At 36.4% G+C, this 57,671-nt stretch carries 54 protein-coding genes, 1 pseudogene and 1 riboswitch (1 of these 56 only partly in view); of the genes and pseudogenes, 46 read left to right on the top strand and 9 right to left on the bottom strand.

What is annotated here, in order from left to right:
* The 15 genes from AB3I42_RS09180 to AB3I42_RS09110 form a co-directional block, all read left to right on the top strand.
* Positions 1 to 1,528, top strand: the 3' portion of a protein-coding gene (locus AB3I42_RS09180) for a cation-translocating P-type ATPase (RefSeq protein ID WP_010737343.1). It extends 794 nt beyond the left edge of the window; 1,528 of the gene's 2,322 nt are visible here — the last part of the coding sequence; its start codon lies off the left edge, out of view; its stop codon occupies positions 1,526 to 1,528.
* Positions 1,529 to 1,714: 186 nt separating this feature from the next.
* Positions 1,715 to 3,556: a DNA primase gene (gene dnaG / locus AB3I42_RS09175; protein WP_010719587.1), complete on the top strand. Its 1,842-nt coding sequence runs from the start codon at positions 1,715 to 1,717 to the stop codon at positions 3,554 to 3,556.
* Positions 3,557 to 3,579: 23 nt separating this feature from the next.
* Positions 3,580 to 4,689 carry an RNA polymerase sigma factor RpoD gene (gene rpoD, locus AB3I42_RS09170; protein ID WP_010719586.1) on the top strand — a complete coding sequence of 370 codons (1,110 nt, stop codon included), beginning with the start codon at positions 3,580 to 3,582 and terminating at the stop codon, positions 4,687 to 4,689.
* Positions 4,690 to 5,059: 370 nt separating this feature from the next.
* Complete coding sequence (locus AB3I42_RS09165; protein WP_368022451.1) at positions 5,060 to 7,378, top strand: cell division site-positioning protein MapZ family protein; 2,319 nt, start codon at positions 5,060 to 5,062, stop codon at positions 7,376 to 7,378.
* 201 nt (positions 7,379 to 7,579) lie between these two features.
* Positions 7,580 to 8,443, top strand: a complete 864-nt coding sequence (locus tag AB3I42_RS09160) for a S1 RNA-binding domain-containing protein (protein WP_010737345.1) — start codon at positions 7,580 to 7,582, stop codon at positions 8,441 to 8,443.
* A gap of 103 nt (positions 8,444 to 8,546) precedes the next feature.
* Entirely contained in the window at positions 8,547 to 9,020 is a 474-nt protein-coding gene (locus AB3I42_RS09155; protein WP_010719583.1) for a Fur family transcriptional regulator, read from the top strand.
* 92 nt (positions 9,021 to 9,112) lie between these two features.
* The gene (gene xerD / locus AB3I42_RS09150) at positions 9,113 to 10,000 is read left to right on the top strand and encodes a site-specific tyrosine recombinase XerD (protein ID WP_368022450.1); all 888 of its coding nucleotides are present in this window, start codon (positions 9,113 to 9,115) and stop codon (positions 9,998 to 10,000) included.
* A gap of 18 nt (positions 10,001 to 10,018) precedes the next feature.
* Positions 10,019 to 10,390, top strand: a complete 372-nt coding sequence (locus AB3I42_RS09145) for a hypothetical protein (protein WP_010719581.1) — start codon at positions 10,019 to 10,021, stop codon at positions 10,388 to 10,390.
* Positions 10,387 to 11,154: a segregation/condensation protein A gene (locus AB3I42_RS09140; RefSeq protein ID WP_368022449.1), complete on the top strand. Its 768-nt coding sequence runs from the start codon at positions 10,387 to 10,389 to the stop codon at positions 11,152 to 11,154. The genes AB3I42_RS09145 and AB3I42_RS09140 overlap by 4 nt, the downstream gene beginning before the upstream one ends.
* Positions 11,138 to 11,713, top strand: coding sequence for an SMC-Scp complex subunit ScpB (gene scpB / locus AB3I42_RS09135; protein ID WP_010719579.1), 576 nt, complete (start codon positions 11,138 to 11,140; stop codon positions 11,711 to 11,713). Before AB3I42_RS09140 ends, scpB begins: the two co-directional genes overlap by 17 nt.
* Positions 11,713 to 12,429: a pseudouridine synthase gene (locus AB3I42_RS09130; RefSeq protein ID WP_010719578.1), complete on the top strand. Its 717-nt coding sequence runs from the start codon at positions 11,713 to 11,715 to the stop codon at positions 12,427 to 12,429. The genes scpB and AB3I42_RS09130 overlap by 1 nt, the downstream gene beginning before the upstream one ends.
* Before the next feature lie 80 nt (positions 12,430 to 12,509).
* A riboswitch (FMN riboswitch) is annotated at positions 12,510 to 12,633 on the top strand.
* A 121-nt stretch (positions 12,634 to 12,754) separates the two neighbouring features.
* Positions 12,755 to 13,369, top strand: a complete 615-nt coding sequence (locus AB3I42_RS09125) for an ECF transporter S component (RefSeq protein ID WP_010737347.1) — start codon at positions 12,755 to 12,757, stop codon at positions 13,367 to 13,369.
* A 596-nt stretch (positions 13,370 to 13,965) separates the two neighbouring features.
* Positions 13,966 to 15,489, top strand: coding sequence for a YfcC family protein (locus AB3I42_RS09120; protein WP_131773187.1), 1,524 nt, complete (start codon positions 13,966 to 13,968; stop codon positions 15,487 to 15,489).
* 151 nt (positions 15,490 to 15,640) lie between these two features.
* Positions 15,641 to 16,981 (top strand): M20 family metallopeptidase, encoded by a 1,341-nt coding sequence (locus AB3I42_RS09115; protein WP_034867515.1) that lies wholly within the window; start codon positions 15,641 to 15,643, stop codon positions 16,979 to 16,981.
* A 286-nt stretch (positions 16,982 to 17,267) separates the two neighbouring features.
* Positions 17,268 to 17,993, top strand: a complete 726-nt coding sequence (locus AB3I42_RS09110) for an alpha/beta hydrolase (RefSeq protein ID WP_025480478.1) — start codon at positions 17,268 to 17,270, stop codon at positions 17,991 to 17,993.
* A 374-nt stretch (positions 17,994 to 18,367) separates the two neighbouring features.
* On the opposite strand, the gene AB3I42_RS09105 is transcribed toward AB3I42_RS09110, so the two are convergent.
* Complete coding sequence (locus AB3I42_RS09105; protein ID WP_010719573.1) at positions 18,368 to 18,586, bottom strand: ferredoxin; 219 nt, start codon at positions 18,584 to 18,586, stop codon at positions 18,368 to 18,370.
* Between the two features lie 30 nt (positions 18,587 to 18,616).
* Here AB3I42_RS09105 and AB3I42_RS09100 point away from each other — a divergent pair, with 30 nt between their 5' ends.
* The 5 genes from AB3I42_RS09100 to rpsA all read left to right on the top strand — a co-directional run bounded on the left by AB3I42_RS09100 (position 18,617) and on the right by rpsA (position 23,811).
* Complete coding sequence (locus AB3I42_RS09100) at positions 18,617 to 19,645, top strand: helix-turn-helix domain-containing protein (protein ID WP_010737350.1); 1,029 nt, start codon at positions 18,617 to 18,619, stop codon at positions 19,643 to 19,645.
* On the top strand, positions 19,629 to 21,020 hold the full coding sequence (locus AB3I42_RS09095; protein ID WP_131773185.1) for an ATP-dependent DNA helicase RecQ: 1,392 nt from the start codon (positions 19,629 to 19,631) through the stop codon (positions 21,018 to 21,020). The genes AB3I42_RS09100 and AB3I42_RS09095 overlap by 17 nt, the downstream gene beginning before the upstream one ends.
* Positions 21,021 to 21,104: 84 nt before the next feature.
* The gene (locus AB3I42_RS09090) at positions 21,105 to 21,731 is read left to right on the top strand and encodes an SAG1386/EF1546 family surface-associated protein (RefSeq protein WP_010719570.1); all 627 of its coding nucleotides are present in this window, start codon (positions 21,105 to 21,107) and stop codon (positions 21,729 to 21,731) included.
* Positions 21,732 to 21,776: 45 nt separating this feature from the next.
* Positions 21,777 to 22,454 carry a (d)CMP kinase gene (gene cmk, locus AB3I42_RS09085; RefSeq protein WP_010719569.1) on the top strand — a complete coding sequence of 226 codons (678 nt, stop codon included), beginning with the start codon at positions 21,777 to 21,779 and terminating at the stop codon, positions 22,452 to 22,454.
* A 124-nt stretch (positions 22,455 to 22,578) separates the two neighbouring features.
* On the top strand, positions 22,579 to 23,811 hold the full coding sequence (gene rpsA / locus AB3I42_RS09080; RefSeq protein WP_081122878.1) for a 30S ribosomal protein S1: 1,233 nt from the start codon (positions 22,579 to 22,581) through the stop codon (positions 23,809 to 23,811).
* A 311-nt stretch (positions 23,812 to 24,122) separates the two neighbouring features.
* Here rpsA and AB3I42_RS09075 read toward each other — a convergent pair whose 3' ends face one another.
* The gene (locus tag AB3I42_RS09075; protein WP_010737353.1) at positions 24,123 to 24,995 is read right to left on the bottom strand and encodes an ROK family protein; all 873 of its coding nucleotides are present in this window, start codon (positions 24,993 to 24,995) and stop codon (positions 24,123 to 24,125) included.
* A gap of 224 nt (positions 24,996 to 25,219) precedes the next feature.
* On the bottom strand, positions 25,220 to 27,163 hold the full coding sequence (locus AB3I42_RS09070; RefSeq protein ID WP_181914572.1) for a sucrose-specific PTS transporter subunit IIBC: 1,944 nt from the start codon (positions 27,161 to 27,163) through the stop codon (positions 25,220 to 25,222).
* A gap of 184 nt (positions 27,164 to 27,347) precedes the next feature.
* Between AB3I42_RS09070 and AB3I42_RS09065 the strand changes: the two genes are divergently transcribed.
* From AB3I42_RS09065 to AB3I42_RS09050, 4 genes are all read left to right on the top strand, one after another.
* Positions 27,348 to 28,787 (top strand): sucrose-6-phosphate hydrolase, encoded by a 1,440-nt coding sequence (locus AB3I42_RS09065; RefSeq protein WP_010737355.1) that lies wholly within the window; start codon positions 27,348 to 27,350, stop codon positions 28,785 to 28,787.
* Position 28,788: 1 nt separating this feature from the next.
* A complete protein-coding gene (locus AB3I42_RS09060) occupies positions 28,789 to 29,751 on the top strand; it encodes a LacI family DNA-binding transcriptional regulator (protein WP_010737356.1) in 963 nt (320 codons plus the stop codon).
* An 815-nt stretch (positions 29,752 to 30,566) separates the two neighbouring features.
* On the top strand, positions 30,567 to 31,877 hold the full coding sequence (der, locus tag AB3I42_RS09055) for a ribosome biogenesis GTPase Der (RefSeq protein ID WP_010719563.1): 1,311 nt from the start codon (positions 30,567 to 30,569) through the stop codon (positions 31,875 to 31,877).
* 244 nt (positions 31,878 to 32,121) lie between these two features.
* Entirely contained in the window at positions 32,122 to 32,397 is a 276-nt protein-coding gene (locus AB3I42_RS09050; RefSeq protein ID WP_002290178.1) for an HU family DNA-binding protein, read from the top strand.
* Positions 32,398 to 32,627: 230 nt separating this feature from the next.
* Here the strand turns inward: AB3I42_RS09050 and AB3I42_RS09045 are convergent, their stop codons facing one another.
* Together AB3I42_RS09045 and AB3I42_RS09040 are read right to left on the bottom strand one after the other, a co-directional pair.
* Positions 32,628 to 33,074 carry a tyrosine-type recombinase/integrase gene (locus AB3I42_RS09045; RefSeq protein ID WP_368022448.1) on the bottom strand — a complete coding sequence of 149 codons (447 nt, stop codon included), beginning with the start codon at positions 33,072 to 33,074 and terminating at the stop codon, positions 32,628 to 32,630.
* A 361-nt stretch (positions 33,075 to 33,435) separates the two neighbouring features.
* Positions 33,436 to 35,115 carry a hypothetical protein gene (locus tag AB3I42_RS09040; RefSeq protein WP_241545965.1) on the bottom strand — a complete coding sequence of 560 codons (1,680 nt, stop codon included), beginning with the start codon at positions 35,113 to 35,115 and terminating at the stop codon, positions 33,436 to 33,438.
* A 329-nt stretch (positions 35,116 to 35,444) separates the two neighbouring features.
* Here AB3I42_RS09040 and AB3I42_RS09035 point away from each other — a divergent pair, with 329 nt between their 5' ends.
* The 3 genes from AB3I42_RS09035 to AB3I42_RS09025 are packed head-to-tail and all read left to right on the top strand — an operon-like array spanning position 35,445 to position 38,338.
* Positions 35,445 to 36,491, top strand: coding sequence for a hypothetical protein (locus AB3I42_RS09035; RefSeq protein WP_010737358.1), 1,047 nt, complete (start codon positions 35,445 to 35,447; stop codon positions 36,489 to 36,491).
* Positions 36,492 to 37,751 (top strand): tetratricopeptide repeat protein, encoded by a 1,260-nt coding sequence (locus tag AB3I42_RS09030; RefSeq protein ID WP_081130429.1) that lies wholly within the window; start codon positions 36,492 to 36,494, stop codon positions 37,749 to 37,751.
* 5 nt (positions 37,752 to 37,756) lie between these two features.
* Complete coding sequence (locus AB3I42_RS09025) at positions 37,757 to 38,338, top strand: ReoY family proteolytic degradation factor (RefSeq protein ID WP_010719559.1); 582 nt, start codon at positions 37,757 to 37,759, stop codon at positions 38,336 to 38,338.
* Positions 38,339 to 38,514: 176 nt separating this feature from the next.
* Here the strand turns inward: AB3I42_RS09025 and AB3I42_RS09020 are convergent, their stop codons facing one another.
* Complete coding sequence (locus tag AB3I42_RS09020) at positions 38,515 to 39,390, bottom strand: YitT family protein (protein WP_010719557.1); 876 nt, start codon at positions 39,388 to 39,390, stop codon at positions 38,515 to 38,517.
* Positions 39,391 to 39,549: 159 nt separating this feature from the next.
* Between AB3I42_RS09020 and AB3I42_RS09015 the strand changes: the two genes are divergently transcribed.
* The 6 genes and pseudogenes from AB3I42_RS09015 to AB3I42_RS08990 all read left to right on the top strand — a co-directional run.
* Positions 39,550 to 39,903 (top strand): nucleotide pyrophosphohydrolase, encoded by a 354-nt coding sequence (locus AB3I42_RS09015; RefSeq protein WP_010737361.1) that lies wholly within the window; start codon positions 39,550 to 39,552, stop codon positions 39,901 to 39,903.
* A gap of 26 nt (positions 39,904 to 39,929) precedes the next feature.
* Complete coding sequence (locus AB3I42_RS09010) at positions 39,930 to 41,138, top strand: CCA tRNA nucleotidyltransferase (RefSeq protein ID WP_010737362.1); 1,209 nt, start codon at positions 39,930 to 39,932, stop codon at positions 41,136 to 41,138.
* Between the two features lie 264 nt (positions 41,139 to 41,402).
* Entirely contained in the window at positions 41,403 to 41,858 is a 456-nt protein-coding gene (locus tag AB3I42_RS09005; RefSeq protein ID WP_010751262.1) for a hypothetical protein, read from the top strand.
* A gap of 231 nt (positions 41,859 to 42,089) precedes the next feature.
* Complete coding sequence (locus AB3I42_RS09000; protein WP_010719553.1) at positions 42,090 to 42,365, top strand: hypothetical protein; 276 nt, start codon at positions 42,090 to 42,092, stop codon at positions 42,363 to 42,365.
* Positions 42,366 to 42,377: 12 nt separating this feature from the next.
* Positions 42,378 to 44,462 carry a cation:proton antiporter gene (locus AB3I42_RS08995; protein WP_368022447.1) on the top strand — a complete coding sequence of 695 codons (2,085 nt, stop codon included), beginning with the start codon at positions 42,378 to 42,380 and terminating at the stop codon, positions 44,460 to 44,462.
* Positions 44,463 to 44,543: 81 nt separating this feature from the next.
* Positions 44,544 to 44,767 (top strand): annotated as a pseudogene (locus AB3I42_RS08990) (type IA DNA topoisomerase); the annotation flags it as partial.
* A 128-nt stretch (positions 44,768 to 44,895) separates the two neighbouring features.
* Here the strand turns inward: AB3I42_RS08990 and AB3I42_RS08985 are convergent.
* Both AB3I42_RS08985 and AB3I42_RS08980 read right to left on the bottom strand, forming a co-directional pair.
* Positions 44,896 to 45,210, bottom strand: coding sequence for a multidrug efflux SMR transporter (locus AB3I42_RS08985; protein WP_081122872.1), 315 nt, complete (start codon positions 45,208 to 45,210; stop codon positions 44,896 to 44,898).
* A gap of 3 nt (positions 45,211 to 45,213) precedes the next feature.
* The gene (locus AB3I42_RS08980) at positions 45,214 to 45,543 is read right to left on the bottom strand and encodes a multidrug efflux SMR transporter (RefSeq protein WP_010737365.1); all 330 of its coding nucleotides are present in this window, start codon (positions 45,541 to 45,543) and stop codon (positions 45,214 to 45,216) included.
* A gap of 431 nt (positions 45,544 to 45,974) precedes the next feature.
* On the opposite strand from AB3I42_RS08980, the gene AB3I42_RS08975 reads away from it, so the two are divergent.
* The 11 genes from AB3I42_RS08975 (at position 45,975) to AB3I42_RS08925 (ending at position 55,919) form a co-directional block, all read left to right on the top strand.
* The gene (locus AB3I42_RS08975; RefSeq protein WP_181914570.1) at positions 45,975 to 46,742 is read left to right on the top strand and encodes a cyclase family protein; all 768 of its coding nucleotides are present in this window, start codon (positions 45,975 to 45,977) and stop codon (positions 46,740 to 46,742) included.
* 318 nt (positions 46,743 to 47,060) lie between these two features.
* The gene (locus AB3I42_RS08970; protein WP_010737367.1) at positions 47,061 to 48,956 is read left to right on the top strand and encodes an ABC-F family ATP-binding cassette domain-containing protein; all 1,896 of its coding nucleotides are present in this window, start codon (positions 47,061 to 47,063) and stop codon (positions 48,954 to 48,956) included.
* A gap of 10 nt (positions 48,957 to 48,966) precedes the next feature.
* Complete coding sequence (locus tag AB3I42_RS08965) at positions 48,967 to 49,914, top strand: thymidylate synthase (RefSeq protein WP_034700291.1); 948 nt, start codon at positions 48,967 to 48,969, stop codon at positions 49,912 to 49,914.
* A gap of 19 nt (positions 49,915 to 49,933) precedes the next feature.
* A complete protein-coding gene (locus AB3I42_RS08960) occupies positions 49,934 to 50,428 on the top strand; it encodes a dihydrofolate reductase (RefSeq protein ID WP_010737369.1) in 495 nt (164 codons plus the stop codon).
* A gap of 231 nt (positions 50,429 to 50,659) precedes the next feature.
* Positions 50,660 to 51,502: a DegV family protein gene (locus AB3I42_RS08955; RefSeq protein WP_010719545.1), complete on the top strand. Its 843-nt coding sequence runs from the start codon at positions 50,660 to 50,662 to the stop codon at positions 51,500 to 51,502.
* A gap of 145 nt (positions 51,503 to 51,647) precedes the next feature.
* Positions 51,648 to 52,541, top strand: coding sequence for an SGNH/GDSL hydrolase family protein (locus AB3I42_RS08950; protein ID WP_368022446.1), 894 nt, complete (start codon positions 51,648 to 51,650; stop codon positions 52,539 to 52,541).
* Positions 52,541 to 53,242, top strand: a complete 702-nt coding sequence (locus tag AB3I42_RS08945) for a YpmS family protein (protein WP_010737370.1) — start codon at positions 52,541 to 52,543, stop codon at positions 53,240 to 53,242. The genes AB3I42_RS08950 and AB3I42_RS08945 overlap by 1 nt, the downstream gene beginning before the upstream one ends.
* 29 nt (positions 53,243 to 53,271) lie before the next feature.
* The gene (gene msrA, locus AB3I42_RS08940) at positions 53,272 to 53,790 is read left to right on the top strand and encodes a peptide-methionine (S)-S-oxide reductase MsrA (RefSeq protein ID WP_010737371.1); all 519 of its coding nucleotides are present in this window, start codon (positions 53,272 to 53,274) and stop codon (positions 53,788 to 53,790) included.
* Positions 53,787 to 54,008, top strand: coding sequence for a YozE family protein (locus AB3I42_RS08935; RefSeq protein ID WP_010719473.1), 222 nt, complete (start codon positions 53,787 to 53,789; stop codon positions 54,006 to 54,008). The genes msrA and AB3I42_RS08935 overlap by 4 nt, the downstream gene beginning before the upstream one ends.
* Before the next feature lie 121 nt (positions 54,009 to 54,129).
* Positions 54,130 to 54,681, top strand: a complete 552-nt coding sequence (gene lepB, locus AB3I42_RS08930; RefSeq protein ID WP_034700293.1) for a signal peptidase I — start codon at positions 54,130 to 54,132, stop codon at positions 54,679 to 54,681.
* A 224-nt stretch (positions 54,682 to 54,905) separates the two neighbouring features.
* On the top strand, positions 54,906 to 55,919 hold the full coding sequence (locus tag AB3I42_RS08925; protein ID WP_010737373.1) for a lipoate--protein ligase: 1,014 nt from the start codon (positions 54,906 to 54,908) through the stop codon (positions 55,917 to 55,919).
* A 91-nt stretch (positions 55,920 to 56,010) separates the two neighbouring features.
* Here AB3I42_RS08925 and AB3I42_RS08920 read toward each other — a convergent pair whose 3' ends face one another.
* Positions 56,011 to 56,409 (bottom strand): VOC family protein, encoded by a 399-nt coding sequence (locus AB3I42_RS08920; RefSeq protein WP_010737374.1) that lies wholly within the window; start codon positions 56,407 to 56,409, stop codon positions 56,011 to 56,013.
* A 343-nt stretch (positions 56,410 to 56,752) separates the two neighbouring features.
* On the opposite strand from AB3I42_RS08920, the gene AB3I42_RS08915 reads away from it, so the two are divergent.
* Positions 56,753 to 57,199, top strand: a complete 447-nt coding sequence (locus AB3I42_RS08915) for a LytTR family DNA-binding domain-containing protein (protein ID WP_131773181.1) — start codon at positions 56,753 to 56,755, stop codon at positions 57,197 to 57,199.
* A complete protein-coding gene (locus AB3I42_RS08910) occupies positions 57,196 to 57,627 on the top strand; it encodes a hypothetical protein (protein WP_368022445.1) in 432 nt (143 codons plus the stop codon). The genes AB3I42_RS08915 and AB3I42_RS08910 overlap by 4 nt, the downstream gene beginning before the upstream one ends.
* Positions 57,628 to 57,671: the final 44 nt, after the last annotated feature.

Below are 57,671 nucleotides of genomic sequence, written 5' to 3'. Positions count from 1 at the left end.
AACGAAATTAGCAAAGAAAAGAATCTTAGTCCAAGATATGTATTCGATTGAAACACTTGCTCATGTAGATACGCTTTGCTTGGATAAAACAGGGACGATCACTGAAGGAAAAATGAGTATCCAACGGGTCGAAGCCCTAAATCCTAAGTACGAAAAAGCGATTCCTGAAATCATGGGAACCTATCTAGCTGAAAGCAGTGACAATAATCTTACCATGCGGGCACTTAGAGATTACTTTCAAGTAGCTAATCGCTATACTGTGACTGAAAAGTTAGCTTTCTCTTCTGACCGTAAATGGGGAGCAATGGAGTTTCCTGAATTAGGTGTGATCTATGTAGGAGCTCCTGAACGTTTGGTTGAAAAATCACAACTGCCAGAAAGTTTGGTGGATGCTCAAGCAAATGGCTACCGTGTATTGATGCTAGGTGTCGCTCCTGAACAACATTTGACTGAAGGAGAGCCAAAAGGCGTTGAACCAATCGCGCTGTTTGAGATTGACGATCCAATACGTAAAAATGCAGAAGAAACATTAGCTTATTTACATGCTGAAGGTGTGAATCTAAAGGTTATTTCAGGTGATAATCCGTTCACAGTTTCAAATATTGCCCGCCGTGCAGGCTTACCAAATTATGATTCGTATGTTGATCTTTCTACGATGACAGAAGAAAAAGCGGTCCGGGAAGCCGCTCATGAATACACGGTCTTTGGTCGTGTGAGTCCACAACAAAAGAAAACATTAGTGAACGAATTAAAACAAAGTGGTGGAACTGTGGCTATGACTGGGGATGGAGTCAATGACGTGTTGGCACTGCGTGAAGCAGACTGCAGTATCGCCATGGCTGAAGGAGACGGTGCAACAAGACAAATTGCTAATCTCGTTTTACTTGATTCTGATTTTACGACTTTACCAGAAGTCTTATTCGAAGGGCGTCGTGTCGTGAACAATGTGACCAAAGTTTCAGGTATTTTCTTTATAAAGACGATCTATTCGTTTATTCTTTCTATCTTATGCGCAATTACTGCAATCGGGTTTCCATTCATCCCAATCCAGATCACATTGATTGACTTAGCTATTGAAGGTTATCCTTCTTTCTTCTTATCGTTTGAACAAGATAAACGAAAGATTACCTATCGTTATTTACCAACAGCATTGATCAATGCATTGCCAAATGCATTGCTAGTCGTATTGAATATTATTGTGGTTTATATTTTAGGAAAAGTTTTGCCATTTACCCAGTTGCAAACGACCACTTTAATGTATTATCTATTGATCGGAATCAGCTGTATGGCAGTAGTCAAAGCGTGTTATCCATTTAATCCGTTGCGAATTTTCTTAGCGGTAACAACTGTTGTAGGGATTTATGTAGCAGCGATGCTTTTCCATCATCTGTTAGAAGTTGATCTTGGGTTAGGAACGGCTTGGCCATATTTCATTGGTTTTATGATCGTTAATATCATTTTGAGACTGATTTATGGAAAGACCAATATCCGTGACTACTTATTGAATAAATTAGCAACAACGAAATAAACCGTTGCTTGTTCTTAGAATGACAAGTATTATACTTGAAAAAGTTTAGAATTGTGATAGAATGAAACATGTATAATTGTGTCCTTTAAAATCGCACTGATTTTCGTTAGTGCGATTTTTTACCGGTTATTCTCCTGAGGTATCTCTTTGACAGATGCCAATTAGCTATTTACAGGGGGTGAAAGCATGGCTCAACGGATTCCTCAAGAAGTCATTGAAACGATTCGTGGACAAACGAATATTGTTGAGGTGATTGGTCAATACGTCCAATTAAAAAAATCTGGAAAGAATTATTTAGGTTTGTGTCCTTTTCATGAAGAACGAACACCATCTTTCTCGGTGGCTGAAGATAAACAGATTTTTCATTGCTTTGGTTGCGGAAAAGGAGGAAACGTCTTTACTTTTCTTCAAGAACTAGAAGGACTTAGTTTCCCAGAAGCAGTCGTCAAAGTTGCTGATTTTGAACAAATTCAGTTAGAAGATCAATGGCGCAAACAAACACTTCCCTTCGAAAATAGCGATTCAATTACAGGAAAATTGATTTTAGCGCATGAAAAAGCCGCAGAAGTATATCATCATATGTTGCTACACACGAAAGTAGGCGAGCAAGCTTTAGATTACTTACTACAACGTGGTTTGACACTAGAATTGATTGAAGAATTTGCGATCGGATTTGCACCGAATGAACGTTCATTTTTGAAACAAGTATTTAAAACTGAAGCATACGATCAAGAAGTGTTGGAACGTTCTGGTTTGTTTATCTCTCATGAGGATGGAGGAATATCTGATCGGTTTTACCAACGTATCATGTTTCCTATCAGAAACCCTCAAGGGCGCACGATTGGTTTTTCTGGACGCTGGCTTGCACCAGAAAAAGGACAAGAAAAAGATCAACCCAAATATTTGAATAGTCCAGAAACAGAATTATTCAATAAAAGACAAGTGTTGTTCAACTTGGATAAAGCACGTAGTGATATCCGAAAAAGCGGTGAAGTTCTTTTATTTGAAGGTTTCATGGATGTCATTGCTTCTTGGCAAGCAGGTGTAAAAAATGGGATAGCTTCAATGGGAACGAGTTTAACGAATCAACAGATCCAGCAGATTGAACGAGTAACCAAAGAACTAGTTTTTTGTTACGATGGAGATAAGGCAGGATTCGAGGCAACGAATCGAGGGATCGAATTGTTACGACAAAATAGTCGATTGCAATTATCAATCGTTGTGATTCCGGAAAAACTTGATCCCGATGAATATTTACGTAAATATGGAAATGACTCCTTTAATGAACTGATCTTTCATGGTCGTGAAACGGTCTTTACTTTCAAGTCACGTTATTTGAAGCAAGACAAGAACCTGGAGAATGAAAAAGATAAAATCCAGTACTTAGAAGAGGTATCGAGAGAACTTAGTCAAGTTGTCTCGCCAATCGAACAAGATATGTATTTATCGCAACTAGCGACCGAATTTCAACTTAGTCGTGAAACCCTGCAAAAGCAAATACGGGATTTTCGCAGGGAAAATCAAACGAATCGAACCAACCAACCAACGACATTGCCAGAACCAGCTATTTCACGGACGGCAATAACGAAAAAGAGACCGCTGACTCAAGTAGAAAAAGCGGAACAAATGCTCTTGTACAGAGTGTTCAAAGAGATATCTGTCCGTAATCTTTTGAAAGAACAGCAATTTCAGTTTATTCATGACATTTATGCAGAAGTATATTTTTTATTCGATGCATTTGTGTCACAACATGATGAATTCAACCTTGCGGAGTTTTTGGACTTTTTGCAAGATGAAAATTTAAGGCGTTTAGTGGTGGAAATCGAGTATTTGCGTGTAGCCGAAGAAAGCACACCAAGAGAAATCCAAGACTTATTGCGTGTAATCAGAAAGTCTAGTTTAGCTGATGAAATAACTTTAAAAAAACAAATGCAGCAAGAGGCTAGAAGAACTGGAAACAAGCAATTAGAATTGGAATTAACGATTGAGATCATTAATTTAACAAAACAGTTAAAACAAGCCGAATAGCTACTCAAGGGGGGCCTTCTTTTATGGCAAATGTAACAGAGAATAAAAAGTATGAAGCAGCAGTAGCAGCTTTTATCAAAGAAAACAAACCAAAAAGACAAGTCGTGTATGATGATCTTTCAAATAAACTTGCAACGCCATTCACATTGAATGCGGATGAGATGGATAAATTGATCCAAAAAGTCGAGGATGCTGGAATCAGCGTTGTTGATGAAAATGGAGATCCATCGATCCATAGCTTGAAGAGTGCAGAGAAAAAAGCGGAACAAGCAAAAACAGAAGATCTGTCAGCACCTACTGGTGTAAAAATCAACGATCCAGTTCGTATGTATTTAAAAGAGATTGGTCGTGTTTCCCTATTAACTGCGGAAGAAGAAGTAGCTCTTGCTTTAAAAATCGAAGAAGGTGATCAAGAAGCAAAACAGCGTTTAGCTGAAGCAAACCTTCGTTTGGTCGTAAGTATTGCTAAGAGATATGTTGGACGTGGCATGCAATTTCTTGATTTGATCCAAGAAGGAAATATGGGCTTGATGAAAGCTGTTGAAAAATTTGACTATCGTAAAGGATTCAAATTTTCAACTTATGCTACATGGTGGATCAGACAAGCAATCACTCGTGCCATCGCTGACCAAGCACGTACGATCCGTATCCCAGTGCATATGGTAGAAACCATCAATAAATTGATCCGTATCCAACGTCAATTACTTCAAGATTTAGGAAGAGAACCGACGCCAGAAGAAATTGGGGCAGAAATGGACCTTCCTACAGAAAAAGTACGTGAAATATTGAAAATTGCGCAAGAGCCAGTTTCTTTAGAAACACCAATTGGTGAAGAAGATGATTCTCATTTAGGAGACTTCATTGAAGACCAAGAAGCTACTAGTCCTGCAGAACATGCGGCTTATGAATTGCTAAAAGAACAATTAGAAGATGTTTTAGATACATTGACTGACCGTGAAGAGAATGTTCTCCGCTTACGTTTTGGTTTAGACGATGGTCGTACCAGAACACTCGAAGAAGTTGGGAAAGTATTCGGAGTAACACGTGAACGTATTCGACAAATTGAAGCGAAAGCGTTACGTAAATTACGCCATCCATCACGCTCAAAACAATTGAAAGATTTCTTAGAGTAAAAATAGGATTCAAATTTTGAATCTTATAGACAATGACTGTCTTTTAAAATAGCGAGTAGCCTTTACTGAAAACAAAGTAGCACGGGATCAGAATAGATGATCTCGTGCTACTTTTTTAGTCAATGGCTGAGTCAAAAGCTTGAACCTGATCATAATAAATAATTGATGCGCTATTAACGTTATGATGATGAAAACATAAATAATTGCGTAACTATGCGTAATTATAAGAAACTTTTTGTAAATTATTTGTTTTATTTTTACGAGTTATACTATTTGATATCCGTTTGATCAAAATAGACTCTTGGCGAAACTTTCAGAATATGGTAGATTAAATGGTAGCGTAAACCTAACAAAAGGAGCCGATCGCTCAGTGATAAAAAAATGCCCAACGTGTGGATCAAAGAAAATCAAAGGAAAGTTGATTTGTCCTGATTGTGGTTACCAAATAAAAGAGCAAGACCAACACACGAATGAAGAAAAGAACAACAGTCAATTACCAATAGATTCTTCAGAAGAACATTTTCCTGACACGGAATTAAATGATCCAATCGAATGGTCAGAATTAACAGAGTTACCATTAGAATCGGTCATGGCCTTGTTTAAAGAAGAATCATCTGAAGAAACGAATCTAGCAGAAACTAATGATGCTGAAGATGTAGTCACTAAAAAGGCAAACAAAAAGCCGTCAACAAGCGAAGAAGGAACTGATTTGAAAAAACAGGCTAAGGGCGATGAATTGACGGATGAAATCGAAGCAGAACAACAAAAAAGAGTAGCTGAATTAAAAGAATTTGTTGATCATGAAAAAGAAAATTCGATTTTATCTGCTTATATCAAAGCTCATAGAGAAGATACAACAGAAGAACATGCAGAAGAATTGATGCGAATGATCCAAGAGGAACTCGCAGCTAAAAATGCCAAAGAGACTGATTCAAAACAAGAAAGTATAGTGCCAGTAACTAACGAACGTGAAACGAAAGAAAAGGAACCAGTTGATACGAACGATAGCGTTGTTCAGCCAACTGACCATCAAGTGATTGATCAAGAAGAAACGTTTGAAACAGCAACAGAAAAAAATAATGAACGCTTAACGGTAACCCAAACTTTAGAAGAAAATCAATTGCTTTCTTCTAAGGAACAAACTGAAGAACCAGTGCCCGCTTCAAAATCGACTCACATCCAATCGTCGTCAGAAAATCTTTTGATAGGAAAAAAAGAAGTCGAAGAAAAAGCGAGTGCGGAAGATGTCGATAAAAACTCAACCCATGAGGACGAAGCATTAAACGAAAATTTGAAACCTGAAGTTTCAGAAAAAGATATTCCGAAAGCAGCTCCATTACAAGAGAATCAATCAAACGGAGAAGTTCTAAAAGAAGAAATACCGAAAAAAGAAACAGCAAAAGAAGAAATATCGAAAGAAGAATCGGTAAAAGAAGAAGAACCAAAAGAAGAAATTCGTAAGAAAGATTCTTCAAAACCAGAAGCTATAGAAAAAACAGAATTATCAAATGAAATCGATCAAAGGACAGAAACGGAACAAAAAGAACCAGTTACATCAGCTAAGTCTGATGAGGGGAAACGAAAAAGATCGAAAAAAGGACCGTATCTGGCTTTAGCAGCAATCGTCTTGCTCGGAGTCGGTGGTTGGGCTTATTATGACCATCAGCAAGATGTTCAGGCGCAAATCGCTGCACAAGAAGAAAGACAAAAACAAAAGGTGGCAGAGCTACAAACTGCCTTGAACGCTTTTTATACAGATCCGTCTCACCAGTTTATCCGTACTTCAATGATCAATCAAGACTTAGCTAAACTAAAGACTGATCTGAATGACGTAAAAAAAGAGAAAGAATATCCTGAATTAGAAAAAACATTCCAGGATATCCAAACCAAAATCAAAGATATTCAACGTGTCAACCAGTTATTTACTTCGGTAGTGATTGACGATGATCATTTAGCAGCTGATCCCAAACTAAAAGAAGATCAAGCCATTCAACCAATGACTACAAATGAAACTGCTTTTGGACGTCTGATCAAGCAAGCGCAAACCGAAGCAGAGGATCAATACAAACAATTGCAGACGGCTAAAGATAAAGTGAACGTTGTCTATCATGATAATCAAGTCATAGACAGTGCGAACAGAGAGCAGTATGACGAAGCAAAAAATGCTGTAGAGCAAATCAAAAATGAAGAGCTAGCTGTCGCTTTAAAAGATCAACTAAAAAAAGTAGATGAAACCTTGACTGCGAAAGAGCAGAAAGAAGCACAAGCAAAAGAAGAAGCGAAAAAAGCTGAAGAAGCAAAAAAAGCAGCTGAAGCAGCCAAACAAGCTGCAGCTCTGGCTGCACAACAAGCAAAATCTAGTTCAACGACCAATAAGACTAATTCAGCCAATCAACCCATCATGTCAACTCGACAAAGTGATGTGGCTGATGCATCTAATCCAGCATGGAATTGGGCACCAGGAGTCCAACAAAGTGTTATTGCTACTTGTATTCAACGAGGCTACATTGTGGCAGGTGGATATAAACTAGAAAAAGCGAGAATCGAAAATGGTGAAGGTTATTATAATCTTTATGCTACTTCAACCCAATCTAATTTGATGCGTGGAATCGGTGAAAGTGCATTACCATTTTATATTGTGACGATCAATTGTAAAACAGGCTGGTTTGGCGGAAATGGCAGCCATTAATCTGCTAGATAGACAATGATCAAATACTACTCAGATATCGTAGATCGTATGGAACTAAGTGGATGACCATATAGGATCAGATACACGATATCTGAGTTTTTTTGCGACGACTAAGACCAAACCAACTACTAATCATGGGAACATTATGTTATGATAGCTAAGAAAAGATGGCTGAATCTTTTATAAATAAGGAGAAATAAGATGAATGAATTATTGGCAACAATATTTACCGGAATGGTAATTGATGAAAATGAAAAAAATTACTTTGTCCAGAAAAATGGACAAACTTTTGGATTAAGTAAAACCGAAGGGACCTATCGTATCGGTGAAGCAGTCGAAGGGTTTGGTTATCAAAATCAAAAACATGAAAATCGTTTTACTACGTTGATTCCTAAAAGTCGAATTGGTCATTATGCTTTTGGTACAGTTACTGCTTCACGAAAAGATTTAGGAGTATTCGTCGATATTGGATTACCCGACAAAGATTTTGTAGTCTCATTAGATGAACTACCAACGATGACAGAACTTTGGCCTAAAAAAGGCGATCGTTTAATGGTTGCTTTAAGAGTCGATAGCAAAGACCGAATTTGGGGTAGTTTAGCCGATGAAAAGATTTTTAAATCATTGAGTAAACGTGGAACAGAAGAAATCAAAAATAAAGACATTACAGGTGTTGCTTACCGCTTGAAAATTACCGGAACGTACGTCTTAACAGATGATTATTATATCGGATTTATCCACCCATCAGAACGCTATAATGAGCCGCGCTTAGGTGAACAAGTCAAAGGACGAGTAATTGGTGTGAGACCTGATGGAGTATTGAATCTTTCATTAAAACCAAGAGCATATGAAGCAATCTCTGATGATGCACAAATGATTTTAACGATCATTGAACGATCAGCAGATGAGCAAATCCATTTTACTGACAAATCTGATCCGGAAGATATCATGAAAACTTTTGGTATAAGCAAGGGAGCTTTTAAACGAGCAATCGGCAATCTATTAAAACAAGGACTAGTCAAACAAGAAGCAGGGGTAACGAAACGAATTAGAAAATCTAATTGAGAATACCTTGCATGTTTATCTTAACTAGCTTATAATTATTTTAATTTAGAAAGAGATTCCTTTTGTTTGATTATAATTATTATAAATTGTCGGGGTTGAATACATGGTTATGAATGCGATGTCAGTAATGAAAAAAACGAAACAACAATTACACGAGTCGGGGTTCAAATTAACCCCACAAAGAGAAGCAACTTTACAAGTACTTTTAGAAAATGAGAAAGAACATTTATCGGCAGAAGAAGTCTTTTTTCTAGTGAAAAAAAAGAGTCCAGAAATTGGGTTAGCTACTGTCTATCGGACGTTAGAGATTTTGACCGATTTGAAAGTCATTGATAAAGTCAGCTTCAATGATGGTGTTGCTCGCTATGACTTGAGAAAAGAAGGAGCAAAACATTTCCATCATCATTTATTGTGTTTACGATGTGGCACGATTGAAGAGGTTGAAGAAGATTTATTGTGTGAAGTGGAAGAAATTGTGGAGCAACGGTATCACTTTTTGGTAAAAGATCATCGCTTAACATTTCATGGTATTTGTCAAAAATGTTACACTAAAGAAAAAGAAAGCAAAACCGTCTGATTGCTAGACGGCTTTTTCTTTGCCTAGCTGTAAAATAGACTATCGAAAATGAAGGGTATCTGATATGATAGAAGAGCACGAGGTGGATTATTATGAATGAAGAAATTAATGATTATCTCCACTATTTGACGATTGAACGTGGCTTGTCATTAAATACGAGAAAAAGTTATGAACGAGATTTGTTACAGTATCTTCACTATTTAGAAGATGAGCAAATCACTTCCTGGCAAGATGTCGATCGCTACGTCGTGATCAATTATCTGGAAAAGATGCATGATGAAAAGAAAGCTCCAGCAACCGTGACCAGAATGATTACTAGCTTGAGAAGATTTCATCAATTCTTACGTCAAGAACGATTGACTGATCATGACCCCATGCAACACATTGATACGCCTAAAAAGGTTCAAAAGTTACCTAGCACCTTATCCTTGACTGAGGTTGAACGATTGATCGAAACACCTGATACAACCAAAAATCTAGGGATCAGAGATCGAGCAATTCTAGAAGTCATGTATGCAACAGGTATGCGTGTCAGTGAACTCGTTGGTTTAAAGCTAAGTGATCTTCACTTGTCGCTCGGCTTGGTCCAAACACTTGGTAAAGGGGACAAAGAACGGATCATACCTCTAGGTGATTATGCGATCCAATGGTTGGAGCGGTATCTAGACGAAGCACGCCCCCTCCTTGTAGCGAATTCTTCTGAAACGCATGTATTTGTCAATCATCATGGTACAGGGTTATCACGGCAAGGTATCTGGAAAAACCTTAAACAATTAGTGCGTGAAGCAGGAATCAATAAAGAGGTGACCCCTCATACTTTAAGGCATAGTTTTGCGACACATTTGCTGGAAAATGGTGCAGATCTTCGAACGGTACAGGAATTGTTAGGACATGCTGATATCTCAACAACACAAATTTATACACATATCACAAAGAAAAGAATGACGGATGTTTATAAGCAGCATTTTCCAAGGGCTTAGTCATAGGAAGGTGAAAAAATGTTAACACATTACCGAAAAGAAAATCGTAAAATTGCTATGGGACTGTTAAGTTTTCATAAGAAACTAACGGATAAATCGAATTTACTCAAAGAAATCAATACCTATGAAACAGAAGAAGGATATGAACTTTTTTTCTTCACACCAGAAGGTTCAACGAATATTCAAGGAATCATTGGTGTTTATTGGGGTGAAAATCAGGAATTGATTATTCACGATGTTTCATTGAATCCATCTTATCGGGGAGATCAGATGGGCTTTCAAATGCTTGATGAACTTCAAGAAAAATACCCAGACTTTTCCATACGACCAACAGAGATTACCCGTCCATATCTCGCAAAATGGGTCGATCGAAACAAGAAGAAAGAGTGAATATGGTGACAGAAATCAATATCAAATTAGATATATTTGAAGGCCCCTTAGATTTACTCCTTCATTTGATCCAGCAAATGGAGATCGATATTTATGATATCCCGATTGCAACGATCACTGAGCAATACATGAGTTATATCCATACGATGAAAACTCTTGAACTTGCTGTTGCTGGAGAATATCTAGTGATGGCTGCCACGTTGATGGCGATCAAAAGCAAAACTTTGTTACCTGTTCAAGAAGCAATCATTGAAGATGAGTATTGGGAAGAGGACCCGCGTGACGAATTAGTCAATCAATTATTGGAATATCGAAAGTATAAGTATGCTGCAGAGCAGTTAACCGAAAAAGCCCAAGAGAGAAGCTTATATTTTACGAAAGAACCAGTTGCAGTAGACGATCTCATTGGACAAGAGAAACCATTGAAACGTGGACAAGTCAAAAAGATTGATTTATTTCATGCGATGGAAAAAATCTTAGAGCGAAAGAAATTCTCAGAGAAAGTTGAAAAAACGATTACTCCTGATGATACAACAATTGAAGAACGTATCATCTTTATTGAAGAGCGTCTTAAGCAACATCATAAGGGATGCTCTTTTGAGTCTTTTTTTGAAACGCCTTCGAAAACAGAAGTAGTCACTACATTTATGGCTTTATTAGAAATGATGAAAAATGGTCAGATCGTTGCGCAACAAGAAGGAAATTATGAAACAATTATGCTTTATCTAGCAGTAGGAGATACCAAAGATGACAAAATTAAGTGAACTTGAAGCCATTTTATTTATTGTTGGCGAGGAAGGAATCGGGTTAGAAGAAATCAGCTATCTGTTAACTATTACGAAAGAAGAGACAGTGGCTTTATTAACGGAATTAAAAACAAGATATGAAAATGATCCAGCTAGTGCTTTGCATATTTTGGAAACAGAGGCACATGTCGTTTTAACAACCAAAAAAGAGTTAGCGCCATTGTTGAAACGCTATGCCCAAGGGACGTCTAATACTCTCTCACAAGCAGCTGTCGAAACGTTGGCGATCATTGCATATAAACAACCGATTACCAGAGTAGAAATCGAACAAATTCGTGGGGTTCAAGTCTCAGGTGCCATTCAACGGCTAGCTGCTCATCAGTTGATTGAAGAAAAAGGACGCGTGGAAGGACCTGGACGACCTATTTTGTATGGGACGACTCCTTATTTTTTAGATTATTTTGGTCTCAACTCATTAAAAGACTTACCAGATATACAAGCAATGGAGCATTCATTAAACGAAGAGTCTTCACTCGACTTATTCTTTGATGAAATGGATGAAGGAGAACAGATATAATGGAAAGACTACAAAAAGTAATTGCGCATGCAGGGATCACTTCCAGACGTAAAGCGGAAGAATATATTTTGGCTGGACGAGTAAAAGTCAACGGCAAAGTAGTAAAAGAACTCGGAGTAAAAGTTAGCAAACGTGATTTGATCGAAGTAGATGAAGTGCCGATTTATCAAGAAGAATACGGGTACTATTTACTATATAAACCAAAAGGCGTGATTTCCGCTGTTGCTGATGACAAGGGGCGAAAAGTCGTAACTGATTTGCTTCCAATGGTGAAAGAACGAATTTATCCAGTAGGACGATTAGATTATGATACTTCGGGTATACTGCTCTTGACTAATGACGGTGATTTTGCGCAACGTTTGACCCACCCGAAACATGAAGTAGACAAAGTATATGTGGCGAAAGTCAAAGGGATTGCTACTAAAACAATGTTATCTCCCTTGACGAAAGGGATAAAAATCGAAGGGAAACGAACTTCACCAGCACGTTACCAAATATTATCTGTGGATCCTAAGACAAATCATAGTATCGTTGAATTGACTATCCATGAAGGTAGAAATCATCAAGTAAAAAATATGCTTCAAGCAGTTGGCTTACCTGTTCAAAAATTAAAACGAGAAAAATACGGCGATTTGACGCTTCAAGGCTTACGCCCTGGCGACTATCGTGAGTTGAACAAAAAAGAAGTCAGCAGTTTATTGAATCAATCAAAATGATTACTTACTTATTATAAGAATAAATGATTGCATTTTTTCTCAAGCGATGTATAATGTAAAGGTAAACAAAATTATAAATGGTTCGTCTTCAGGGGCAGGGTGAAATTCCCGACCGGTGGTTATAGTCCACGACCTACTTTACCTAAGTAGCTGAATCGGTGAAATTCCGATACCGACAGTATAGTCTGGATAAAGAAGATAGAGCTTATTTGACGTAGTTTTTTGCCAAATAACTCTAACTCTCCCTGTTATTGGAGAGTTTTTTTATTTGCAAAAAGTTCGTCGAAAAGTTCGCTGAAGAGGAGTCCTAACAGGAGGATTTCAAATGAAGAACACCCGTGTACAAAAAATGGTCGCTGTGGCATTATTTGCTGCGATCGGATTGGTTTTGCAATATATCGCATTTCCGATCATGCCAGCCTTTAGTTTTTTAAAGATCGATTTTAGTGATATCCCAGTACTGATCAGTATGTTTTTATTTGGTCCAGTTGCTGGATTGGTTACAGCTTTCTTACGATCGATCTTACACTTGATCACTACCGGCTTTTCACCAGATAATTTGGTAGGAGATACAGCCAGCTTTTTAGCAACAGCTATCTTTACCTTACCTATTTTCTACTTCTTCCGTAAGAAGACTCAAGTAGGAAAAAATAAGTTTTTAGGTGTGATTTCTGGTACGATCGCAATGACGATCTTCATGAGTGTCGCAAACTATTTTGTGATTACCCCATTGTACCTTATGTTTTTAGGTTTAAATGCTAATCAAATGTTAGGGATGCCGTTAGCTAATTATGTCCTGATCGGAATCGTCCCATTTAATATCATTAAAGGATTTATCGTCAGTGCTGCCTTTTTGGTTTTACACGCAAAATTATTGCCATGGTTAAGTCGGAAACAACACCAGTTGGCACAAAGACATACAGTGACGAACAACAAATAAATAGTACAGCAGCTCATGCTCGTTTATCCATTTTCAGAGGGAAGCATGAATTGATGCCACTTTCTTAATTATTTTATCATTAAAAAAATCAGTCAAGGCTCCATAACTTTTACAATATAAAAAGTTATGGAGCCGTTTTTGTAAGTACTAGTATTTCTGAAAAAGTAGTCCAACGATTAGAAAAAAAAGGGATGAGAAAATAAAAATTGTTTTTTCTAAAAAGAATTCAAGGAAATAAAAAAATATCGGAAATTTTAATGAAAAAAAATTCATTAACCTACGTTGCGTAAGCGTTTTATAAACGGTGTTTGAGTATTTCTTTTGTTTATGCATAAAAATGTATTTTATGATTCAAAATGTGAAATTAATCACTTTTTGAATGATAAATAGTTTTGTTATAATGGAAGAGGAAAACGCTACAATTGTATTGAAAAAGCTTTACCTTAAATTTTATAGAGAAAGGAGTGAAAGCAGGATTTTTGAATAAAATTTGCCAAATCAATAGGTTATTGTTTTGGTTATCGTATTCTTTTTGATAAAATAACTGATGGAATCACTCTTATAAGATTCTAATGTTACAAGAAAGGGAGAAGAACATGGAACAAACAAAGAAGAAACAATTTCAAATGCCTTCAGCGTATACGGTCTTATTTATTATTATTGCGATTATCGCTGTACTAACTTGGTTCATACCAGCTGGACATTATAGTGTCAATGATGCAGGCAACATCATTGCTGGATCATATGAACGAGTAGAGCAAAATCCTCAGGGGCTATGGGATATCTTTATGGCACCGATTAATGGGATGCTAGGTGTACCTGCTGGGGAATTAACGAAAGAAACACCGGCTGCTATTCCAATTTCATTCTTTATTTTAGTTGTGGGTGGTTTCTTAGGTATTATCAATAAAACTGGTGCTTTGGATGCAGGGATTGCTTCCGTTGTAAAACGCTTTAAAGGAAAAGAAAAAATGTTGATCCCTGTGTTGATGATCTTATTTGCATTAGGTGGTTCAACTTATGGTATGGCGGAAGAAACTATTCCGTTCTATGCTTTATTGATTCCTGTTATGATGGCTGTTGGGTTTGATACAGTTGTTGCAGTAGCTATCGTTTTAGTAGGGTCACAAGTTGGTTGTTTAGCTTCAACCGTTAATCCATTTGCTACTGGGGTCGCTTCTCAAGCAGTTGGTATCTCAATGGGTGAAGGAATCGGGTTACGTTTCTTGATGTTCGTGGTACTATTGGCTATCTCAATTGCTTATGTCTACCGTTACGCATCTAAAGTGGAAAAAGACCCAACGAAATCACTTGTATATAAACAACGTGAAGAAGACATCAAACATTTTGATATCGATTCAATTGGTCGTCAAGAATCAATTACTAAAAGACAAAAACATGTAAATATCCTATTTTTCATTACCTTTGGTATTATGATCATTAGTTTGATTCCTTGGACAACATTGAATAAAAACTTTACGATTTTTGAATCATTAACTAACTGGTTAACAGGGTTACCTGTAGTCGGAACTGTTTTAGGTAAAAACATGCTTCCTTTAGGAGAATGGTATTTCCCAGAAATTACCATGTTGTTCTTAGTGATGGCTATTGTAGTGGCAATCACTTACGGAATGAAAGAATCAGTCTTTATTTCTGAATTCTTAACAGGAGCTTCAGATTTGATCGGTGTTGCGATCGTGGTAGCTGTTGCACGTGGTATCCAAGTTGTGATGAATAATGGTTTAATTACTGATACGATCTTACATTGGGGTGAACAAGGATTAAGTTCATTGTCATCTAGTGTCTTCTTGATCTTAACGTTTATCTTCTATATCCCTATGTCATTCTTGATCCCATCAACTTCTGGACTAGCAGCAGCTACTATGGGAATCATGGGACCAATGGGTGAATTTGCAGGCGTTGGTAAAGATTTAGTTATCACTGCTTATCAATCAGCATCTGGTTTGGTCAACTTGATCACACCAACATCAGCAATCGTTATGGGGGCTGTTGCGATCGCTCGTTTTGATATTTCCGTTTGGTGGAAATTCACAGGAAAATTGATTGCTATCCTATTTGTAGCCATTTGTGTTATCTTAGGTGTAGCGGCAATGTTATAACAAAGTAGACAAAACCGTTGACTTAGAGTGTACATGGTTTTTTACTTGATGTGAATGGACAAGATCCAAGCTCAACTATTTATTGTTTGAAAAAAGAGGTTGTGTCTGTTGTTTTGACATAACCTTTTTATTATATTAGGAGGCTAGTAACATGAAACAATTTGTAACAAAACAACATCATGAACAAGCATTGGAATCTTTAAATGAATTGATTCGAATCCCTTCAGTTCTGGACGAATCAGATACTGGTGAAGGGCATCCTTTTGGGACAAAAGTGATCGAAGCATTGGATAAAGTGTTAGAAATCAGTGAAAATCTAGGATTTAAGACATTTAAAGATCCAGAAGGATATTATGGTTATGCGGAAGTCGGATCTGGCGATGAGCTATTTGGTATCTTGTGTCATATGGATGTCGTTCCAGCTGGCGATGAAAACAATTGGGATTCTAAACCATTTGAACCAACTGTCAAAGATGGTTGGTTGATTGGACGAGGATCACAAGATGACAAGGGACCTTCTATCGCTGCAATGTATGCTGTCAAAGCGTTGATGGATGCAGGCGTTGAATTTAATACACGTATCCGATTTATTTTTGGAACCGATGAAGAAAACTTGTGGCGTTGTTTAGATAAATACAACGAAAAAGAAGAAGGTATTACGCAAGGATTCGCACCAGATGCAGAGTTTCCATTGATTTATGCTGAAAAAGGATTACTACAAGCTTACCTAACTGGACCGGGAACATCTGAATTTTCAGTTAAAGCTGGTGGCGCACTGAATGTCGTTCCAGATGCAGCTCCTTATGCTGGTGAAAAATTAGCTGAAGTCAAAGAAGCATTGAAAAAACATGGATTTGACTTTGAAGATCAAGGAGAATCAATTGTCGTTCTTGGAAAAAGTATCCATGCCAAAGATGCAGCAGAAGGTGTCAATGCAATCTCTCGTTTAGCGATTGCTCTTTCTGAAGTATTTGATTTTGCTCCAATCAACTTCTTAGGTCAATTAGTTCAAGAAAATGCTACTGGTGAAAACGTGGTAGGAAAAACGGTGGATGAACAATCTGGCGAATTGACAATGAACTTTGCTAGTCTGGAAATCACTCCTGAACAAACTAAAATCGGGGTCGACATGCGTATCCCAGTAACTTTCAAAAAAGATGAACTCGTAGAAAAACTAACAGAAACTGCTAAAAAGTATGACTTGACTTATGAAGAATTTGACTTCTTAGATTCCCTTTATGTTCCATTAGACAGTGAATTGATCAAAAATCTTTTAGGAACTTACCGTGATATTACTGGTGATATGACTGAACCATTTGTATCTGGCGGTGCAACTTTTGCGCGGACGATGAACCAATGTGTAGCATTTGGTGCAATGTTCCCAGATACCCCTGATTTTATGCATCAGGCAAATGAACGTTGGGAACTAAGCAGCATGTACAAAGCAATGGAAATCTATGCAGAAGCTGTTTACCGTTTGTGTGGAAAATAATCATTTGAAATGCTCAACTAAATACACTTTAGTTCAATAGAGAACGAAACTGCTCTCTTACTGTTAAAGGCTGATGAAGGTCAATGTACATTCATCAGCCTTTTTTTTTGTTATAGTGGGTCTTGTTGAGGGGAAGAGTCAGGTCTAAGAAAGATCGCATTTAGTGCCACTGGCTAAACAAATTTATTCTTTTTCAAGAAAAAAGAGTTGCAATGTATTCGTATTTTATTTAGTGTGAATTTATAATCGATCAATAGGTACGATAAAAGGAGAATAGGTGAGAGATGTGAAGATATTTAAGCGAGTATTAATTGGTATAATTATTTTTTTGGGGCTAGCAGGAGGCGCTGGGTACTACTATTTACAACAAAATACCTATGAACCATCTAGTCAAGCAAGTCAAATAGCCCAAAATGGAAAGGATAAAAAAGATTATTTATTTTTTGAGACGAAAGAAAAAAGTCAAAAACCACTGGTTATTTTTTATCCAGGTGCTTTGGTTGAACCAGCTAGTTATAGTGTCTGGGCTGAACAATTAGCAAAAAGTGGGTACTCCGTAGCAATCGCTAAGATGCCTCTTGACTTAGCCATACTTAGTGGGAATAAGGCAGATAAGATCAAAGAAGACTTTTCAAATCGAAATTATGTGATTGGTGGACACTCATTGGGGGGCGTCATGGCGAGTCGCTATGCTAATCAGCATTCTTCTGACAAACACTTAAAAGGAATCTTTTTCTTAGCAAGCTATCCTGATGAAAAAGGTACATTGGCGAAAACGACGTTACCTGTATTAAGCCTGACTGCGTCTAATGATAAAGTCTTGAATCAAAAAGCCTATGAATCAGCTAAAGAATATTTACCTGAGCAAACAGAATATGTTTCGATTAATGGAGGAAATCATGGCGGATTTGGCAGCTATGGGGAACAAAAGGGAGACGGTAAAGCTAAGATTACAAACGAAGACCAACAAACAGCGATTACCAATACGTTAATCAATTGGTTAGGAGAATAGAGTTCCAGATCTAAATCTTACAGCTCACTTTAAAAATGAGTAAAAAGTGTGCATCAGCTCTTTGAAAAAAGCTTGAATTTTTTTAAACATGAGAAACTGTTAAAAAAAATTCAAGCTTATTGTTATCGGAGCTTCCCGCTTCTTTCATGACTTTATCTAAGGCAGTTCAGAAGTCCATTTATCAGAAACTTTGCCGAAGAGCTACATAAGTCACAATCTTTATATAAATAGACTAGAGATAAATCAACTCAAACTTTCACTTGAACATAGAAAGAAATTTGTTCAGACACCATTTCCAGGTCAACTGCCTACTTTTCAAATCATCATTGTTAGAAACACTTACATTGATCTATATTCATTTGGTTAACTAGTTTTCATGATTTCTCTAATAAAATAGCTCTTACTGGACATTTTTGATAAGCTTTTCTGACGGCTTCCTCGTCAGTTTGAGAAACAAATTGCTGATGAGCTTCTGGTTCTTGGGCAAATAAAACGATTCCTTCTTCATCATAATCAAAGATATCTGGGGCTTCGATTTGACAAAGACCACAAGCGATACAGCGCTCAGGTACTAATTTACATAGTAATGACATTTTGACCATCCTATTCTTAAGGGGAGTAATATGACTTCATTTATTTTAGCTTTATTTTCAACAAGAAACAAGTTAAGGATCAGCTCCTTATACCAAGTTATCACAGGAAAACGAACGAGTTCGGTATTGATTTATAGTTTTTTAAACCATTTATTATTTATACATGGTAGTTTTCCTAAAATGAATCAAGAAGAATTTACACGTATCATTGACCAATTAGTTGACCAAAAGTTCCTTATTCAGCTAGAAGATGGCGTGATGATCACTCATTTAGGTGAAAAAGCTTTAGCAGAAGAAATAATTGATCTAGAAGGGCTCCATTATGATCGTTATGGAAGAACCGCTGAGAATTGTTGGCGGTTGATCAAGTTTGCTGTTCAAGTTGTCTCTCATCTGGTAAATAATAAAAAGGAATACTTACCGATTGAAACTAGTCCCTATTATACTATCCAAGTAAAAAAATGGTTAGCTGACACACAACTAGATCGACAAACCTTAGCAAAAAAATTAAGCCAAGAACTGAGTGAAATCTTTTCAACGATGACATCTGAATCGGCTAACTTTCTGGCCAATCAATTTTCAGGTATCCAGTCACCCGGTCTATTAACTTATCAATTAACAGAAATAACCAATGAAGTGCAACGTGAATTGTATGAAGCAAAGCAAGTACACCTGCTGCTAAAAACAATCGAAGAAAAAAAAGATTCGTTGCTTTTTCAATTGGTTTCACCACTACTTATGCAAAACTTCAATCAAAGTATGTTAACGACGAGAAAACTGATTTTATCTGGATGCTCAATTGATGAAGTAATGAAGATACGTCATTTAAAAAGAGGAACAGTAACCGATCATTTGATCGAATGGCAACTTTATTTAACTGATTTTCCTTATCAAAAAATGATCACCAAGCAGACATTTAAGCGACTAAGTCAACTATCGAACATCAAAGAATGGAATTATCGAGAATTAAATGAAGTCGCACCACTAGACTATGGAGAGTTTCGTTTTTATCAAATTGGTGTATTGAAAGGGGAACTGAAGAATGTCGCTGAAGGATGAACTACAAAAACGTTTTGGATTTACTTCGTTTCGTTCAGGACAAGAAGAAATCATCCAGTCTTTATTGAATGACCAAGATGTCCTCGCAGTGTTACCGACAGGAAATGGAAAAAGCCTATGCTACCAACTGACCGGTTATCTGCGTGAAGGAATAGTTATCATTGTTTCACCTTTGCTTTCATTGATGGAGGATCAGGTGATGCAACTACAGAAACAAGGAGAAAAGCGAGTTGTTGCTTTCAATAGTTTACTATCTAGAACGGAACGATATTATGTGTTAAATCATTTGTCCGATTATAAATTTTTATTTTTAAGTCCAGAAATGTTGACGCAAAAAGATGTGATGGAACAATTACAAAAACAAAAAATTGGGTTATATGTGATCGATGAGGCGCATTGCGTTTCTCAGTGGGGGGTAGATTTCCGTCCGGAATACCAACAACTAGGAGAAATTGCTCAGAAATTAGGCTCTCCAGTAACGCTTGCCTTGACAGCAACCGCTACTACAGCCGTGCAACATGATATTGAAACTGTCTTGTTTCAAGAAGTGCCAGTTCGAATTATCCATTCGGTTAATCGACAAAATATTGCTTTATATGTCAAAAAGACTTCCCAAAAAGAAGCTGATCTAGAGGACCTGATGAAACAAGCAAAAGGCTCGATGATTATTTATTGTGCGACAAAGAAAGAGGTAGAGCGTTTGTATCAGCTATTTCGCTCACGTTTTACTATCGGCTATTATCATGGTGGATTAGAGGCATCACAAAGGCGACAGTTGCAACAACAATTTAGTCAAAATAAACTTCAATTTTTGATTGCGACGAATGCTTTTGGTATGGGCATCGATAAGCCAGATATCCGTTATGTTGTCCATTACGATTTACCAGATAGTTTAGAAAATTATGTTCAAGAAATCGGGCGTGCGGGAAGAGACCAACAGGCGAGTGAAGCGATTCTTTTATACAAAGAAAATGACGAACGCATTCATTATTTTTTTAATCAACTTTCTAGAGAACAACGACAAAGTTTTGAAATTTATCTGCAATATCATAGCAATGAACAAGAACAATTCGATGAGATTCAACAAAAATGGTTAGAAATAATTGCACAAACGAGCAATCCGCAAGAGTGGTTAAATCGGCTAAAACGTCAAGAAAAAGAAAAGGAATATCGACTACAACAAATGCTTCATTATGTCAATGCAAAGACTTGTCGAAGAGCGCTGATTCTTGAATACTTTGGGGAGAAACTGATAAAAAAACCAGAAAAATGTTGTGATATTGATGGAGCGGTCCTTACGAGTCAGGAAAATAGAGAAGTCAGCCCATCTGTAGAGCTAAAACAGTGGCAAGATATTTTACTAAATTTATTTTAAAAAAACATTGGATAGAAAATTTATAAGACAATCGCGTTCTGGCTATGGTATAATATTCACGATAGAAATTAGGAGGTTAATAAGGTGAGCAGAAAAGATAGACATCATTCATCAGAAAATAATGAAACACAAGAGCCATGGGAACAACCGATTTATGACACTGAAGACGAAGTTTCTTCAAGAAGTTCTCAACGACAACAAAAGAAAGGCAACACGCTGTTTTTGTCTCTCTTCTTAGTATTATTAGTATTGTGTATTGCAATTCCAGCGGGAGCTTACTTCTGGATTAGAAATGGGTCTTCCAATGCTTCAAGTGCATCATCAACTACAACAACGTCTTCTGTAGTGGAAAGTACGACCTCATCAGAAGTATCATCAACAAAAGAATCAAGTACGGAGCCTGAAAGCACTACTCAGACAGAATCAGTAGTAGCAAGTACACCACAAAGTACTACTGTACCAGAGGAAACAACGCCTTCGACAACGTCTACTTACCAACAAGAAACACAACCAACTAGCACGGTAGAAGAAGCGACAACACCATCCTCTTCGGCTGCTGCAGATGGATCAACAGTGACTGTTCAACCAGGTGACGGACCTAAACAAGTAGCTGAACGTGCCGGGATCACTATTGATCAATTATTTGCATTAAATGGTTTAGATCCAAATAATTATATGATTTATCCTGGACAACAATTAAAAGTTAAATAATCTTAGCCGCGATCTGCGGCTTTTTTTTGAAAAGGGAGTTATAGCATGACACAAATCAGTATTGCAATAGATGGACCTGCTTCGTCAGGTAAAAGTACTGTTGCAAAAATTTTGGCAAAAGAATACAACTATATTTATACCGATACAGGCGCCATGTATCGTGCCATTACGTATCTAGCGATAAAACACCAAGTACCTTTTGGAGATGAAGAGCAACTCGTAAAGCTGATCCAAGCCTATCCAATCTCTTTTATCCAAGAGACAGACGGTCAACACGTTTTGGTGGCAGACCAAGATGTAACTACAGAAATTCGTCAGCCAGATGTGACCAAGGCAGTTTCTGAAGTTTCTGCTCATCAAAAAGTACGTGAAGCACTGGTTTCGATCCAACGTAAAATTGGTGAACATGGTGGGGTTGTAATGGACGGCCGAGATATTGGTACTTCTGTTTTACCTCAGGCAGAAGTGAAAATATTTTTAGTAGCAAGTGTAACAGAACGGGCACAAAGACGCTATAAAGAAAATATTGAAAAAGGGATACCAACAGAGTTGGAAACTCTTACGAAGGAAATCCAAGAGAGAGATCATTATGATTCTACAAGAAAAGTATCCCCTTTAAGACAAGCGGATGATGCCATTCGAATCGACACTACTGGAAAATCGATTACGGAAGTTGTCCAATCCATCAAAAAAGTGGTCACAGAAAAAGGCTATCTTTTGTAAAAAGGGAAAAACTCAGGATTTTTAGGGTAAACCAAACGAAATCGCTTTATTTTTTTTTAATAATCAATTAAACTAAAATTAGTACCGTTGTTACGGCAGAATGTTGGTTAGGAGGACAAATGTTATGACAGAATTTGAACAAAATCAAACAGAAAACAGTCAATCAATGGAAGATGCAATGAATAGCGTCCAAGAAGTAAACGTTGGAGACGTTGTATCCGGCGAAGTTTTAGTAATCGAAGATAAACAAGTTGTGGTAGGAATCGAAGGTGCCGGAGTTGAAGGCGTCGTTCCTGCTAAAGAATTGTCTACTTCACCTGTTGAAGATATCAACGAGGTAGTAAAAGTAGGAGATACTCTAGATCTTGTAGTTATCAGTACTATCGGAAAAGATAAAGAAAACGGTAGCTATTTGCTTTCAAAACGCCGTTTGGATGCCAAAAAAGTTTGGGAAGATATCGAAAAAGATTTCCAAGCAGGTAATATCATCGAAGCACCTGTGACGAATGTCGTAAAAGGCGGCTTAGTCGTTGATGTAGGTGTTCGTGGTTTTGTACCAGCTTCAATGGTGGAAGATCATTTTGTTGCTGATTTTTCAGAATACAAAGGTCAAACATTGGCGTTCAAGATCGTTGAGATCGAACCTTCAGAAAACCGTTTAATTCTTTCACACAAAGCAGTTGTGGAAACGGAAAAAGAAGAAAAGAAAAAAGAAATTCTGGCCAATATTCACGAGGGAGACGTTATCGACGGACGAGTAGCTCGTATTACTGATTTTGGTGCTTTCGTTGATTTAGGTGGAATTGATGGATTGGTCCATGTTTCTGAGATCTCACATAGCCATGTGGCGAAGCCTAGTGATGCTTTAGCAGTTGGGGATGAAGTAAAAGTAAAAGTTCTTTCGATTAATCCTGAACAAGAACGTGTTTCTCTTTCAATTAAAGACACGTTGCCTGGGCCTTGGACTGATATTGAAGAAAAAGCCACTGTTGGTTCAGTTTTAGATGGAAAAGTGAAACGTTTGACAAGCTTTGGTGCATTTGTAGAAGTATTCCCAGGGGTAGAAGGTCTGGTTCATATTTCTCAAATCTCCCACAAGCACATCGCTACACCTCATGAAGTACTTCATGAAGGGGATGAAGTGCAAGTAAAAGTTTTAGAAGTACATCCTGAAGAACATCGTATTGCCCTTAGCATCAAGGCTTTAGAAGAAAAACCAGCATCGGAAGAAGAACCAAAAGATGTTGAAACTTATGAATTACCAGAAGAAAATACTGGTTTCACAATGGGTGATCTTTTAGGTGATGCTTTGAAAGAAGAAGTCGAAGAAACGACTACTGATGATTCAGAAAAATAAAATTTTTGAGTGTTCATTTTAAAAAAACTGAAATGAGACAAAAAGATCAATCAATGTTTACAACATTGATTGATCTTTTTCTGTTATTATCATTAGAACTAGTTAAACTCACAAATCGAGTGAAAGATAAAACCAACTGCTGTGAGAAGGGCTAAGGAATACCTAATAAAGTACATCGTTTAGACCATACCAAATGGCTGTGCAAGTGCCATATTGTATTCACAATTGGAGATATTGGATAGATGATTTGCTTAAACTATTTATCAGAGCTGGAGATTTCTGTCAAACTACTATCAAAACTCTATCATTGTTTAATTAGAAGCTATTTTTTGGGCTAGCCCTAAACAACCGATAATTCCAGCTTGATCTCCTAATTTTGGAAAAACAATATATTCTTCTATTTTCGGATGAGCAACATAATTCTGATTAAGTTTTGAAAATTCACGATGAATTTTCTCTTGTAAGTGTACTTGTTTCATTACACCGCCACCTAGAATGATAATATCCGGTGAAAACATCATTGTAGTATTATGAATGCATTGGGCAATGTAAAAAGCTTCCATGTCCCAAAAAGGATGATCTTCCTTTAAATCTTGACCTTTAATTCCTATTCTCTTTTCGATAGCAGGTCCTGCTGCCATACCTTCTAAACAATTTTGATGATAAGGGCAGTTACCCTTAAAGTGATCGTCAGGGTGATTACGTACAATCATATGTCCCATTTCCGGATGACTGAATCCCTCGATAAATCTTCCATTTTGCAGTGCACCACCACCTATACCTGTGCCAACTGTATAATAAACAACTAATGAATGGCCTTGACCATGTCCAGCTATATATTCTCCATAAGCTGCAGCATTGACATCAGTTGTCCAATAAAAAGGAATTTTCTCAAAATTTCTTTTTAGATAACCAATAAAATCGAAATTTCTCCACGGTATTTTAGGTGTTGAGGTTATATATCCATATGTTTTCGATTCAGGATGGATATCAATAGGTCCGAAAGAACCAACAGCAATGCTGGACAATTCTGTTTCATATTTTTTGAAAAAAGAAACAACTTGTGGCATTGTCTCTCCTGGATTCAAAGTTTCAAAACTCACTCTCTCAATAACCTCTAATTGTGCATTACCAACTGCACAGACAAATTTTGTTCCTCCTGCTTCAATTGCACCGTATAGCATAAAACATTTCTCCTTATAGTTAAAGATGATTTCATGGGCAGTTATGCATTTAACCAATTTATTGTTCAGATTTTTAAAGAATTTAACTCGTTTATTTGTTATTTTCTTTTGAAAAATCGCTATTATTCCAGTTAATACATACATCAGATCGCGCATAGCCCTTTAAATTATCCGTTTATTGATGTTTTGGTTAGAAAGAATAATCAGTACTATTGACTATTCCATTAGTCAACTTCAAGTAAATCAGTAGTAGCGGTAACTGTTCCTTTAATAAGTGGTGTCACTTTTGAATAATCTGCGGTATTTGTCACAATAACCATTGTTGTATCATCAAGTCCTGCTTCTTTAATTAGCGTACGATCAAACGTTCCAAGGATATCTCCTTTTTTTACTTTTTGATTAGCAGTAACTTTTTGTATAAATCCTTTACCGCCCATCGATACGGTGTCAATACCAATATGAATCAGTATTTCAGCGCCATCATTCGATTTAAGACCGTAAGCATGTCCAGTCTCAAATGTAACTTGAATAGTACCGTCTACTGGAGAATAAACAGTGTCCCCAGTTGGTTTAATCGCAATACCTTTTCCCATAGTCTCTGAAGAAAATACTGGATCATTTACTGAATCAAGTCCAATCACTTCACCTGCAAGGGGACTAACGATTGTTTCTGAAGAATGATTTGTTTTAGTAGGTTCGCCAGAAGTAACTGTGGATTGTTGGGTGTTTTCTGAATGATTCGTCACTGTTTGATCCGTAAGAGCTTCTGCTGCAAAGATGCCTGAAGCTTTTGTTTTTCCATAAAAGTAAGTAATTGTAAAAGCAATCGCAAAGCTAATTAATTCACATAGTAAATAAAATGGGATAGAGGTTGCATTAATTGAAAGAAATCCAAGAAAACCTGCTGAACCAAGTGATACAGCAACTACTTTCAGTAGACCTGCTACTGCAGCGGCAACTCCGGAACCAATTAAAGCACAGAAAAACGGGAAACGATATTTTAAATTGACACCAAACAGAGCTGGTTCAGTAATTCCAAGAAGAGCTGATACTCCTGCAGAGGAAGCAAGACTTTTTGTTTTAGCATTTTTAGTCAAGAACCAGATAGCAAATGTTGCAGCACCTTGGGCAACGTTCGCCATAGAAGCAACTACAAATATAAAGTCTCCATGTCCAATACCATTAGTCCATGCTGAAAGTAACTGCGTTTCAATTGCAGGAAATGATTGATGAAGACCGGTCATAACGATTAACGAGTAAGTTCCACCAAAAATACCCATTCCAATAAATCCGGTTGCATTATATAGCCAAACGATCGCATCTGTAATCCCGTTAGAAAGCAATAACATGACAGGGCCGATGACTGTGAAGGTTAGAAAGCCGGTAATGATTACAGATAATAAGGGGGTAAATGTAAAGTCAACGGATGATGGAAGTTTTTTGTGAAAAAACTTTTCCAGTATTGATAATAGCCAAACAGCTGCTAACACAGGAATGACTTGATAAGCATAGTTAGTTTGTGAGACATGATAACCAAAAATATTCCAATATTCCATAGAACCACCAAGTTGTGGTGTTGTCATAATCATTCCAATTGCAGCACCAAGGAACTGGTTGGCTCCAAAACGTTTAGCAGCGGAAATACCAACTAGAATAGGCAAAAACATAAATGGTGCAGCGGACATCAGTTGGATCATTGAGGAAATACCTTCAATCGCAGGATACATTTCTTCAATTGATTTTGGTCCAAAAAGTCCAGCAGCTGTTAAAAAGTTTTGTAATGCCATTAATAAACCACCTGCAACAAGGGCAGGTATAATTGGAACAAAAATATCTGATAATAATTTAATTAATGCCATAATGGGGTTGAATTTTTTATCTTTACTAGCAATTTGTTTTAAATCATCTGTTGAAATTTCTGAAAGTCCAGTTTTTTTGATAAGTTCGTCATAAACGAAATTAACATCACCTGCACCTATAATCACTTGATATTGTCCATCAATTTTAAATGTGCCTTTCACATCTGGATTTTCGTCTAAAGCTTTTTGATTCACTTTCGTGTCATCTTTTAGTACGAGACGAAGACGTGTAGCGCAGTGTGCAGTTGCAATAAGGTTATCTTTTCCGACCGCTTGTATTACGTCGGAAGCTACTTTACTGTAATTCATTCGAATCACTCCTTTTTTATTTTTACGTGAAAACGGTTCACTGAAATGCAAATTTATTTTAGCATATCTTAAAAATATGTCAAACGTTTGTCATATAATTTATTTTTTTAAATGAAATGATTGATTTTTCAACGGAAAACGTTTACCATACTAGTTGTAAAAAGATAAATTGAAGGAGTAAAATATGAACTTACCTCGAGAAATACGATATCGTGCTTATTCTGATTGGACTAAAGATGAGATGGATAAAATTAAGGATAATGTAAAACGATCACCTTGGCGTGCTAGCTATCATATCGAACCTAAAACAGGATTGTTAAACGATCCTAATGGTTTTTCTTTTTTTAACGGAAAATATACGCTTTTTTATCAAAATTGGCCATTTGGAGCTGCTCATGGTTTGAAAGAATGGGTACACACTGAATCAGATGACTTAGTTCATTTTCATGTAACAGGAGCAGAACTTCTTCCAGACACAAAACGAGATAGCCACGGCGCTTATTCCGGTTCTGCATATGAAATAGAGGGGAATCTATTCTTACTCTATACAGGAAACGTTCGAAATGAAAATTGGGAACGTGATACACTTCAAATCGGAGCATGGATGGATAAAGACTACAACATTACGAAAGGTGAGAATGTTCTTATTCATCCACCTGCTGATGTAACTGATCATTTTCGTGATCCACAAATGTTTAATTATGAAGGACAATTGTATGCGATTGTTGGAGCACAAAATTTAGAAAAATCAGGCTTTATCAAACTTTACAAAGCGACTGACAATAACGTGGAAACATGGGAAGAAGTTGGCAACCTTGATTTTGGCGGCACTGGTTCAGAATACATGATTGAGTGTCCAAATCTGGTATTTGTAGACAAAAAACCTGTTCTCATTTATTGTCCTCAAGGGTTGGATAAATCTGAGCTTAATTATGGAAATATCTACCCAAATACTTTTAAGATCTGTCAATCGCTTGACATAGAAAAAGTAAAACTTGTGGGCACTTCAGAAATTCAAAATCTTGATTATGGATTTGAAGCGTATGCGACTCAAGGATTCAATACTCCTGATGGTCGTGCTCTGATTGTCAGTTGGATTGGACTACCTGATATCGATTATCCAACTGATAAGTATGATTATCAGGGAGCAATGAGTCTTGTAAAAGAACTTTCAATAAAAGATGGTAAACTTTACCAATATCCAGTAGAAGCTATTACATCATTACGTGCTAGTTCTGAACAATTTACAGCAAAAGCAGAAACAAATAATACTTATGAGCTTGAACTAACGTTTCCTCCAAATCAGAAATCGGAGTTACTTCTTTTCTCTGATAGTAAAGGAAATGGACTTAGCTTGATTGTAGATACCAAAGAAGGAAAAATTATTTTAGATCGCAGTAAAGCAGGCATTCAATATGCCACTGACTTTGGTACGATTCGTGAATGCTCAATTGATACTAAAGAAACAATTGCTAACATTTTTGTAGACAATTCAATCATTGAGATTTTTATTAATAAAGGAGAAAAAGTATTTACTAGTCGCGTATTCCCTGAGAAACACCAAAATGGTATTCAACTTAAATCAGGTGAACCGACTGGAAAATACTTTGAATTAAAATATTAATATGGTAGCAAAATTATCTGATGTCGCTGAACTAGCTGGAGTTAGCCCAACTACCGTTTCACGTGTCATTAACAATAAGGGATATCTATCGGAAAAAACAAAACAAAAAGTTCATGAAGCTATGAAAACTCTTGGTTACAAACCTAATAATCTAGCACGTGGACTTCAAGGAAAGTCACCCCAACTTATTGGGCTTATTTTTCCTAATATCAGTAATATCTTTTACTCTGAACTGATTGAGTATCTGGAAATCGAATTATTCAAACATGGCTATAAAACAATTATTTGCAATAGTCAGAACGATCCTGCTAAAGAGCGGGAATATATTGAAATGCTTGAAGCGAATCAAGTTGATGGGATTATCTCATCTAGTCATAATCTTGGAATTGCTGATTATGAGCGTGTGGGAGCACCTATTGTCGCTTTTGATAGAAACTTAGCTCCCAATGTTTCCATTGTTTCTTCAGACAACTTTGAAGGTGGAAAACTGGCTGCTAAAACGTTACAAAAAAATGGTTGTCAAAATAGTATTATGATTACAGGAAATGACAATACGGATTCTCCAACAGGGTTACGTGCGCTTGGTTTTTCTTTTCAAAATCCAAATGGCAAAGTTTTCAAAATTCCTAATAATCTCTCTACGATTCGTCGAGAAATGGAAATCAAGTCGACGATCCTAAGTCACAAACCAGATGGTATTTTTGTTTCTGATGATCTAACAGCCATTCTTACTATGAAAATTGCTCATCAGCTTAAACTTAATATCCCAGAAGATCTAAAAATTATTGGCTATGATGGAACATCTTTTGTTGAGAAATTTTTCCCACAATTGACCACAATCAGACAACCAATTGATGAAATCGCAAGTCTGATTGTTGATGTTCTTCTGAAAAAAATGAAGAATGAAAAGACAAGCAAGGATTACATTTTGCCAATCTCGTTACTTCCCGGAGGGAGCATTTAACGTCAAATTCTTTTCTTGATGTTTATCACATTCGTTCAAAAAAATTTGGAGCTGATCGCTTCTTTCACGACCTTATCCACATGGTTCAAGAAGTTGCTTTAACAAAAAATTGCTGAAGAATACCAAAAATAGGAGGAACTATTTTTGGATTCTTCGGCTTATTTCTCATAGCTAGATATGGCATAAACTTTCCGGTTGTAGATTAATGAAATATGCATGTCCAGTTTTACAGGCTATTTAAAAGAAAAAGGACGTTAATAATTTCTGGTAAACATGAAAATATTAATTTGAGTTTGAAAATCAACATTTTTGGGCATCAGGCTATATTGTAGGCACAGTGGGACTAATGAAGTGACCATAAGAAAATACAGGCTAGAATAAGGAATTAGGATATTGCGCTAGATAAACTGAGAGTTTGAGAATATGAAGATCGTTGAAAGAATGAGAGTGAAGAAAAGAGCTTTCACATATCATGAAACAATAAAAAGAGTAGAAAATGAAAACGAGAGAAACAATTTATGCTATAATCAAATGTCACTGATCGATTTTAAGTTCAGTAGTGTGTGAATATTTAGGCTAACGCTCATCTAGCGGTTCTGAATATGGTTTTTAGGGTTATTGAAACAATGAAGTTCCTTAACCAAAGAAACAAGAATAAAAGGTGGTTTCCTAGGGTTCAATATTCACTTTGATGTTTTATGAAAAAAAGTTGTCCAATGAATAAATACTTGCGTAATTTTAGCGAACAATGCTTGAAAGTTCGCAAAGCTTTCGTTACACTAAGTAAGATTGGAAACTTGTGAGGAGGAAAAAATATGGCAAATCCAACAATTGCAATCGTTGGCCGCCCGAACGTCGGTAAGTCTACGATTTTTAACCGCATCGCTGGCGAGCGTATCTCGATTGTCGAAGATACTCCAGGAGTAACTCGCGATCGTATTTATGCTAAAGGCGAATGGTTAGGTCGAGAATTCAGTGTGATCGATACAGGTGGGATTGATTTAGGTGACGAACCATTCATGGATCAAATCAAGCATCAAGCAGAAATCGCGATTGAAGAAGCAGATGTCATCATCTGTGTTGTCAGCGGACGTGAAGGAGTCACCGATGCAGATGAAGTAGTAGCAAAAATTTTATACCGCAGTAATAAACCTGTGATTTTAGCAGTTAACAAAGTGGATAATCCCGAAATGCGAAACGATATTTACGAATTTTATTCATTAGGATTGGGTGATCCATATCCAGTGTCAGGGAGTCACGGTTTAGGGATCGGCGACGTATTAGATGAAGCAATTAAACACTTTTCAAATGATGGGGAAGAAGAAGAGGATGATACGATCAAATTTAGTTTGATCGGCCGCCCAAATGTTGGGAAATCTTCATTGATTAATGCGATTCTAGGAGAAGAACGAGTGATCGTTTCGGATATAGAAGGAACGACTAGAGATGCTATCGATACTCACTTTGTATCTGATAACGGTCAGAAATTTTTAATGATCGATACTGCTGGAATGCGTAAACGTGGAAAAGTATATGAAAATACCGAAAAATACAGTGTGATGCGTGCGATGCGTGCTATTGACCGTTCCGACATCGTTTTGATGGTTTTGAATGCTGAAGAAGGAATCCGTGAGCAAGACAAACGGGTAGCTGGATACGCTCATGAAGCAGGACGTGGTGTGATCATCGTGGTAAACAAATGGGATCTTGTCAAAAAAGAAACCAATACGATGCGTGATTTTGAGCAAGAAATTCGTGAAGAATTTCGTTATTTAGATTACGCGCCAATCGTCTTCGTATCAGCAGTCACAAAACAACGTTTAGAACGTTTACCTGAAATGATCGAAGAAGTAAGTATGAATCAAAACTTGCGTGTGCCGTCTGCTGTCTTGAATGATATCATCATGGATGCAGTAGCAATCAACCCGACTCCAACAGATAAAGGGAAGCGGTTGAAGATTTTCTATGCTACGCAAGTGGCTGTAAAACCACCAACCTTCGTCGTTTTTGTTAACGAAGAAGAGTTGATGCATTTTTCTTATGAACGTTTCTTAGAAAATCAAATTCGTAAAGCATTTACTTTCGAAGGAACTTCGATCCGAATCATTCCAAGAAGACGAAAATAGGCATTTTACCACATCGGCAGATTTTTTTCAAAAAAAATAGGTGGTTTTGTTTATTACGTTTTTATGACTAAAAAAAGCACGTGAAAAATGGTAAAAACCTTGCTATTAAGCGGTTTATATGATATCGTGATAACAGAATATTGAACTAGATCAATATTTCTTTTAAACTTCTGGACCACTCAGAATGTTTTTAACTAAACTGATGTTTTACATCATATCTCTTGTGGAGGAGGTGAATCTATCCATGGCAAACAAAGCAGAATTAATCGAAAAAGTTGCTTCAGCTACTGACTTAACTAAAAAAGATGCAACTGCAGCAGTCGATGCTGTATTTTCAACTATTCAAGATGCTTTAGCTAACGGCGAAAAAGTTCAATTAATCGGTTTTGGTAACTTTGAAGTTCGCGAACGTGCTGCACGTAAAGGACGTAATCCACAAACTGGTGAAGAAATCGAAATCCCAGCTAGCAAAGTACCTGCATTCAAACCAGGTAAAGCATTAAAAGACGCTGTTAAATAATACGGCTGAATAAACGCCTGTGGCTCTAGAGCTACAGGCGTTTTTCTTAAGTCGAAATATGAAAAAGGGGCAGAAAAGGGGCAATAATAATCAGAGCCCATCTTTTTCTAAGTCCTCTAAAATGTTAACTCGCATTCTCTATGTAACGTGAGTGTAAATTTGATTTGTGATTTTAGAGTCTTCATGTCCAACTCTATCCATGATTGCTTTTAACGGCTATCCTTTTTCTGTCAACCACGAAACGTGCGTATGGCGAAAAATATGAGATGATAAATTTTATGCGCTAAATCAACACGTTCATCAGCTCTTTTCAAAGCTAGATTGAAAGAATTGTTTTGTACAGGAACCCCGTTCTTCGTTACAAATAGATAGTTGAGATTTTCGAACTTGTCGTTTTCCATAGAATCCCAAGTTACTTCTTCAATTGTCCGTTTAACCAAACAAAGAGTTCTATTTGTTATATCAAGATTTCTGTATGATGCGTTTGTTTTAACAGATCCCTTGATCCCTCTTCGATATTCTTCAGAACGATCAATTGATCCGTTTACGAAAGCTTGACTATTTTCAAAATCAAAATCTTTCGCTTGTATTTCTATTGCTTCTCCGATGTGTGTGCCCGTCAAAAACATAAATTCAGCAAATCGACCTAAACGATACGTTGAAGGTTTTCGATACAATTCTTTTATCAATTTCTCAGCAATAAGCGATGATTTTCTAAAATAGGAGAAGCTATTTCAAAAAATCTTTTCTCATTGTCATCGAAGCTCCCGATGCTTGCAAAACCTCTGATTTACGCTCTTTTCACAACTTTGCTTTAAACAATAATAAAAAAATCTGAGGCAGAATACGGTTCATTCTGTCCCAGATTTTTAATACAAAACTTCTCAGTCATTATTGACGAAAAGCTATTTTTTCAAACTATCTTAATGAATAAGATAGTCGTTATTTTTACAACCTCTTATTTATTCAAAGTTGATTGCTTCGTTCATTGTCTCATTTGTCTATCTGGCTGTTTAGAAAAAATCTTTTGCTCATCGGTTATTGCGTGCGTTTGTTTTTACTGAAAAATTTGCATCGTTTGCTCATATAGTAAGCAATGATGATAACCACTGTTAATATTCGGAGATAAATAGCTGATCTGAATAGTTTACCTGGTTTATATCCTACAATAATTTCATTTGTACCAATCTTTGGAGAAATTCTTAGAGCGCCTATTGAAGTCAGTGAATATTGTGCTTCACTTCTAGATTTTCCATTGATTATGAGGGAACTATTGTGGTAAATGATTACTGGTAAAGTTATTTTATTTGTATCTTTAGCAGTGAAAGTTAGATGTATATTCCCTTGTTTGTCAATTGATCTTTTAAGAGGGATAGAATTGTGTAAAACGTCCTCTTTATAAGCTTTGTAAGGATCTTCCAATTGTCCACCACTAGCGGGTAAATAGTCAGCCATCGGTTTTCTGTGTATTTGTAAAGCAGCAGATAGATCAGCATTGCCTCCAAATAGGTGACGAATATTACTTGCATTACTTTCTAAGGTTTCAGCAGCACTGGTGTCTTTAGAAAGTGGGGCATCACTATTCCAGATAGCTGCTGTATCCGAAATTAAAGCATAGCCACCTGTTAAATTTAACAATGAAAAAGTCAGTAATAGTGGCACACTGATTTTTAAAACCGATTGTTTCTCTAAAGTTACAAAGGTTTTTTGAATGGTAAAACCGAACCCTAGTATTAATAAGATACATGCGAGGCAACCCAGTCTTTGTGGAAATTGCATTTTGCGAACAAATGTAAAATAATTGCCGATATCATTCCAAGGAATGTATTTAGAAGAGACAAGTAAAAAGAATGCTCCGACTAAGTTGATTGTTTTTTCCAACACATTGAGTTTATTAAAGTGGACGATAGTAAACACAAGTTGAAAAATAAATATCATAGAAAGGATTAGTCCAAAGTTTGTCCAGCCAATTGAACCAAACGAAAGTGAAGTACTATTCGATAATAGATCAGTTACTGCGTATGGTGGAATCAAGGTATCATTGGACAAATCCAGAAAAGCAGCAAACGTATTGAAAGAAAGACCGATAGCGATCACCACTGCTAGCAGAGCCTGTTTGATTATTACTAGTTTTTTGTTAGAGTAAAGCAAACCCACAAGGAAAAAGGGAATCAAAGCGGCTACGGCTAGTAAGGTTGAAAACATATGGACAGATAGCAATAATGAAATGGTTCCTCCTAGCACCACAGGTTGGATTGGGCTTTCCCGATTTCTTATCATTCTAACAGCTGGAATAAAAATAAGAGGTAAAAAGGCAGCACCCCAACCAGAAAAATTTTGGGCAAGAGTATAGTAAAAAATGGTAGGTGTACCCATGTATAAAATAGCCATCCCAGTAGCAATTTTTTGCTCTAAATGGCAGTACCGTCCAAGGAAATACATCGATGTACCGGCAGTGAAGTAACACAGAAAAGTAGATACAAGTTGGAATCTGAACCAAGTTTTAAAAATTAAAAGTAACAGTCCATGTAAATAGGCAAAGTCGGTTCCATAAAGGGCATTGATGACTCTTCCCGATTGGCTAAAACCGTAGATGGATTGGAAATAATTAAACGTGCCATTTTTTAATTGCATAGCCGTGTCATAGAAACGGTTCATATGAAATACCCAGTCATTTGAAACAATGAGTGCATGTTTATAAATTTGAGGTGAAACCATAAAAAAAGCACATAGGGAGATAATTAATATTGCTGTAACTGATTTTTTATTTATTTTTGACAAAACTTATCCCTCATTTTTGATGAAATTTAGTTGAATAAAATTGCTTAATCCATTTCTCCGTTTTATAAAATGAAAAGCAAAGTCCTATATAATCTTTTACTTCGTATTACAGTATACCATGCCCGATTTATTACACAAGAATTCTTTAAATAGGTGCTCTTAAATGTAGGTGAATTACGAAGTTTTTCTATATTCTCCCAAGAATTTACCCTATTCTTTTCCGATTTTACTTACTAATGGTAAAATAAAGAAAAGGAGGGGTGCTTATGGAAATCGACTATCAAGGACAAGAAGAACAAACAAAAATCTATTATGGGGAAACGTTGGTCAGCCAACTGAAAACAATAACGATTGATCAGCCTGTTTTATTTTTGACGAACCAACGGTATTACGATTTGTTTGTTGAGAAAATCAACCAACAGTTTCCTAACCCAAGTGAGATTGATTGGTATATCTGTGCCAATACTCAATGTAATCACTTAACAGAACTAAGTAATCTTGTGACATTTGCAAAACGATATCCTGAAAACCAATCCTTACTTATCATTGGGTTTGGGAATGAGGGGATCATGGATTTAGCAGGTTTTTTCCAGAAGCATACCTCACTTGCATCAACATTATGGCTAATACCGGTATCGATTCGTTCAATGGCCCGGGCATTAACTCCTCAACGAAATATTTTACAATTGCCAAATCAAGTCGTCTTGCGAACGACCAACCTTCCAGAACGAATTGTTTACGATCAAACAATCAGTGAAAAACAAGGAGAAGGGAAACAAATAGATTTTTTGACTTTGATAACATGTGGTTTAGTTTGTGATTATCATTTTTTACAAAATCTCTATAAAAACTATCCGCAACCAAGGCAGTTATCTCAGCGGGCTTTTACGGGGATGCTGGAAGAAATGATTAGTTTTTACCAAGTAGATGCGGAAAATCTCTCAAATTATGGTAAACTATTTGAACAAGCTTTTTACCTAACAGAAAATGGTCATTTGTTATCAGCTAGTATGAAAAAACTATTAGGAATGCTTTTTCATCTTACTTGGAATGTAGGACTAGCGGATATGTCCTTTCAATTGAAAAATTTTTTTATCTGGTTGAAACATCTGGGTTATCCTATCGATTGGCCAGAACAATTATCAAAAATTGATTATTTAGAAAATGTCTTGCTTCTAGCGGAAAAAAGCAAAAAAATTCTTGTTTTGAAAAAAATTGGTATAATAGAGAAATATCAATCGCCAAAGGAACAAGAATTAATACAAACAATGAAATCTTATGACGAGATTATTAGTGAGATTAGAGGGATTTAAATGAATACAAATAGTGAAAAAATGTTACAAGCATTGTCAGAGGAAGATTTGGCGCAAGCTCAGTTATATCTGACACAAGCTTTGAAAGAAGATCCGGCCGATGTTTTGGCTGAATTAGGGGAAGAACTCTTAGCGATTGGTTTTTTAGAAGAAGCAAAGCAAATTTTTGGACAGTTAGTGAAACAGTACCCCGAAAATGATGAGTTGTTCATTCCATTGGCGGAAATTGCGATTGAAGATAATGAAATCGATCAAGCATTTGAATATCTGGAAAACATTTCAAAAGAAAGTGACTACTATCCTCAAGCTTTATTAGCAATTGCTGATTTATATCAAGTGATCGGTATTCCTGAAGTCAGTGAAGCGAAATTGAAGGAAGCAGCTGCGTTGTTGCCTGATGAACCATTGATCCAATTTGCATTAGCTGAACTTTACTTTTCAGTCGATCGTTTTGCTGAAGCTGCAACGATCTATCAACTATTATTATCAAGTAATATTGATGAGATTTCTGGCATCTCTATGCAGGAACGTTTAGGACAATCTCTAAGCATGCAAGGAGAGTTTGAAGCAGCAATCGAACCATTGGAACAAGCATTGCAGGAAGAACGGACAGATGATCGCTTATTCCAGTTAGCTTTCACCAATCTGCAGCTAAAAGAAAATGAAAAAACGATCAATTATTTACAAGAATTGAGAGAAGTAAATCCCCAATATCAATCTCTTTATCTTTATTTAGGTCAAGCATTGCAAGAAGAAGAATTGATTGAAGAAGCGCAGAAAGTTCTTGAAGATGGGATCAAAGAAAATCCTTATCAAGTAGAACTCTATCACTTAGCTTCTGAAAATGCGTATCGCCTACATGACAAAGAAAAAGCAGAAAAACTATTATTAAATGCGTTGGAATTAGGCGAAAAACAAGACGAAACATTATTAACATTAAGTAATTTGTATTTAGATGAAGAACGTTACGAAGATGTAATCAAGAGTATCGAGCAAATGGAAGAAACTGCAAATCCATATGCGGAATGGAATTTAGCCCATGCCTATAATGAATTAGAGGACTTCACGCTAGCAGCTGTTCATTATGAACAAGCGTATCACGAATTGGAGCATGAACCTGATTTTCTAAAAGAATACGCCTTATTCTTACGAGAAGAAGGACAATTGACAAAAACAAAAGATCTACTTACTCATTATTTAGAATTGGAACCTGGAGATTTGGAGGCATTGTCAGTATTAGACGACCTAGCAGAGAGGTGAGTAAAATGCTAATAGATGTAAAGGAAAAAAAGAATTTCTTAACTTGGATGGTCAATCATGTTTCATTTAGTCGCAGAGAGGTTTTTTGGATTTTGAATTACTTGGCTAATCATGAAGCAATCTTAAGTAATGTTCATTTTGTTGAAGGAGCGAATCAAGCAAATCGGGGATTACAAATCAGTGACCTTTCTTTCGATGGAGAACCAATGAAATTATTTCTCGAGGGGAAAGAGTTTACCGATACTGATCAAATTTTTCATGAAATTCGATTAAATTGGAAAAGACCGCTATATGTAGAATGCCTTTTTGAAAATGCTTGGCAGACGAAAGAGTATTTAATGGTTTTAGAAGAGAACCCCTTTGCATCTTGGAACGACTCTATTAGTGAAGAAGATCTTGAACTAGTCGAGCAATATCTCAAAGAGAAAGAACAAGCAGCCCATCTCAAAATGCTTTACTTACAGATTGATCAAGCGCTTGAAAAAGGGGATAAAGATGCTTTCCTGGAATTGTCCGATGAAGTTAATCGTGAAATATTAAGCAAGAACCAAGTAAAAGGCGAACATGCAGGAAAGAATCCTAACTAAGGATACTTTTATCTAAACGTTTATTCGTTTTTAAAGATACTAAAAGAGACTGAGGAAAGTTGATATGCTCCCCCTATATAGGACACTGAAATATAAAAGTCCTGTATAGGGGGATTTTGTATGCCAAAAAGAAAGATGAAACTCACTCCAGAAAAACGAGTAGGACTAGGAGAGAGCTATATTCGCTTAAATAACTTAGACTGTGGTTTAAGATAAGTGAATCCTTCTCCTTCGACCTCATGGACATTGATGATCGATAGAAAGGCTTTTTCATCGATTTCATGGACGATTCGTTTCACTTCATTCAATTCACTCGAACTAACCACCATATAGATAATTTTTTTAGAATGACCAGAAAATCCACCTTCACCACTTAAAAAAGTGACGCCGCGTTCTAATCCAGTCATCAATAGTGGGGCAATTTCTTCATTTTTGTTTGAGACGACTAAAATCCCTTTAGCTGAGTAACCGCCATCTAAGATTGAATCAATGACACGGCTGAAAACATAAGAAACAATTAACGTATACATCATGCGTTTCAAGTCAATGTAAGTCAATGAAGCCAACAAAACGATAACATCTAATACCAGTAAAGATCGACCCATTGAGATCCCATAATTCTTTTCTAATATACGAGCAATGATATCACTTCCACCGGTAGTTCCACCCATCCGATAGACCAGACCACTTCCAGTTCCGGCAATTAAGCCAGCCAATAATGAAACGATCAGTAAGTCATGTTGAAGATTGATTTGTAAAGGAACACGTTGCCAAATCCATAAAAATGCAGACAACGAAACTGTTCCTAAGACGGTATAAGCGAGTGAACGTTTTCCTAAAATTTTTCCCCCAATCAAAATCAAAGGTATATTGATCAAAAGTGTAGAGTAGGCAGGATCAATCCCAAAAAGTGCGCGTAAGATCAAAGTGATCCCTGAAACGCCACCTTCTGCTAAATGATTCGCAATATTTAAATAAACGAGTCCAAACGCATAAATACTTGTACCAACCATAATCATTACGACTTCTTTAACTGTTTTCATTGAGATCATCAAACCACTCCTTCGATAAACCGACTAATATTTTCGCAATATTTCATTCTTTTTACATCACAATACTCAATGTAGCACGTAATCTTTATTTTCTCAATCGCTCTTGCCTAGGATTTGGACGTAGTTTTTGGTAAGATAAATAGGAAAGGTGGAGAAGAAATGACAAAAGAACGTTCTTTAAGAAGTATGCAACAGGAAGTAGATGACTATATCCAACAGTTTAAAATAGGCTATTTTTCTCCATTAGCTCAAATGGCACGCTTAACAGAAGAAGTCGGGGAGCTGGCTCGAGAAGTCAATCATACATACGGTGAAAAAGCGAAGAAAGAAACGGAGCCCAACAATTCTGTAGCAGAAGAATTAGGTGATGTTTTATTTGTCACTATGATCATGGCAAATTCCCTGGAAATCGATTTAACGGATGTATTTGAAAAAAATATGGAAAAATTTAATCGCAGAGATCACAATCGCTTTGAAAGAAAAGAAGCAAATAAGGATGATAAAAAAGCGTAAGCCATCAAGTTGGAAGAGGGAAAACAATGAAACTAAAACAATTACCAAGAGAATACCAAAAAGCGATTCCTGTCTTGAATAAATTGGAGCAAGCGGGTTTTGAAGCTTATTTTGTCGGAGGAAGCGTTAGAGATATCTTGTTGGATCAACCCATCCATGATGTAGATATCGCAACAAGTGCATTCCCAGAAGAAATCAAACAACTTTTTCCGAAAACCATTGATATCGGCATTGAACATGGCACCGTTTTGGTCTTGGCTGAAGAGGAACAATATGAAATCACGACCTTTCGGACAGAATCGACCTATCAAGATTATCGTCGTCCAGATCATGTCGAATTTGTCCGTTCACTTGAAGAGGATCTAAAAAGACGTGATTTTACGATCAATGCATTTGCATTAAAAGAAGATGGTCAAATCATTGATTTATTTGACGGGTTAGCTGATTTAGAAAACCAGATCCTTCGAGCAGTAGGCGATCCACAGGAACGGTTTCATGAAGATGCTTTGCGTATGATGCGTGGGATTCGATTTGTTAGTCAAATTGGGTTTACGCTCGAGCAAGAAACGGCTGCGGCCATTCAGGCCAACCATTCATTATTAGGAAAAATTTCTGTCGAACGGATTAATGTGGAATTCATCAAAATGTTATTAGGGAAAGAGCGTTCTACAGGATTGAGAACATTCGTTGAGACGCAATGTTATATTTATTGTCCAGGTTTAAGAGACTATGGTGAAGCCTTGTTACGTTTTGCCGATTTACCAGATGAACCATTGCAAACTGAAAGTCAGGCGTGGGCATTGTTGATCGATCAGTTAGGACTTCAAGAAAGTGAGATCCGTCCTTTCTTAAAGGAATGGAAATGTTCCAACCAAATGATTCGAGAAGTTCAAATGATCGTTCATGGATTGATTCAACGTAAAAGACAGATGTTGGAACCAATGGTACTCTATTGTTTGGGAAAAGAGAACGCTTTGAAGACAGAAGAACTCATGATTTATTTTGGTGAAACACCTCAACTAGAACAAGTAGCAAAGTGCTATGATCAATTACCGATTACATCCATGCGAGAGTTAGCAATTGATGGGAAGAAACTTCTTAGTGTGAGTGACAAGAAACCAGGGAAATGGGTCAGTGATGCACTTCAAGCTGCAGAAAGAGCAGTGGTAGAGGGAAATTTAGCAAATGAAGCAAGTGCCCTTGTTGATTATCTCCAGCAAAATAACCATTTATAGATTTCGATGAATGTCGAAGTCGCGCTTTAATAGAGATTCTGAAAGAAGCAATCAGCTCTGAGTAATAAGTGAGGAATTTAAAAACTTCTCCTATTTAGAAAATCCTCGCTTATTGCTGGGGAGTTGCTTCCGGATTTTTTTGTCAATAGTGGAACGCTTCTAAAGTTTCACATCTTTGAAAAAACTTTAGATGTGACCTTCACGTGGGATGTGTGCTAAACTAAAAGGGAACCAGAATAAATGACGTCAAAAGGGGATTTTTTTATGAGTAAAGAAATGACAGCGCTAAAATTTTATTTCCGAAACGGCGAAACGTGGACGATCAATCGTCGCCATATTGGTGATTTGTGGATCAAACAAATAACAACGAGTTTTGGACGAATCAATGGTAGTGAATTTATGGAAATCCATCCTTGTGCTGGATTTAAGATCGAAATTTTTCACGAAGGTGATTCCGTAGCAACTCACGACATCAACTTAGGTGGATTAGAGATGGGCATGTTCAACCGTGCATTAAAATATGAAGATATTGAACGGATGGAGATTCTTTATCGCAATGGTACACCTGACCTAGTTTATTTCCCTTATCTTGATAAAGGAACAGAAGGATTGGATAATCAATACCAATCAACTAAAATCAGTGAAAAAACAGGTAATTTATACATCGTGATCAATCCGGATCAACGTGTTGAAGATATCTATGGCGAGTTTTTTGAATAAAACCAAAGTTTAATGGATAGCTGAGAAAGGAGCGGAAATGGTTTCCCAGCTCCTTTTTTGGTGTGTTTTCCGCACTTGATATTTTCTTCCATTTGGAATAGAATGAGTTTCTGAAATTCAAGCAAACTTATTCTTCGAATCCAGCTGAACTTGTCTAATGAAGGAGAATCCTTTTCCTTTTAACGTTCAGTGTTTCATGAAGATCAAGTTTGCATTTAGGAGATCTTAAAAATGAGGAAGAGCTTTGAAGAACAAAAGAAACTGTTGCATGATCGTTATGGTGCGTTTTCAATGGAAGATCGTCGGCAAATCCTTTGTAAGCTGCGGAAGAAAAATATCATCATGTACCGTCAGCTTGAGCGATTGAAACATGATTTGCTACGTTTAGAATCAAAGCGAGTACAGTGTGAATTAGAAGGAAACAATGTACAAGCAGAAGTGGTAGAAAACAAAATATTGAAGAAAAAAGAACAATTTCTAAAGGTACTCGCTCAAAATAAAAAATAAAGGGGACGGACCATGGAATTTGCTGAGTTAGTGATCGTATTTGCTGTAACGATCACCTTATCTAATATAGCTAGCCGCATTTTACCTATGATCCCAGCTCCACTGATCCAAATATTTCTTGGTATCATCTTAGGCTTAACAGAATGGGGCCAATCGATCAACTTTGAACCAGAACTCTTTCTAGTGATGATCATTGCGCCGTTGCTTTTTCGTGAAGGAGAAAAAGCCGATGTATCCTCGATCCTGAAAAACTTTGATACGATTTTATTTCTGGCTTTTGGAGGGGTAATCCTGACATTAGTCGGGGTTGGTTTCACGCTGTCGTTTTTATTACCCAGCGTGCCATTAGCTGCTTGTTTTGCTTTTGGAGCGGCTCTTGGACCAACCGATGCTGTCGCTGTCAGCTCGCTCTCTGGACGGGTGAATATCCCAAATAAAGCGATGCATATTTTAGAAGGCGAAGGATTATTGAATGATGCTTCAGGTGTTACCGTCTTTCAATTTGCATTAGCTGCATTGATCACGGGCTCTTTTTCTGCAGTCAACGCAGGATTTACACTTGTGTTTTCTAGTATAGGAGGAGCCGTCGTTGGCTTTTTACTTGTCTGGGTCAAACGAAAAGTAATTAATCTGATTGAGAAGGCTTCTGCCAGAGATGTGACAGGTTACTTGTTAATTGAATTGCTATTACCGTTTTTAGCGTATGTTTTAGCAGAAGTATTTGATGTTTCAGGGATTATTGCCGCAGTAGTAGCTGGGGTATTGCAAGCTTCGGGATTTAGAAAAATCTCGGTGTTTGATGCGGAGTTATCAAGTTTGTCCGATAGTACATGGACAACAATCACATTTACGCTGAATGCGTTAGTTTTTATCTTTTTAGGAATCGAATTAACCCAAGTATTTTCTCCAGTTTGGGGAGATGGGCTTTATTCAAATTGGTTGCTGTTAATCACGATTTTGTTGATCTCAATGATCTTATTTATGATTCGCTTTGTTTCGATCAGTCTTTTTTATTTATTTAAATATAAAGGAAAAGAATTCAAGGAACAATTGAATGAGATTTTGATTTTAACTTTTGGTGGTGTGAAAGGAACGGTTAGTTTAGCAACGATTTTCATCTTACCTTTTACGATTAACCAAATGATTTTTTATCAGCGCTCTTTATTATTATTTTTGACGGCAGGAGTTATTTTGGTAACGCTGATCGTAGGCATCGTGGTTTTACCCCTGTTGACAGAAACGGAAGAGGTAGTGAAAACAGATTTGAATGCTTTAATGATCCTAGAAGAAGTCATTGAAGTATTGAAATCTGAAATCAAAACGTTAGATAAAGATTCAAAAGAATATTTAGCAACTGAAGCAGTGATCGAAAACTATCAAGAGCGTATCCGTGATCTTTATTTAAAAGATCTTTCTGATGATGAAAAGCAAGAAGTACAAGAAATTCAAGCATTGATTTTATCCATCGAACGTGATGGGTTAGATAAAAGTTATCGTTCTGATAAGCTTTCCTCAAATGGCTATCGTTTTTATTCACGATTTCTTGCTAATTTTGAACACTCTATTACTAGTCAGGTACTGTCGTTTGTCGGCTTCTGGTTTATTTTTGTTCGACGGTTGATTCGGATCATCTTACATCCCAAAATGTTCTGGCAACGACAAAAATCAGATCGAAAGACACTGATTTCTGAAAAAGATATTCAAGAAATTCGGGAAACCTATCAAAAAAACACACAATTGATCATTGAGAGTTTAGAAAACCTAACCGATGTTTATGATGAAACAATGGTCAACTTTTTCATCCAACAACGAAAAATGGAAGGCATCAAAATGGCTTCAGGAAATTTGATCTCCTCTTGGATGATCCAACAAGACAGTCTTTATTCTAAAAAAATGTTACGTGGCTATTACTTAGAGCGCAAAATCGTTGATGAGTATGAAGAAGCTGAGAAAATCACAACTTTTTCTGCTAATAGTTATCGGAAAAATATTAATTTACTGGAATCTTATACTATGAATAAGCCAGTTGATGATTTTTCATTTAAATTCGCATTGCGGGCAAGAAAACGTTCGCTTCCGGCTAAAAAAGTTGAGTAAGTGCTCAGCGTGATCAAATCTGGGTCAGAATGAACCTCATTCTGTCTCAGATTTTTTGTTATTTCACGTTGATTCATTGATGGTATGAATGATAACCCATGGTATAGTTTACTCTTGCAGCAAAAAGGCATACCAGTAAGTTTGTCCTTAGGTAGAGTCCAAACCCCAACAACATCTATGATTTACCAATTGCAAGAAAAGATCAGGAAAGTCAAGAAAAACCTTACTTTGAAGGAAAAGCCCAGATAATCGCTTAAAACGGAGAGTTTTGTGCCAAGCTTGATCCGAATGAAACTCAAATCACATAAGAAGCATTTGAAGCGTATTTAAAAGAAAATGGCTTTCAATTAGCAAAACAGCTTTAGTGATAGTAGAAGAGACTGAGACAAGTTTTGTCCCAATCTCACAAATGACAATAGATTCTTCAATTTAATTAGCTAACTAGTTTTAGCCCAATCACAGAAAATAAAATAATAATCATGGAAGCAAATTGCAGCCAGTTCATTTTTTCTTTAAATAAAAATACTCCAAGGATCATTGAACCAATGGAACCAAAAGCTACCCAAATACTATAGCTAAGCCCAGCTTCTAATGTATTCATTGAATGCGATAAAAGGAGTAAACTAGAGGCTGCAGAAATAATAGTTATAATACTCCAATTTATTTTTTTAAATCCGTGTGAATTTTTAAGAGAAAAGACCATTATGATCTCTGCTATTCCTGCTAGTATAAGATAAAGTATATCCACAGATTATTCCTCCTTTGTTGTGATTTTTAGACCCAAAATTCCTATAACTAATAATGCAGAAAACAATATTTTTTGCACAGATACACTTTCATTTAGAAATAAAATACCAAAAATGATTGTTCCAACTGCACCTATTCCAGTAAACACTGTATATGCTGCTCCAGTAGGTAAGCTTTCCATACCTTTAGCAAATAAATAAAAGCTAATAACAACGAGCAAAATCGTCAAAATGGAATAGAAAAAATGATGGAAATTCTCTGATTTTTTTAAACAAAGTACCCAAAAAATTTCTAAAAAACCTCCGAAGATAACGTAAAACCAGTTCTTCTCCATTTCGTACCTCCTTAAGAAAAATTAGATATCAGAAAACAAAAAAGGGATTGGATAAGAGTAATCTTATCCAATCCCTTAGGATCCTCCGATATTCGAAAAAAATTGTAATATATTTTTCTATTAATGTAAAGAAGATATTTCTTCTAGTCTCAAAAAATCAAGTAAAGTATACTATGTTGGACTTCCACATTATAAAATCAATAGGATAAATGACAGTTATTTTTCAAGATTTTCTTCACCTTTCTAATCGTTATAAACTAATAAAAGCATCGTTCATAACGTCTATTCTTAATTTAATGACATAATTCATTGATTGTCCATCAGACTATCACTATAAAAAATAAATTCAAAAATCATCAAAAAAAGTAAAATAGAAAAATTTTTTTAGTTAATATTAAAACTTAGATAATCATTCAAGGAGTTGTTAGACATTGAAATTAGTTGACTTAAGTATCACTCTAGAAAATGATTTGCCCAGTGATCCAGAGGAAATGATACCTAAAATTTCATATATTGATCATGAACAAAGCGTCAACGATATGCTTCGTTTCTTTGGAACAGCAAAAAAAGAACACTTGCCTGCTGGTTTAGCATGGGCGATCGAAAAAATTCACTTGACTACGCATTCAGGTACTCATTTAGATGCTCCTTATCACTACCATCCAACAATGGATAAAGGTAAGCCAGCTTGGACAATTGAGCAAATTCCTCTTGATTGGTGTTACGGTAATGGTGTTGTATTTGATTTTTCAAACAAACCAGACGGATATCGATTAGAAATCGAGGATTTTAAAGAAGCTTTAGATGCGATGGACTATCGATTAAAAGAAAAGGACATTGTTTTAATTCGGACTGGAGCGGATCAATATTGGGGAACATCAAATTACTTAATCAGTGGGTGCGGTGTAGGAAGAGAAGCAACTTTATGGCTACTCGAACAAGGAATAAAAGTGGTAGGTACCGATGCTTGGTCATGGGACAGACCTTTACCATTCATTGCAAAAGAATTTGATAAGACCGGAGACCCTTCACTTATTTGGGAAGGGCATTTTGCAGGAATCGAGAAATCTTATTGTCAGCTTGAAAAATTAACCAGTCTTGATCAATTACCTTCCACGGGGTTTAAAATCAGTTGTTATCCGATAAAAATTAAAAATGCTAGTGCTGGTTGGGTTAGAGCAGTAGCTATAATCGAATAATTAACATCTTTCTAATTATTTTTTATAATAGGAACGTTATAGATAGTCAAAACATAAAATTTTTTTTATTTTATAGATACAAAAAAAGCACACTCCTTTGATTTTTGTTTAGGCACTTTAATCATACAAGGTTGTGTGCTTTTTGTGTACCTTAAAAAAATGAGGCAATAATCAGATTTTTTCTAACTATTATCCCACTCTAATGAAAAAATCAACACTATCTTATTTTCTCCCTTTATTTTGTCTAAGATGACAATAGAAAAATATCCGTAATTAAATTATTTTATGATACAATAACCAAGATGAGGAGGGAATGGATTGAAAGAATTAAAAGTAACTGACCTCAATAAAACGTATGGTGAAAAAGAACTATTTAACCAGATTTCTTTTTTGATCCACGAAAAAGACCGAATCGGTTTGATTGGAACTAATGGAACTGGAAAAACAAGTTTATTAAATATTTTAGCAGGTATCGACAGTGGGGATGGAGATCGACCAACAGTTTTTTATCCGAATGATTATCGAATTGGATATTTGTCACAGACAACCGAATTTTCTGATGAATTGACTGTACTTCAAGCGGTTTTTCAAGGAAATAGTCCATTAATCCGTACCGTGAGAGAATATGAGGAAGCTTTGCTTGTATTAGCTGAGAATGGCGAGGACGAGAGCGTTCAGAGACGTTATGCCAAGGCAGAAGAACAAATGAACAAAGAAGATGCTTGGACCACAGATACAAATGCTAAGATTATCTTACAAAAATTAGGCATCAGTGAATTAGATAAAAAGATTGGCGCACTATCAGGTGGACAAAAAAAACGTGTAAGTTTAGCACAAGTCCTAATCGATGAGCCTGATTTATTATTATTAGATGAACCCACGAACCACTTGGATTATGAAGCGATTGAATGGTTAGAAAATTACTTAAAACAGTATCGTGGATCGTTATTAATGGTCACCCATGATCGTTATTTCTTGGATCGAGTGACGAATCGCATTTTTGAACTATCATTTGGACAACTACACGAGTATCGAGGGAATTATGAAGCTTATATTTTAGAAAAAGCTGAAAGAGATCGTGTGGAAGTGGAACAAGAAGAAAAACGAAAGCGCCTGTACAAACAAGAATTAGCCTGGATGAGAGCTGGAGTTCAAGCACGCGGAACGAAGCAACAAGCACGCATCAATCGTTTTGAGGATCTTAAAGAAAACTTGTATCAAGTCAATCATGAAGCAGACCTCGAATTGAATATCGCAACGAAACGTTTAGGAAAAAAAGTATTAGAGATCAAAGATGGAACATATGCTATTGAAGGGAAATTGCTGATCAACCATTTAGATTTGTTGATTCAATCACGAGAACGTTTAGGGATCACTGGGAAAAATGGTGCCGGTAAATCAACCTTACTGAATATTTTAGCGGGACGTATTCCTTTAGATAATGGTACGTTTACGGTTGGTGAGACTGTTCGTATCGCCTACTATACACAAGAAAATGAAGAGATGAATCCCGAAAAACGCATGATTGCTTATTTGCAAGAAGCAGCTGAAGAAGCTCAAACGGCAGAAGGTATGCAAATTGGTGTGGCTGAATTATTGGAAAGATTTTTATTTCCTCGATTTATGCATGGTACATTGATCAAAAAATTATCTGGTGGCGAAAAACGTCGACTATATCTATTGAAATTGCTGATCCAACAACCTAATGTTTTACTCTTGGATGAACCAACGAATGATTTAGATATCGCCACACTGACCATTTTAGAAGATTATTTCAAGAGTTTCCCAGGTGCCGTGATTACTGTATCACATGACCGTTATTTCTTAGACAAAGTAGCAGAAAAATTATTAGTTTTTCAAGGAAATGCTAAGCAAAAATTATATTATGGGGATATGTCGAGTTATTTATTGACACAAAAAGATGTAGCGCCTTTAGGTAAAGAAAAAATGAATGAACCAACGAAGCCGGCTGCTGACGGTAAAAAGGAAACAAAAAAGAAACTTTCTTATTTGGAGCAAAAAGAATGGGAAACGATCGAAGATGAAATTGCTGAATTAGAAGAACAGATTTCAGAGCTACAAGAAGAAATGAATCATCAAGGAGATAACTTTACTCGTTTACAAGAATTACAAGCAAACGTTTCACAAGCAGAAAGCAAATTAGATGAGAAAATGGCTCGTTGGGAATACTTAAGCGAATGGGTAGAAGACTAGGAGGAATAAAATGGAGCAAGCATATCTTGATTTAGGCAGGAAACTACTAGAAGAAGGACATGAAAAAGGCGACCGAACAGGCACCGGTACACGCAGCATTTTTGGCTATCAAATGCGGTTCGACCTACAAAAAGGATTTCCATTATTAACAACGAAACGGGTTCCTTTTGGGTTGATTAAGAGTGAATTGTTATGGTTTTTAAAAGGGGATACGAATATCCGTTATCTTTTACAAAATAACAATCATATCTGGGATGAATGGGCATTTGAACGATATATCAAAAGTGATGAATACCATGGGCCAGATATGACTGATTTTGGCCATCGAAGCATCTCTGATCCTGAGTTTAATAAACAATATCAAGAACAAAGTCAGCTATTTTGTGAAAGAATTTTAACTGATGACGCATTTGCTGAAAAATATGGCGATTTAGGTCACATCTATGGGTACCAGTGGCGCCATTGGGAAACGAAAGATGGTGGGTTTATCGATCAAATCAAGGAAGTGGTCGAAGCAATCAAAAAAACACCTGATTCAAGACGTTTGATCGTGTCTGCTTGGAATCCAGAAGATGTTCCTAGTATGGCGTTACCGCCTTGCCACACGATGTTTCAATTTTATGTTCATGATGGTCGTTTAAGTTGTCAATTGTATCAACGGAGTGGTGATGTATTTCTAGGTGTGCCTTTCAATATTGCCAGTTATGCTTTGTTAACCCATCTGATTGCGCATGAAACTGGATTAGAAGTTGGTGAATTTATCCATACTTTAGGTGATGCTCATCTCTATTCAAATCATGTGGAACAAATGAAAGAACAACTTTCAAGAGAAATGCGTGCGTTTCCTAAATTAGTTTTAAATACAGAAAAAAAATCTGTGTTTGACTTTGAAATGGATGATATCAAGGTTGAAGGCTATGAACCTCATCCAGCAATCAAAGCGCCAATCGCAGTATGAACACAGAAAGGATGATGAAATGTTAGCTGCTATCTGGGCACAAGATGAAAATGGGTTGATCGGTAAAGAAGACCAACTGCCTTGGCGATTACCCAATGATCTGAAGTTTTTTAAACAAATGACTGAAGCAAACACTTTAGTTATGGGAAGAAAAACATTTGAAGGTATGGGAAGTCGTCCGTTGCCTAACCGTCAAACAATCGTGATGACAAGAGATCGTGATTACCAAGCTGACAATGTCATGGTTATGCACGAGATTGAAGAAGTATTGGACTATGCAAAGGAAAACGATGGCATTTTGTTCGTTGCGGGAGGATCAGCTATTTATAAAGAATTTCTTCCTTTTTGTTCGGTGCTGTATCGTACAGTCATCCATCATTCTTTTATAGGGGATACTTATTTTCCAGAAGTTGATTGGGATCAATGGTCATTAATCAATATCAGCCAAGGGGAGATGGACGAAAAAAATCCTTATGCCCATCAATTTGAAACATATCAACGAAAAAGAAAATAAATAACCAATGAAAAAAGGTATTTCCTGAAAGCTTGTTTAGCACATTTTGGGAAATATCTTTTTTAATAAAGTTGAAAGGATCAATACCACATCTTTGGATGAAAACGGAATCGTTCGTAGAGGTATTTAATGAAAAAACGTCTGTTGTCTGTTATACTTAAAAAAGAAATTGCCTTTATTAGTACTTGTTGTAAACCAAAAGGCATCTTGTTAAAGGAAGAGTGAGATAGTATGACAAATGTAAAAATCGTAACAGATTCTTCTTGTACAATGGAAAAAAGTGTGCGAGATAACTTAAATATCCAGGTGATGCCACTAGCTATCATGATCGATGGCGTGGTCTATCCTGATGACGATCAATTAGGTGGAGAAAAATTCATGGATATGATGGCTCAGGCTAAATCATTACCAAAAACGAGTCAACCGCCAATCGGTGAATTTATTTCAACCTATGATCAACTTGGCGAAGATGGCAGTGAAGTTATCTCGATCCATATGACTAAAGGATTGAGTGGAACGGTTGAAGCGGCCCGTCAGGCAAGCAATCTGACTAAAACGAAAGTGACTGTCATCGATAGTGATACAACCGATCAGGGGCTGTCCTTCCAAGTAATCCGCGCTGCTGAACTTGCACAAGCAGGAAAAAGTGCTGATGAGATTCTTGAAGAAATCAAAAAAGTACAAGAAAATACAAAATTATATATTGGGATCTCTACATTAGATAACTTAGTCAAAGGTGGGCGCATTAGCCGAGCAACTGGTTTATTGTCAAGTGTATTGAACATACGTGCTGTGATGAATTTCACTCATGGAGAGTTGATCCCAGTTGCTAAGGGTCGAGGAAAGAAAACCTTTGACAAATGGTTCAATAATTTGAAGAAAGAATTAAAAGAGCTACCAAATGTTCGTCAAATTGGGATCTCTCATGCAGATGCTCAAGAGCTTGCTCAAGAATTTAAAGAAGGACTACAAGAATTATTTCCTGATATGACGATTCCTGTTCTACACACGAATCCAGTTATTGCAACACATACGGGGAAAAACGCCTTTGCAATCATGTATTACGTTGACTAAATCAAGAGGATAAATCATTGGTCAGTTAGCCATTGATTTTATCCTTTTTTTCTTTATAATAATTCTTATTTTTTTCAGAAACACTACCTTTTTATTTTAATTTTTGATAACATAAGAAACAATCGAATAATATGAGGTGAATGATATGAAATTAACAAAACGACAACTATTGCTCGTTTTGTTCCCATTACTTATCGCTATATTTGTATATTTAGGACTATCTTTATCGATTCCAAAAGCTAAACCGCTATTAAAACCAGCAGCGACAGTTAGTCAAAAGACGGATCAAAAAGAAAAAATCCATTATGTAGCTATCGGCGATTCGTTAACTGAAGGAATAGGAGATCAAACGAAACAAGGTGGTTTTGTTCCATTAGTAGCCAACGATTTAAAAGATCGCTATGATCTGACTGCTGTTGAAATTGAAAACTATGGGGTAAACGGTGAACGGAGCGATCAAATTTTAAAACGGCTCAAGAAAAATTCAGAGATTCAAACAAACATTAAATCAGCTGACTTTATCACTTTGACAGTGGGCGGAAATGACTTAATGAAAGTGATTCAAAACGATCTATTTGGGATCAGTATCCAATCATTTAAGCGACCATTACAAAAGTATCAGAAAAATGTTGAACAACTGATAGAAGAAATTAGGAAGTTAAATGGTCACGCACCGGTTTACATCTTAGGTATTTATAATCCATTCTATTTGAATTTCCCTGAGATTAAAGACATGCAGACGATTGTGAACAACTGGAATGCTGGGACTGAGTCTGTTGTCAAAAATGCGGACAACTGCTATTTTATCCCAATCAATGATTTGCTATATCAAGGGTTAAACCAAAAAGTTGGCGTAACTGAAGAAGGAACGAATCAGTCAAGTACTAGCGAAAGTACGTCAAATAGCAAAAATAATATATTGTATGAAGAAGATCATTTTCATCCTAATAACTTAGGCTATCAATTGATGGCAAATGCTGTACGAGATGAATTAATTGAAACGCAAGACCAATGGTTGCCAAGGGAGGATCAGAAATAATGGAAAAACGCTCAAAAAAGGTTTCGACACAAACGAATACTGAAATTCAAAAGAAAAATTATTGGAAATGGGCTTTTTTGATCCTTTTAGGGGTTGTTCTTGGATCAAGCATCTTTTTAGGCACTCGGATTTTTGCGAATCGAGAACCGGATTTTGCTAAGGTACCAGCGATCACCCAAAGACAAGGAGATCCAGTCTTGACCATCAACACCAATAAAGAAAAGGTCAATCAAATGATCAGTTTTTTCTTGACAGATTATCAAAAAGACCAAGGTATTCAATATAAATTTTATCTTGAAAATGAAGCGATGTTGAATGGTACGTTTGAAGTATTAGGATTTCCAATCAACTTTTATCTGTACTTTGATCCATATGTGATGGAAAATGGAAATGTCCAATTAAAAGCGAAAAGTCTTTCGATCGGCACATTGAGTTTACCGATCAAAGATATCATGAATATGATCAAGCGAAATTATAAGTTGCCTGATTGGATTGAAATCAATACGGATGATTTGACGATCATGCTACGTTTAGATCGCTTCCGTATGCAAAATGGTATGTACATCAAAGCAGATAAAATTGATTTAGTGAATGATGACATTCGTTTTAGTCTATATCTACCTAAAGAAACTGGGGAAAAGACAACGAGCAATAAAACGACAAAGAATACTGATACCACCGACACGAGTGTAACGAAGTAAACAGTGGGTCATCGACGGGAGAGAGAAGGATGGAAAGAGCAATTTTTGCTGGAGGATGCTTTTGGTGTATGATTCAGCCCTTTGATACGCTACCAGGGATTCATACGATCATGTCTGGCTATACAGGTGGACATGTGCCATCTCCAACCTATGAACAAGTCAAATCTAAAACGACTGGTCATACAGAAGCGGTAGAGATCATCTATGATCCAGAGAAAATATCATATCAAGAATTAGTGGAAATTTATTGGCAGCAAACCGATCCAACGGATGCATTTGGACAATTTGAAGATCGTGGCGAGAATTATCGGCCGGTTATTTACTTTACGACAAATGAACAGAAGAGAATCGCGGAAGAAAGTAAAAATCGATTAGCGGCTAGTGGTCGGTTTACAAAACCGATCGTGACCACGATTGAAAAAGCACAACCATTTTATTTGGCTGAGCCAGAGCATCAAGATTATTATAAAAAAAATCCTGAAAATTTTGAGCGAAACCATGCAAGAAGAGCGGCTTTCGTCAAAGAAAACTGGGAGGAAAGAATGTGAATCAAAGCTTCTATCATTATTTAATGACTCTTCGTGGCGGTAAACAAGCAGATCAACAGTCTGTTTTCGCCACAGAAGCAGGAAAAGATATCCAGTTTCCTAAACATAGTACGAGTTATGAAGAAATTTCCGATTATCTAGAATTGAATGTGGATTATTTGTCATCTATGGATATATTTGATGAGGTGTGGGAAAAATATTTAGAAAACAGCCATTGATTCTGCGTTTGTTTTCTTCATTTTTTAGAAAAGATCAAAGAGAAAACATCTAGTCGCATTTTTTGGTTTTTTTTTCTATAATAGAGAAAGAACGATAACCTTGAGAGTGGAATGATGGATATTGACAAAAAAACAACGCTATATCGACCGTTTTTGGCTTATAATCAAATATGTACTTTGCTCCATCTTGATCGCTTTTATTTTAAGAGGATTTCTTCTTATTCCAGTGCCAGTGGAAGGTAATTCGATGGAAAACGTCTTGAAACAAGGTGACATGGTTGTAATGGAAAAATTTTCTGAAATCAGACGGTTTGACGTAGTTGTTTTTCAATTGGCTGATGGAACGATTTATATCAAACGAGTGATCGGGTTGCCAGGAGAGACAATTAGCTATGAGAATGATCAGCTGAAAGTGAATGGAAAAGTGGTCGAAGAACCTTTTCTAACGAAAAATAGAAAGTCAGATCATGAAAGTAGTCCTTATACAACGGACTTTACTCTGGAAGAATTAACGAATAAGACAAAGCTGCCAGCCGACAGTTACTTTGTTTTAGGGGACAATCGACGTGTTTCGAAAGACAGTCGCTCCTTTGGTATGATTACAGGAAGCGAAATATTGGGTAAGGCTCGCTTTGTTTACTATCCTTTGAACGAGATAAAATGGATTGGGTAAAGAAAAGAGATCATTCAGGATGATTTCAAGGCGCTAATGCCACCGCTAATTTGTTTTAGAGTGAAGAGGGAAGCGACCTCCAAAAGTTAGATTTTCTGTTCTAACTTTTGGAGGTCGCTTTTTTACTTGATTAAAATAGTACAATTAAGATATAAAATGAACTAATTTCTTGCCATTTTATGTTCTAAAAGAGATGATAGGAGAAAAAGTAAGAAGGGATAAAAGTGCGCTATCATATCATGGAAAGTTTAGATATTCGGAGAAATCTAGCAACAGAGGAATATCTTATGAACAATTTTGACAGTGATGAACCTTTGTTTTTATTATATATTCAAAAACCTTGTGTGATTATTGGACGAAACCAAAATAGTTATGAAGAAATCGATCTCAAGTATTTAAGGGAAAAAAACGTGACACTCACTCGGCGAACCTCAGGTGGAGGAGCTGTATATGATGACTTAGGAAATCTAAGCTTTAGCTTTGTGACCAGCAAAAATGCAATGAAATTTGGTGAATATGAATCCATTACCTCGCCTATTATCACAGCATTAAGAAAAATGGGCGCAACCAAAGCAGAAGTTGGTGGACGTAATGATATGTATATCGAAGGAATGAAATTTTCTGGTAATGCCATGTATACGAAAAAAAATCGGTTATACTCACATGGTACATTAATGTATGATGTTGATTTGTCCGTTCTTGATAAAATTTTGACGGTTTCCAAAGAGAAAATTGAGTCTAAAGCAACGAAATCAGTAAAAAAAAGTGTGACGAATCTGAAACCATTTTTAAAAGAAAAATATCAATTTGAAAAAACCGCTGACTTTAGAGATGCACTGATTTGTGAAGTCTATCAGGTCGATGATCTGCAAGAAATTGAAGATAAAAGGGTAGATTTGACGAAGAAAGATGAACAAAACATTGAACAAATCGTCCAGAATCGTTATGCTAATGATGATTGGGTCTATGGTGAAACACCAAGGTTTTCGGTGAAACGCAGAATCAGGCTCCCCAAAGTTGGAATTGTGGACGTCCGTTTGTCGACACTGCATGGGAGAATCAATGAGATTCGTTTTTATGGTGATTTTTTTGGACAAAAAGATGTAAGTATTCTTGAACAACAATTACTTGGTCAAAAATTTATTTATGAAGAAATAAAAAACGCATTAAATGATATGACTGTTTCAGATTATATCTTTCATTTTAATAACGAAGATCTACTAGCACTACTATTTTAGTCAAACAAGCCAAAATAAGTGCATAGGAGACCAAGATAATTTATCTAAAAAAGCCTTCCATCTGTTTTTCTAATGGAGGGCTTTAAAAAATTTACATTTTCATCCAGACAGGCTCTAATGTATTTCCATCTAAATCTTGGACTTCAAGTGAAAACATTTCTTCTTCAGACATGCCCATATCGACTTCATGATAGCTTCCGCCATTTTCTTTCGCCGTATTCGCAAACTTTTTAACTTCATCCGCATTTGCTACACTAAAAGAAATCAAGGCGCCACTTGTTTTTTTATTATCTGCGATTTCTTTGTCTTTTAAGAATTTTTTGTAAAAACCGTGAGAGAGTAACATGATCCAAAATGTGTCGTCCCAAACCACAGCGCTTGCTTCGTCAGTTGAAAATTCTTCATTTTTCTTAAAGCCCAATTTTTCATAAAAAGCAACAGACTTGTCTACATCTTCAACGGGGAAATTAACAAAAACCATACTGTTCATTTGTACCTCTCCTTTCTTTTATCCTATCATCTATCAAAATGTAAACGTTATCAAAAGATGCGTGCTGAAAGAATTCTTCTTTACAGTTTTATAAACGTTCATTGAATATATTTATCGGCAGAATACTAGAAAAAACGATTAAACCCAATCGAATGTCGTTCATCATTAAAGACAGGAACATTCTTCATTTGAAGAAGCAGGGTACACCTGAATAGGGAGGAAGTATTGAAATGTTTCCTATCTCTTGCAATCTTCTTGCGAAAAAGTGCAACCTCATGGAAAGGAATTGAATATGGTATGCGTACGGCTTAAACTGAGAGTATCAAAGCAAGGAGGAGAAAATTTGAGAATAAAATTTGGAATTGATAATCACATTGCACAGGATACAGTGAAGGTAACTACCCATTCTTCTTGCGAAAAAACGTGGGGGAGAATAAAAGAAGCTATTCTGACTACGGAGCAAACAATCGTAGTAATTGATGCAAAAACAAATAAGAAAGTTTCCAGGCTATTAAGTGATGTCTTCTCAATCGAGTCAAAAGAACAGATGTGTCATGTCGTTTTTACATCAAATGAGAGGTATCTATTAGCTGTACGGTTAAAAATAGTTGAGAAGCAATTTACAAGTTACGGATTTGTGCGGATCAACATTAGTACGCTGGTTAATCGATCTTTTATTAAAGCTTTTCGTTCTACGGATAATGCACGGGTTGAAATTGAAATGAAAAATGGTTCTAAATTTATTGTGAATCGTCACTATGTAAAAAAATTTAAGGAGATGTGGGTATGAGTAAACAGATAAAACATAATTTTTTTCAAACGTTCTCGTTAAGCAGCATCTGGTTGATATTTATAATAACAAGCTTCTTTGCGAAAGAACAGATGATCCATGTTTATTTTCTTTGGCACGTAATGGGTGTTAGTCTAGTTTGTGCATTAGTCTTTGGTGTGATGTATGATGTGCTTTGGAATCATCTTACGCTGAAACCAGTCAGTAATATTTTGATTGCGACTGTTGGAAATACAGTTGCGGGTTTAGCGATTTTCAATTTGCTTTCATTCAAACTGCCTTTTGCAATTTCACCAATTAATCTTTTGGCAATTTATCTTATTTTAAATTTGATCTTACACACCATTGCTTTTTATCTATACGCAAAAAATGAGAGCAAAAAGCAAGCAAGAGCGTTAAATAAAAAAATAAATAACTCAATCGATTAAACGTTAGAAAGCAAGTTGGAAGTTTTCCACTCATTTTTAACTGA

Source organism: Enterococcus sp. C53, assembly GCF_040887425.1.
In the GTDB taxonomy this organism is placed as follows: Bacteria; Bacillota; Bacilli; order Lactobacillales; family Enterococcaceae; genus Enterococcus_B; species Enterococcus_B hirae.
Note: the sequence above shows the minus strand (reverse complement) of the source record. Positions and strands in the feature narration are given on the sequence as shown.

Excerpts from the sequence above, each read along its gene's own strand:
- dnaG (WP_010719587.1), top strand. The coding sequence starts at position 1,715 with ATGGCTCAACGGATTCCTCAAGAAGTCATTGAAACGATTCGTGGACAA.
- rpoD (WP_010719586.1), top strand. The coding sequence starts at position 3,580 with ATGGCAAATGTAACAGAGAATAAAAAGTATGAAGCAGCAGTAGCAGCT.
- AB3I42_RS09160 (WP_010737345.1), top strand. The coding sequence starts at position 7,580 with ATGAATGAATTATTGGCAACAATATTTACCGGAATGGTAATTGATGAA.
- AB3I42_RS09155 (WP_010719583.1), top strand. The coding sequence starts at position 8,547 with ATGGTTATGAATGCGATGTCAGTAATGAAAAAAACGAAACAACAATTA.
- xerD (WP_368022450.1), top strand. The coding sequence starts at position 9,113 with ATGAATGAAGAAATTAATGATTATCTCCACTATTTGACGATTGAACGT.
- AB3I42_RS09145 (WP_010719581.1), top strand. The coding sequence starts at position 10,019 with ATGTTAACACATTACCGAAAAGAAAATCGTAAAATTGCTATGGGACTG.
- scpB (WP_010719579.1), top strand. The coding sequence starts at position 11,138 with ATGACAAAATTAAGTGAACTTGAAGCCATTTTATTTATTGTTGGCGAG.
- AB3I42_RS09130 (WP_010719578.1), top strand. The coding sequence starts at position 11,713 with ATGGAAAGACTACAAAAAGTAATTGCGCATGCAGGGATCACTTCCAGA.
- AB3I42_RS09125 (WP_010737347.1), top strand. The coding sequence starts at position 12,755 with ATGAAGAACACCCGTGTACAAAAAATGGTCGCTGTGGCATTATTTGCT.
- AB3I42_RS09120 (WP_131773187.1), top strand. The coding sequence starts at position 13,966 with ATGGAACAAACAAAGAAGAAACAATTTCAAATGCCTTCAGCGTATACG.
- AB3I42_RS09115 (WP_034867515.1), top strand. The coding sequence starts at position 15,641 with ATGAAACAATTTGTAACAAAACAACATCATGAACAAGCATTGGAATCT.
- AB3I42_RS09105 (WP_010719573.1), bottom strand. The coding sequence starts at position 18,586 with ATGTCATTACTATGTAAATTAGTACCTGAGCGCTGTATCGCTTGTGGT.
- AB3I42_RS09100 (WP_010737350.1), top strand. The coding sequence starts at position 18,617 with ATGACTTCATTTATTTTAGCTTTATTTTCAACAAGAAACAAGTTAAGG.
- AB3I42_RS09095 (WP_131773185.1), top strand. The coding sequence starts at position 19,629 with ATGTCGCTGAAGGATGAACTACAAAAACGTTTTGGATTTACTTCGTTT.
- cmk (WP_010719569.1), top strand. The coding sequence starts at position 21,777 with ATGACACAAATCAGTATTGCAATAGATGGACCTGCTTCGTCAGGTAAA.
- rpsA (WP_081122878.1), top strand. The coding sequence starts at position 22,579 with ATGACAGAATTTGAACAAAATCAAACAGAAAACAGTCAATCAATGGAA.
- AB3I42_RS09075 (WP_010737353.1), bottom strand. The coding sequence starts at position 24,995 with ATGCTATACGGTGCAATTGAAGCAGGAGGAACAAAATTTGTCTGTGCA.
- AB3I42_RS09070 (WP_181914572.1), bottom strand. The coding sequence starts at position 27,163 with ATGAATTACAGTAAAGTAGCTTCCGACGTAATACAAGCGGTCGGAAAA.
- AB3I42_RS09065 (WP_010737355.1), top strand. The coding sequence starts at position 27,348 with ATGAACTTACCTCGAGAAATACGATATCGTGCTTATTCTGATTGGACT.
- AB3I42_RS09060 (WP_010737356.1), top strand. The coding sequence starts at position 28,789 with ATGGTAGCAAAATTATCTGATGTCGCTGAACTAGCTGGAGTTAGCCCA.
- der (WP_010719563.1), top strand. The coding sequence starts at position 30,567 with ATGGCAAATCCAACAATTGCAATCGTTGGCCGCCCGAACGTCGGTAAG.
- AB3I42_RS09050 (WP_002290178.1), top strand. The coding sequence starts at position 32,122 with ATGGCAAACAAAGCAGAATTAATCGAAAAAGTTGCTTCAGCTACTGAC.
- AB3I42_RS09040 (WP_241545965.1), bottom strand. The coding sequence starts at position 35,115 with ATGGTTTCACCTCAAATTTATAAACATGCACTCATTGTTTCAAATGAC.
- AB3I42_RS09035 (WP_010737358.1), top strand. The coding sequence starts at position 35,445 with ATGGAAATCGACTATCAAGGACAAGAAGAACAAACAAAAATCTATTAT.
- AB3I42_RS09030 (WP_081130429.1), top strand. The coding sequence starts at position 36,492 with ATGAATACAAATAGTGAAAAAATGTTACAAGCATTGTCAGAGGAAGAT.
- AB3I42_RS09025 (WP_010719559.1), top strand. The coding sequence starts at position 37,757 with ATGCTAATAGATGTAAAGGAAAAAAAGAATTTCTTAACTTGGATGGTC.
- AB3I42_RS09020 (WP_010719557.1), bottom strand. The coding sequence starts at position 39,390 with ATGATCTCAATGAAAACAGTTAAAGAAGTCGTAATGATTATGGTTGGT.
- AB3I42_RS09015 (WP_010737361.1), top strand. The coding sequence starts at position 39,550 with ATGACAAAAGAACGTTCTTTAAGAAGTATGCAACAGGAAGTAGATGAC.
- AB3I42_RS09010 (WP_010737362.1), top strand. The coding sequence starts at position 39,930 with ATGAAACTAAAACAATTACCAAGAGAATACCAAAAAGCGATTCCTGTC.
- AB3I42_RS09005 (WP_010751262.1), top strand. The coding sequence starts at position 41,403 with ATGAGTAAAGAAATGACAGCGCTAAAATTTTATTTCCGAAACGGCGAA.
- AB3I42_RS09000 (WP_010719553.1), top strand. The coding sequence starts at position 42,090 with ATGAGGAAGAGCTTTGAAGAACAAAAGAAACTGTTGCATGATCGTTAT.
- AB3I42_RS08995 (WP_368022447.1), top strand. The coding sequence starts at position 42,378 with ATGGAATTTGCTGAGTTAGTGATCGTATTTGCTGTAACGATCACCTTA.
- AB3I42_RS08980 (WP_010737365.1), bottom strand. The coding sequence starts at position 45,543 with ATGGAGAAGAACTGGTTTTACGTTATCTTCGGAGGTTTTTTAGAAATT.
- AB3I42_RS08965 (WP_034700291.1), top strand. The coding sequence starts at position 48,967 with ATGGAGCAAGCATATCTTGATTTAGGCAGGAAACTACTAGAAGAAGGA.
- AB3I42_RS08960 (WP_010737369.1), top strand. The coding sequence starts at position 49,934 with ATGTTAGCTGCTATCTGGGCACAAGATGAAAATGGGTTGATCGGTAAA.
- AB3I42_RS08955 (WP_010719545.1), top strand. The coding sequence starts at position 50,660 with ATGACAAATGTAAAAATCGTAACAGATTCTTCTTGTACAATGGAAAAA.
- AB3I42_RS08950 (WP_368022446.1), top strand. The coding sequence starts at position 51,648 with ATGAAATTAACAAAACGACAACTATTGCTCGTTTTGTTCCCATTACTT.
- AB3I42_RS08945 (WP_010737370.1), top strand. The coding sequence starts at position 52,541 with ATGGAAAAACGCTCAAAAAAGGTTTCGACACAAACGAATACTGAAATT.
- msrA (WP_010737371.1), top strand. The coding sequence starts at position 53,272 with ATGGAAAGAGCAATTTTTGCTGGAGGATGCTTTTGGTGTATGATTCAG.
- AB3I42_RS08920 (WP_010737374.1), bottom strand. The coding sequence starts at position 56,409 with ATGAACAGTATGGTTTTTGTTAATTTCCCCGTTGAAGATGTAGACAAG.
- AB3I42_RS08910 (WP_368022445.1), top strand. The coding sequence starts at position 57,196 with ATGAGTAAACAGATAAAACATAATTTTTTTCAAACGTTCTCGTTAAGC.